Source organism: Mesorhizobium sp. KR9-304 (assembly GCF_040049215.1).
In the GTDB taxonomy this organism is placed as follows: Bacteria; Pseudomonadota; Alphaproteobacteria; order Rhizobiales; family Rhizobiaceae; genus Mesorhizobium_K.
In genome coordinates, this window is the sequence record NZ_JBDZDN010000009.1 from 1 (window position 1) to 50462 (window position 50462).

Sequence of the window (50462 nt, forward strand, 5' to 3'; positions counted from 1 at the left end):
GTTCGGCGGAGCGTTTGCCGCCAGTCGACTTCGAATTCATGTTCGTTCCTTCGTCTCCGACGAGAACGAACACTCCTTAAATCACACCCTCATTTCTGTGCCATAGGCGCTGATCCCGGACAGACGCCGGCAAGTGAATCTAACCCGCCTGAAAACAACAACACTTTGTCGGGTCTGATCGTCTGAGCGTTTTGATCGCCAAAGCCGAGAAAAGGCTCGACGGACATCGGCGCCACTGCCTTGGAGAACTCGAAGATGAACGTGTCTCCGGACAGAATCGACAGCGCATCGCGCAGAGCCAACTGCACGTCGGGCCGTTGCCATGAGTCGATGCGACGAACCGGGATCTGGAACCTGAAATTGCGGTGCCATTCGGAACCGATCCCACGTCCAGTCCCGCCGCGCTTGACCAGCCGATCGGCGCAATAGAGATACGCTGCAAGCTCCACTGCATCGGCCAGTACATCCGGCAGGTCGTCGACCAGGGGAGCACAAAGCCTCGTCGTATCGAAATCGATGCGACGATGGGTTGGCGCGTTGGGAGACAGGTCGAGTTCGATGACGTCCCTTTGTTTCGAAGTAGCGATGCCGCCACAGATGATCCGGGTCTCATGCATGAGCCGTGTCCCGACGGACCAATTCGTCGCGTATCTTGCCGGCCGCCACATGCACGAAGCGCCCGGCAAGCTCCCGGTCGATACCGTCTTCTACAGTGTGCTTGTAGAACCAGTCGGCCGAGAACTCCTTGATGATACGGGTGGCTTCACGGCAATGCAGATCGAGTGCGGTCTCGAAGTCTTCATGTTCCGCCAAGCTCGGAAAGTACTGGTCCGTCCCGACATGCGACGCGAGTTCGCGACTGAGATAGAAATCGAGGTGGCGGCGGGTCAGCCGCGCGAAGAATTCCCTGGCAAGCACTGCGAAATGTCGCGGCTCCGCAAACGAGGATAGTGTCATCTTGAGCCGTCGATCGGTGTCGAAAAGATCGCTCAGCTCCCGGCCGATCAACCGGTACACGCTCTCGACCACCGCGAGCTGTGCGATCTCACCGTAGTCGGTGCGGACGCCTTTGGAAGAAATGAAGCGATCCACGGCACTCATCATGGCGCTGCAGAGCTCGACCAGTCCCGGGTCATCGCCGACCGCGATCCCAACTCGCCTCAGAGCTTTGGGAAAATCGTCCGCTCGAGCCGCGATCGGTATCTGGGTGAGCAGGAAGAAGCTTTGACGAACTACCTCGTCGTCCGAAGCGTCGATCATGCTGAGCTGAGCCGCGCGAGATGTTGCCGCTGCGATCGACGCGAGGTCATTGCCGTTTCTCAGCAGCGCCACAACGGCCTGCCACTCGCGGCTCCGGGGCAGGTTCAGCAGATGCTGGTGACCCATGGCTCCCCCCTGATGTCACCTCGGTGCGCCGGCGTGTCCCGGAGAAGAGATTACGTCACCGTGAACAAACCCGGCGTATTTGAAGACATTTTTGTGGAGTTGCTCTCGTTTGCGAACATGCGCGTTCGCCTACTTGACCAGGTAGGCATCGTTTGGAACCGGGTCTACGCCGGTTCCCATGAGGCTCGAATCTCGAACTTTATCCACGACCGGACCCAATGCCATGCCGCCCGTCCTGATGTCGCCGGCCGAGCGCCGCGGCGAGTTGTGCGGCTTGCTTGCGCTCGGCCTGGTTCGGCTTCGCGCGCGTCAGTCAAGCGAACAATCTGCCCGTCCGGAGAATGGTTTGCTGGACTGTGCGGCTGACCTGAGCGGTCATGCAACCGCAACCGAGCCGAGAAACGCATGAGCAATCTCGATCCCATACCCGCGCGCCCAGGTCGCCAAAGTCGAGAAGCGACACCGGCCTCAGGGTGGCGGAATGCCCCGCAATCCGCTGCTTGCCTCGACAAAGAGCCAGTGGTCAGGCGGGAGGAAAGTGAAGAGACTGTAGGCCAGTATCTGCAGGCCCAGAAGCCACACACCTGCACGACTGACAGCCCTGCGGCGAAACGTGCCGCCGGCCCGCAGCGCGACAGACAGAGCCTGTCCGATCAGGATGGCGAGCACGAATGTGCCAATGTCCAGCGCCAGGAGGTTGCGGCCGAGGATCGCCGTATAGGTGGTAAAGACTGCGACGATCAGGACCGCCGTGACGAGCAGGCTAGACCCCTTCACCGCCAGCAGCTCGCGCCGACGCAGACTGGCTGGCAATGGCGCGAAGCCGGCCCAAAACAGCCCCGGCCAGAAGGCGAGCTTCAGATGTTCCCAGATGGACTCGTTGACCGCGGCGATCAGTGCAAGCGGAGGCCATCCGCCCGCCAGGTCGAACAGGAAATGCAAGGCCGAGCCCACCACGACCATGAAGACCGCGCCGGCAAGTTCGAAGGCGAGAATGCTCCGTTTCCTGCCGCTCATATCCTGACTTCCAGCGCAACTGTCCACACTGGTGGAACGCGCAGATCGTATCAACCCGAGCGATACGGACAAGCCTCTGCCAATACGGAGAAATGCGCCTACACGACCGATACCGCCATGCAACTCCAACTCAGCGGAACCGCATGACCATGTCCGATCCCATCCCCGCGCGCCTGGCGGCGTTGAAGACGAGCCCGACGACAGATCTGAAGCGGCAGTGGCGCGACCTCTTCGACAGCGAGCCGCCGCCCTTCAACCGCCGCTATCTCGAAAGCCGACTGGCATACCGTATTCAGGAACTCGCCTATGGGGGACTGAAGCCGGAAACCATCCGGCGGCTCGAACGACTGGGTGAGGAACTGGACGGCGGCAACGTCGCGGTCCGTCGCATCCGCGCCGACCGCGACAGGCCCATCACCGGCACGCGCCTCCTGCGCGAATGGCAGGGCATCGAACATGTCGTCACCGTGACGGCCGCCGGCTTCGAATGGCAGGGGCGGCCCTACAAGTCGCTGTCGGCCATCGCCCGTGCCATCACCGGCACGCGCTGGAACGGCTGGCTCTTCTTCGGCCTCAGGAACCATCGCAGGGGAGGGGCATGACGATGAACGTGGAGAAGCCGAAGGTCTTGCGCAAGCTGCGCTGCGGCGTCTACACCCGGAAATCCTCCGAGGAGGGGCTGGAGCAGGAGTTCAATTCTCTCCACGCCCAGCGCGAGGCCTGCGAGGCCTATATCGCCAGCCAGCGCTCGGAAGGCTGGGTGCTGGTACGCGACCGGTATGACGACGGCGGCATCTCGGGCGGCACCCTGGAGCGGCCAGCCCTCAAACGGTTGCTTGCCGACATCGATGACGGGCTCGTCGATGTGGTGGTGGTCTACAAGATTGACCGGCTCAGTCGCTCGCTGATGGATTTTGCCAGGCTGGTCGAGGTGTTCGACCGCAACGGCGTGACCTTCGTCTCGGTCACCCAATCCTTCAACACGACCACGTCGATGGGGCGGCTGACGCTGAACATCCTGCTTTCCTTCGCACAGTTCGAGCGGGAGGTGACGGCCGAGCGCATCAGAGACAAGTTCCGCGCCTCCAGGATGAAGGGCATGTGGATGGGCGGGGTACCGCCTCTGGGCTACCGGGTCGACAACCGCAAGCTGGTGGTCGACGAGGAGCAGGCGGCACACGTCCGGTGGATCTTCGATCGCTTCCTCGAAATCGGTTCCGGAACGATGCTGGCTCGCGCGGCAGCGGACAGGGGCATGCGAACGCTGCATGGAAACCGGATCGACAAGAAGTACGTCTACCGGATGCTGAACAACCGCGCCTATATCGGCGAGGCAGTCCACAAAGGAACCAGCTATCCGGGCGAGCACGACGCCATCATCGAGCGGGAGGTTTGGGACAAGGTTCACGCCATCCTACGGGAGAGCCCGCGCAAGCGCGCAGCCCGCACCCGCGCAGACACGCCGGCGCTGCTGAAGGGGCTGCTCTTCGGTCCCGACGGCGCGGCGTTCTCGCCGACGCATACCAGGAAGGGTGGGCGGCTCTACCGCTATTATGTCAGCCAGACAGTGCTGAAGCATGGCGCGGGGTCCTGTCCGATCGGCCGCGTAGCGGCGGGAGACATGGAGGCGGCTGTCGTCCACCAACTGCGCGCTGTCTTCCGGCAGCCGGAGGTCGTCGCCGGAACATGGAAGTCGGCTCGGAGACAAGACAGCGACATCACCGAGGCCGACGTTCGTGAAGCGCTTCTGCAGCTCGATCCGCTTTGGGACGAACTTTTTCCCGCCGAACAGGCAAGGATCGTGGCGCTGCTGGTGGAACGCGTCGACATCGGCGCCGCCGGCCTGATCCTCCGACTTCGCATCGACGGTCTCGGTGGTCTTGCGAGTGAGATGCGGCCCAAGGACCTGGAGCTGGCCGCATGAGCCGCGCCACGCCGATCGCGGAGACCGTGACGCTGCACGTCCCGTTCCGCCTGATGAAGCGCGGCGGCCGGAAAGAGATGCACGTGCCCGATGGCGCCGCGCGGTCGCAGCGCACCGACAGCACGCTCATCAAGGCGCTGGCGCGCGCGTACCGCTGGAAACAAATGCTGGAGTCAGGCGACTTCGCCACCATCGCCGATCTAGCCAGGCACGAAGGCATCGCGCCGTCCTACCTGACCCGCATTCTGCGGCTGACGTTCCTAGCCCCGGATATTATCGAGGCCGTCCTCGAGGCGCATACCATGTCTATCACGGCGGAGGAATTGCGCACCGGCATCGACGATGACTGGGACGTCCAGCGGCGCACGATGGGGCGCAGTCAATGACGGTTCCGCTATATTCTGCTTGATCGCGTACCGGCAGGTTTGCGCCGCATGGCGGTCATTCCTACGGCCCCGTCCATTCACCAAATGCGGACCTCGCTATTCTAGAGGCTGCAGGCAGCTTTGCGCCAAATACAGTCACTGGCAAACGGCTGGGCAATGACCAAAAAGGGCCCAACGCGCGTCTTCGAAATGGCGGCGCCATGAGGTCAAGTCACCAGCAGGTAATATTCTGTATCAGCTTGGACAAGCGCCAACATCGCCTTCAATTGGCAGGAAATAGCGTTGCCGCTCGCAAGGTGTGAGCTGGCGAGGAACAACGCTCCGCGCATAATCAATCAGGTTCTGCGGTGTCGGGAAGACACGAACGACTCGCACATTTCCTCCGCCGGGTACGATGACGATACTCGTTCCTTCCGAGTTGAAAGCAGCACGTGTCAGAGCCGGTCGAACAACCTCTTCACTGGGCTTGGCAAGCACTGCTATCTCGCGCCCGGACTGCGCCGCCCAGAGCCGAACCGAGCGATCCTTTGAAGACGCCGTCACGACATACGAACCATTGGGACTGAATTGAGCGCTACTCAATTCGCCGCTGTGCGCCCTCAAGACGGTCTTTTGTTTCTCGTCGGACACGCCCCAGACCCTCACGGTTCCGTCACGCGAGGCGGTGAGCAGGAACTGACTGTCACGACTGAACGAGACAATCGTAGCTTCGTCGCCCTGACCTCGCAGAGTGGCAACGTTCGTTCCATCCATCACCGACCAGATCCGGACAGTCTGGTCGAGCGAAGCGGTGGCAACCAATTGGCTGTCAGGGCTGAAATCCGCTGCCGAGATCCGGCTTTCATGACCGAGCAGAGTTTTCAGTTCGGTCCCATCCGGTTTCAGCAAGTGTGCGGCGTTGTCGCTCGTGGCGGTAAGGAGGAGTTGCCCGTCCGGGCTGAAGACGGCCTGCGGCAGCGTGGAACTCGTCTTGAGGACGGCCAGCTTGGCGCCGCTCGCTGCGTCCCACAATTCAGCGGAACCATCGATCTTTCCCAAAGCCAGCAGGTCGCCCTTGGAGTTGAACTGGATTTGACGCAGCCCGACGCCTGACGTGAAGTGCGCGATTTCGCGTCCGCTGGCGACGTCCCAAATGACAACGTTGCCAAACTTCGACGCAGTCGCAACGCGACGTCCCTCTGGACTGAACGCGGCGCGCTGGACGGTCTCTTGCGTATCTAGCCGGGCTACTTCTTGACCTGTTGCGATATCCCACAGGTGCGCTGCCGCGTCCCCACCTCCCGTCAGGAGATGCACATTGTCCGGACTGAAGATGCCGAAGCTCGGTAGATTGTCGTGGAGCAATTCGGTCGCCAGCGGCCCGTCGACGTCCCAGAGCCTAGCGGTGCGGTCGTGCGACGCAGTGAGAATGATCTTGTTGTCGACCGGGCTGTACTCAACGTGCTCGATCAGGCCTGTATGGCCCCGGATGAGCATCAGAAGTGATCCGGGATCGATGTTCCAGATACGGATTATGCCGTCCAAGGCAGTGGTCGCCAGGTAGCGATCGTCGTGACTGAACACGCTATTGATTTCCCGATCCCGCTCATCGGCGGCAATGTCTATCAGTTTGCGCCCTGCGGACTCCTGGCCGAGGACATCGAGCAATCTTCCCGAGATACCGTCCCAGAGCCTTGCGCTGCCGTCGATCGAAACCGTCGCAATTCGGCTGCCGTCGTGACTGAACATGACGCCCTGCAATTGCGTGTCGCTCTTATGGCCCGCAAAAGTGGCAATTTCCGTCCCCTTCGCGATGTCAAAGAGGCGCGACAGATGCCCCATTGTGATCGACCCATACGCGCCTACGAGCATGCGCGTGCCCTCCGGGCTGAACTCAAGGCGGGATGGCCAAGTGCGAACCGGCAGAATCTGCTTCACCCTCCGATCCTCTGCATTCCAAATCGAAACGACAAAATCACTGGCTCCGCCCGCAAAACCTTGGAAAGTTGCGAAGTGGGCGTCATCCGGACTGAATGTCGCTGTCGCGGCGGCTCCGCGCTCGTCGTCGGTGAGCACTTTCGCTCCGGTGCGAGCGTCCCAGAGCGAGAAGGCGCTGTTGTCGCCGGTCGTCAGCACCTGGTTACCGCTGGGGCTGAAAGTCGCCGTTGGAAAATCCCCGACCGGCTGAAGAACAAAGAGCTGCTTTCCCGACATCGCGTCCCAGATGCGTGCTGTTCCGTCCCTCGCGGCCGTAAGAACGCGGCTTCCGTCAGGGCTGAATTCGGCCCTCTCAACGACACCCTCGTGACCTCTCAAGACCACTGTCTGGCTACCGCTGGTGGCATCCCAAATGCGTGCGGTCTTATCGTAGGAAGAGGTGACGATCCGGTCGCCGGTTCGGCTGAAGGCTGCATCTGTAACTGCCGCCTCATGTTTGAAGACTTTCACCTGATGATGTCCCAGCAAGGCCTGATAGAGGGCAGCCTCCGCTTCAGGGACATATGGTCGCGCGCCGGAGCGTGTACCCGCTGGCAGTGCCTCGAGCGCCAGCAAGATTGCGGCCTCGGTATCGCCTCTCGCCGCGGCATCCTGCGAAAGGAACGAGAGCGATAGTGACTGGGTCCTCAGCGCTTGATCGCGTGCTTCCAGGGCTTCCGACTCCGCCGCCTGCGCCAATGCCGCGTGCTGCGTCGCTTTCTGCTGTCCTTCGAAGCCGACGAATGCACCGAGGCCAGCTACCAACGCCAGGGCTGCTGCAACGACGGCCGCGTAGCGCGTGCGTCGTGCCAGCTTTATCGCGGCCGCCGCCGCAAGGTTCCGACGCTCAGCTTCGCCCGCCAGCCGATCCGCCTCCCGCTCCAGGCGTTCGCGTTTTGCAGCTTCAGCCGCCTCGATCAACGTCCGCTCGGCCTGACGCTCGAGCTCCGCCCTCTCGTTCTCGGCACGCGAAGACGCCTCGATGTAGTCGACAACCTGACTGTCTACTTCCGCCCGTCTCGAAAGCAGTAACTCCTGGCCTTCAGCCAAACGCTTGCCCGAAGGCAATAGTAGCTCGTGATTCTTGTTGTCTGAGTGCCATCGTTCAGCGTCCGCCCGCAGCCGCGCACGCGTCTCTAGGAAGTTTCTGTTTGCGTTCACGATCTCGCGGGCGCGAGGCCAGCGCGATAAAAGCGCTTCATGCGCCAAGCGCACGAAGGCGTTGCCGGCGACATCTTCATCGCTGATGAGCAGCCGCGCCGCGATCATCGCGTCGACGAGCGCCCGTCGGGCTGGCGTTGCTGCGATCTCGCTGAGCGCGGCCGGGCGTGCGGTGACCTTCTCGTCGCCTTGGCGCACCGTGGTAAGGGCGCGCAGCAGCGCCGGCAGCGCCTCCTGAATGTCCGGCGGAAGCGCCTCGATGACTTCATCGGCGCGACGCGCGATCGCGCCTTCGAGGCCTCCAAGCGCACGATATTGGGCGAAGGTGAGAATCCGGCGCTCGCGGCCCGCCTCGTACAATGCATCGAGCACGAACTCGAGAAGCGGCAGAGAACCGGGATCGGCGGCTGCAGCCTCCTGCAGAACATCATCGAGTCTGCCCTGATCGGCGCTCTCCTCGAAACGGAGGCCGACTGCATTCGCCGGTTCACGGATGATCTGTGCGATCTCGGGGCCTGTCGGCGGCAGCAGCTCATAGCTGGCCAGACCGTCTTTGAGCGCCGAAAACCCTGGGACCTCACCGCAACGGTGAAAGAAATCCGAGCGGATAGTCGCAATCAGCCAGACCAGTCCGCTGGCGGTCAATGTCGCCATGAGCCGCACAAGCGCTTCTCGTGCCGATGCTTGCGTCTCCGTGGTAAACAGCTCCTCCAACTGATCGACCGCGACCAGCAGCCTGATTTGCGAGCGAGCCGTCCCGGCAGCATCGGCAGCTTTCCCAAGGGCCTGCCGCACCAGAGCCAGCGCGCGATCAGGGGCCCTCCGACAGAGCTGAGTGAACTCCACTACGGTCGCTTCGAGAGCAAGCTCGGGCAAAGCACCGTCGCGAAACAGCCCAATCGTCAAGGCAGCCAAGGCATCAAGTCCCTCGGACGGACGGATTAGGCAGCGGCGCCAAACATCAATACCCGCCACAGCACCTGGTCGAGTGATCGATGGCAGCAGGCCAGCCCTGAGAAGAGAGGATTTGCCAGATCCACTCATCCCGTAGATGAGCAGGAAGGCCTTGCCGGCGCTCGCGAGCTGCTGCAGCCTTTCGGTGCAAGCGGCAATTGCCCACGCCCTTCCGAAGAAGAGGTCAGCGTTCTCAAACTCGAAGACATCGAGACCGCGGAAGGGCGAGCTATCCTGTTCCTCGGAGGGGAGCGGCACACGATAGGCGCGGATGGGCCTGGCGATGTTCTTCAATTTGTGTTCGCCAAGGTCGACGAATTCGAGCGAGAGCCGGTCCCGAGCCTGCGCGTAGACCGCTTCCGACACACATATTCCCCCAGGCCGTGACAGTGCTTCCAAGCGGGCGGCGACATTCACGCCGTCTCCCATCAGATTGTCGCCTTCTACGACGACATCACCGAAATTGATTCCGATGCGATAGCGTAAGCGGCTTGGCTCGGGGAGTTCGGCGTTCTGTCTGCCGAGCTCGAACTGAATTCTGGTTGCGCAACGCAACGCCTCGACAGGACTAGTGAACTCGGCGACGACGCTGTCCCCGGCGCTGCCGAATACCCGGCCGTCGTGTTTCGCAATCAGCCGGTCAATGATCTCTCGATACGTCCGGAGGATCGCAAGCGTGCCTTCCTCATCCTCACCAATCAGCCGGCTGTAGCCCGCCACATCTGCAGCAAGGATGACGGCCAACTTGCGCTGAACACGGTCCACGGCCATAGCCTGCTCCGGTGTCTAAGAACATCCTATAGGAAACAGCGCCCGATGGGGAGCAGCCACTGGGTCTGTTGGAAAGCACGCCCATGGCATATCGAACTCCCCCGCATTTGGGCACGTAGCGCCCACAGGCTTGATGTGACTGTTATGGGCGAGGAAAGCCGCCGCGACCGGCCAAGAACGCGGCGGTAGAGGCCGCTACTGGCTGTGGCCCGTTCCCATGTCGGCAGGGAGCATCAGGTGCTGATACTTGTTCCCCGGAAACATCACGTAGGGGTGCGTTGGATCGGGGTCCAACTTATTCGGGTACCTGGCCGCCATCTCGTGCGCCGCCTTCCCGACTATCATGACGTGCGGACCCGTGAGAACCCAATGCGACTTATCAGTCGCATAAGGATCATGGTTGCTGGTGCCCAGGTCTCCGGCCATCATGTAGATGAAGCCGGTCTTGTCCGGCGGCTCGGCCTGGGTCCAAACTGCCCTGAACCATTCAAGACCGACGGCGTCGGCACACCACGGCTCGCCGGCGGGATCGACGGCGCAGGTCCATCCGTTCGTTCCGGGCTTGATGGTGGTCGTCTTGAAGCCGTCAGCTATGCGAATGAATGTGGCATTCTTCCCGATGTCCGCTGGTGCAGCGGACATCGCCTTTGCAATGAACTCAGGGTCTCCCTTCGGAACCTCTGCCGTGAGTTCAGCGGCGACGCTGGAGGCAGATAACACCAAAGTAACCGATGCGAGGATATAGAGCCGTTTCATGGCTACCCTCCGTTGTGTGCGACCGGCCGCTCAGTTTAGCGCGGAATTTCAGCCATGTCGCGTCATCGATTCCCGCAACACAAAGATTCGTCTGTCCTGAATTCGGTGCCCGGATTTGATCGGTAGCGGCGGGATGTTTGCGCGCCGACGCTATTCGAACAGCGTGGGTCTGAATGTCCGTTGCCGCGATCCGAACCCTTGAACTACGAATCGTGCGACGTTAGCCTTTGGTTGGCTCACGACATCAAACCTTGGAGGTTGAACGTCCGCTATCGTTCTTCCCTGCACAAAAGCGGACCTACTGCTTCCAGCCCCCATTTCGGTCATCGAAACAGTTCGCTACCGGTTCCCAACGCCAACCGCGTGATATCGGTAAAAAAGTCTTGCTAGCACCTATGGTTTGCTAAGCAAAATCATACACTTGCAGGCTATCTACCGGAAGCAGCCGGTTAATAGGTTTGGAGAGTATCTGCGCAAAAAAGCACTTTTGGGTGACCTGGCGCCCGAGCCGGTTAACAGCCAATCCCGCATAACCCTCGAAAATAACGACAAAATCCAGCCTAAGACCGAGCGGGAGAACGATTTCGCGAGGGCAGGTGGCGGAGGGAGTGGGCCTGACATCCAACCTTCTCTAACCACGATCGTAAAGACACGTATCGTCAACCGAACCTATTCAACTGCACATGCGATCATAAACCCTGCCGATTGCGCGCAATGGCGAGCCCATCCAGCCCGTAACGTGTGCGGAGGGAAAGGGGGGGCGAACTAACTCCAAAGGGCAGTCAGCACAAACAACCTCGGCGCAAGTATGCCTAAGCATGCTAAGGGTGTGCGCGATCGTTTCAGACCAGCTTTGGGAAACAGCGTTGAGCAGCAGATGGTAGACGGATACGAAGCCGCAGCGAGTGCAAGCCAGCAAGTCGTGAACGACTTGGAAGGTGTTGTTGACGCGGCTTCGCTCGGCGCCATCGAAGGCGGACGCTTGCGTGCGATCGTCATCGGTGCAACCGGCGGCAATCGGGACCTGCCTCTTTTCCTTCTGGCCAAGGCCCTTGCCCATTATTTGAGCGTTACATCAAGCATGCGCGTCTCAAACTCGCTGTTCGACCTACTCGCGCTGGCTAATAGGTTACCTCGAACCAAAATCGGAAAGTTAAATCTGGCACTGCTGGACTTTCTGGCGTCGATGGACGGCTACCGACACTTTGAGGCAATTTCTGAAGCCTATCAGAGCCTGTCGGCGTCGCCGCACGAAGCCTCTGCAATAAAGGCTTGTACGTCCAAATTTGCCGCATGCCTGTACCGGTACAGGGCCCAGTATCTTCCTGCTGAGCGGCACCGGAGTCAGTTCAACGATATTCGGCAGTACTTAAGGCTGCACTACCCGAACGAACCTCTGCCGCGAGACGGCAGTGCGCTCGAGTTTTGGTGTCGAGAAGCGAGTCGCTCCCGCTGGACCCTCTACGAAACAGTACTGTACGCAATGATCTCGTATCTTGATTCCGTGGAACTGGTTCGCGCTACCGGCTCGGTGGTAAATCTAGACGACCCGAAGGGATTGCATCTAGCTGATGATCAGGCCCAATACCACTACGGCTCGCTTGATGATGTTCTTGATGAGGCCATCGATGTAATCGCTACAGCCAAGCTGAAGATATTCAAGCGGACAGAGCTTTCGGACCTACAACGTTTCGCCCATTTGGGGCGTCACGCACTAAGTTGGGCAAGGTCGAGTCTCACATTGTTTGCGTTTGGCCCTTTTCAATCCTCGCTGGTGCAGTTTGAGCGGCAGGGCGACGCCGCCGGGCAAGGTTCGCAACTGATCGCTTGTGAAGGCGGGGCAAGCTATGTTGATATCAAAGATCGAATGGCTTCCTATTTGACGACCGTCAACGATTGCCTTGCTTTGGCTGTCGGGGTCGAACCGGACGCTGGAACCAACGAAAACGCGGCTAACCATTCCACTCTCTCTAACAAGGCGTCGGCTATGATGCGACGCAAGAGTTTCAGTGGCCTTGAACAGGCTGAATTTAGAGCGGAGCTCGAAAGGCTCGAGCCAGCGCTGGGAACGGTAGGGTCGGCGCTGGCTAGATTGGTAAGATCATGGGGTACACGTCTCAAAGCTGGAAGTGACGGTGGGTTCGCAGATGACCGAACGCGGTTTGCCGCCAAACTCGCCGCCCTTTATCTGAGCAACGAGAAGTCTGATGGCCGTTGATAACGAAGAGGACCTCCTGCAGCGTTTCGCAGCGATGCAGGACATGCGCGTCGTTTCGAAGCGTGAATTTGACATTGCTCCTTCTGCGGTTATCCCCGCTTCCCGATTGATCGCATATGCATCGCGCGAGGCCGGGATTGCCGACCTTGATATTGAGCGCCTCATTCGCGAGCAGCCAAGAGCCCGAGCAATCTATTTCGACGCTCTTCGGACTAGCGCGTCGTCATTCTCGTCCATGGCCGTCGCAGCTGGCACCGGGGGCGTTCGCAACAGGCTCGTTGGTCCACATCGAGTGGAACTCGTAGACGAGGCCGATATGACGTACTTGGTCGTTTACCTGGGAGAAAGCACAGACCCGGTGGAATGGATTGAAGTGCGAACAAGGGAAGGAGGCGGTGGTCGAATCCGGCTTGGGAGAGCCATCAGAAACGTCGTGCAGCTACCCCTTGATCACCGCCGAGATGATATGAGGGCGATCGACGAGGGGATACGCCAGCCCGACAGCGAAATCTATCTGTTGCCGTAGAGAACAAGGGATGCGGGTCGCGATCATTGTTCCGACTACAGCGGGCCCGGCTTTGGTGATCCGACTTGATCCACGCCAAAATCTGCCCCTGAGCTTTGTGAATACCGCGGCAGACTACCAACCTCTGACCGATATTAGTGAGAGGTATCATGATTTCGTTGGACCAGCCGGCCCGCTCCGCCAGGTGTTTGATGTAGGGGGCCCACAATTTGCTTTGACGCTGGACCGTGCACTCGAAACCGGGCGGTCCTGGGAACTACCGGTAGCCATCGCACACTGGTTCAGATTTCATGGCCATGAAATCGTCCGGGAGAAACCGGACGTCGCTATTTGGGCCACAGGGGCAATACAATCGGACCTCTCTATCCTACCGGACATCTATCATCTGAAAACCAAGCTGGAATCGTCACGCGGCGCTCTGGCGCTTCACAAGGCGAATGGCATACCACTTCTGGTGATTCTGCCGAATGGTGAAGAATCCCGCATCATTGGCACGCAGATAGCGGACTTAGTAGCTCCAGCGACGGTTTCGACATTACGCGAGGCTTTCGATGCGTTGGCCCTATTTCTCAAACCTGCAATTTCCGGACTAACCATCCGTCCGTCGGCCTTATCGACCAGTAGATTCTCAAAGGCACGAGCGATCAGTAAAATGACCCCTCGGACCGCCGCAGTCCTGGTGCTTGTGTTCCTGGGGATGGCTATAGTCTATTTGGCGGGATCCGAAATTGGGGCTCTGGTTGCGAAGCCACAGATGGCAGCCAATGGATCGGCGCCAGCGGTTTCCCCTGGCGTACCAACCAATTCGCCTGACCAATTTAAACCGGTGGGGACGTCCGAGGGAGCGTTCCTGACTCCGCCCGATGATGGAATCGCAAACACCGAGACGGAGGCCGGGCAAATCACGTTGGCTACTGGAATGTCGCTAGTCGAGTATCGAGCACCGAAGGATTCCAGCTGCATTGAAGTGCTTTTTGAACTCGCGGTTGCGGACAAGACAGTGATCGAGCCTTCTAACCAGCGGTTTCCCGAAAGCGAAAGCAGTGGCCTTTGCGCCCTGGCCTTCAATCATCGGCACGGCGCGCAGGTGGTCGAGGTTGAGATTGAGGATAGCTTTTACGAACTGGTGATGAAGTCCGACCAGGTCAGGACATTCCGCCTTCATTCGGGTCAACCCCGCATGTTTCGGTTAGTGGGGCGTCCGCACAAGGCCATACATTATTCCTTCTCTGTCAAGAGTAAGTCCGAACCCTATGAGACGAAATATGCCCATAGCTTGACCCAGACCGGGGAATGAGCCTTGGGCTTCTGACGACTTGATCAAGACGCTTTTCATCAATCCGTCTTCATCGAGCGCGATTTACGCATTGATCGACGAAAACGGTTCTGGGGTTTCCAAGACAATTCCAGCGATGAAGTCACGTCGCAGCATTGTTGGAGATCGAACCCATGAAGCCGCACGTCAGAACCGTAGTTGCATCTCTCTTAATTGCAGGCGTGCCGTTCCTTTCCACGCCGGCCAAATCTGATCCCCAGCCTCGGAATGCATCGAACGAGGGGCAAATTGCCCCGCGGGAATTCGTAATCGAGCGAGGCGCTGTCACGGTAAAGGTAATTGTAGGCGGCGACGTTTCCGTGGATGTGTTCGAGGGACCTACATCGCCTGTCGCCCTACACTCTTGCCGCGGGCAGTCTTTCCAGCTGTACAAAGAGCACGAGTCTGCGAACTGGCTCCGTTGCGATCCTCAGTGCGATGATGCCGACCTCGACGACTTCCGAGTAAACCGCGCGTCCCCAGCGTGCGCGACTGAAAGCACTGAAAGGTGTGCTGGAAAGATAACCATTCCAGTTTCATCTCAGCAGAATGCACATCAGGGAGCTCTACAGCCGAACGTCTCAAGCGCGTCAAAGACCCTGGGCGGGGACGGTCATCACGCTGCGCCCAAATAGCATTCAAACCCGGACGTCTTCTCGGCACTATTAAGGAGCAACCATTATGAAACGGGCAATGTTAGCAGTACATCTTCTCTGCATGGCCACCCTGCTTCCGCCAAGCGATGCTGCCGCCTTTGATGATCAAGAGATCAACAACATCATCAGGTCGTTGGCGCCGGCGGACTCACACGTGATCGCACGCGAGGCTTGGCGCTCAGAAACCGTCAATGTGCAAATTGACGGTAGGATCATCCGTGTAGACACGAGATATTCTGCGGATTTCGAGGTATATTTTCCCTTTGACAGCGCAGCACTGACGATACGGGCGCAGAACCAGCTTGAGGCGCTTGGCAAAGCACTGGAGTCCCGATCGCTTCGACCGTACACATACCTGATCATCGGTCATACCGATGCCAAAGGGGCAGCGGGCTATAACCGCGAACTCTCGCTAAGACGCGCCCAGGCGGTCAAATCGTATCTCATTCAGCGCTTCTCTATTGCCCCCGCGCGGTTGGAAGTGGTCGGTTTTGGAGAGGATCGCCCTAAGGCGGAAAGCGAGCCTTTCGCGGCGATCAACCGGCGCGTCGAGGTCACGATGATTGTGCCGCCCGAATACGAGAAGAAGCCGGATCTCGACAATCCATCGGTTACGATCACCATCGAGTGATGTCGACGATCATTTCCAATACGCGTGATGCAAGGCCGTTTTCACGAAAACGCGCTTGGCCGTTCCAAAGAGTAAATGTGAGAGTAAAGATCAAGCGGCCAAAGCGGCCGATGGAGGGCAACGATGAATAAGCTTCTTTCTATCCTGGCGGCGACCGCTCTGTCACTCTTGGCGGGTGCGACAGGCTATGCGATTGGCGGAGAACAACCCAACCTGCTGATCGTCGGTGAAGACGCCGACCGCGACACGGTCCCGCGCAATTCGCGTATCTTCAACCGTGTTCTCCAAGCCATATCTGGGGAAATGCAGACAGAGGGCTTCAAGGTCTATGATGAGACTGCAGTCAGTCTGGACGTCACCGATCCCAGTCGAGTCCGTCGCACCGATGCTGAACTTCTCACTGTGGCGCGACGCATCCAGGACGCACCGATCGACGCCATCGCGGTGTTCCAAATCTACGCGTCGGCGGAGAAGAACGCCTTCGCCGACATTACCGATCTACGCATTAGGATTCCGGGACGACTGATCAATGTCACGACTGGTCAGGCACTCGGCAGTTTCGAAGTCTCCTATGATGCGGGTGACCTGCCGCCTCTGCCGCCGCAATGTAATCGCGATTGCATCCTGGAGAATGTCGGTGACGAGGCAAAGCGCATCGCCACCGATGTAGGGGCAGTTCTCGCAAGCAAGTTAGACGTGCTCGCTCCCACAGGAGACAACGATGCTTCGATTGCCGCCGCGGGCGCAGACGGAAGTGTCGATGTGCAGTCATCGGAAGTCGCTATCGGGCCTACGTCGAAATGTACCGGATTGACCACTGGCTACTCGCTTACATTCCGAGGCTTCGACAGCGAGGAGTATTCCAGGATCGAGGAGTATCTGGTTGCCTTCCGGGGCTACGACCATCACCGTCCCGTCAAGGTCGGTCTCACTCAGGCAGAGTACTGGTACGAGAGCTGCTCCGATGTCGCGCGGTTGAATCGCAACCTGCGCATGATGGCAGAGCACATGGGCTTTGAGACCCGAATAGGAATGGTCCGGAACCGTTTCGAGGTCGACAAGATCGAAGTACCCAAGAAGAGGTAGGGGCTATCAGATTTGTGCAGGACGGCTGCAACAAGCGGTCGCCCTGCCGAGCCCTACTAGAACACGGATAGGAAGTTCGGCATATTCAGGCGGGGGACGTTATGCCAGTAGTCAATTTCTTGGCAGTGATGGTTGCTCTGTTCCAGCTCTGCTGGACTGGTCAGGCCGCTGCAGACGATCTTGTCCGCGCAGGGCGTGATCTGGCGCGAGCGCTTTCGGCGGAGGCCCACTGTTCGGGCCACAACTCTGTCAGCGTTGGGATTTGGCCCTTTGACGAAGCGGATCTGCCCGTTGGTACCGCGAGCGCCGGTCGCATCTATACCACGGTCCTGGCAGAGCTTATAGGCGGCAGCCCCGATTGCATCCGTTTTCTGGATGGCGACGGCGTAGCCGCAAATATAGCCTATCTGAACCGCGTCGGCGCGTTCGAGAAGGCGGGCCGCAAGCCGCTGGATATCATCGAAAGCAATCTTCGCGATGTGGATTATACGATCGCCGGGGCATTGGTTGAACAGTCTGGGCGCGTTTTTGTTTCATTTAAGCTGATCGACAGTCGTCAGGGTCAGACCCTAGCCGTCACACCTGTGATCGAGGTTCCCCGCACTTTCGTCGACGCGCAATGCGGGGACGGCGCGCTACCCGTTGATGTCGCCGTCGGCCGGGTTGCAGAGGAGATTGCCGACCGGGCGTCTTCGATGCGCAATCTGGTGGTCGAGGGCGGGTACTTTGGCAACACACATGCCAGAACCGAGTTCGGCCGTTATCTAGAATCACTGTTGGCCAGCCGGATTGCCCAAGGCTTCGAGAACGTTATCACAGGACGGACGCTTTCTGTCCATCTATTGGATGATGGAGCCGGCACAGGCCTTCTGCGGATTCGCGGCCTCGATGTCCTGCCGCGCCAGCTTGATCCGCGTATTCACGAAGTCCAGGCTCCGGATCAAGCCGACAATGATTCATATCTTTTGTCATTTCGATATTGGCTTTGCGGCGAACGCGCGAAACTGCACGTCACAGCCAGGAACCGAACAGGGACTACCGTGGGCTGGATCGGAAACATAAGACTCGATCAGCTCCCCGAAGGGCTGGCGTTGGAGCCGCCCACGCCGGCAGAAGCCAACTATTGGGGGCCGGACGGTGCCTTTACCTTCGACATGACCAGCCAGCGTGGTCTGAATCCTGCCTACAAACCTGGAGAGATCTTTGAGGTTCTTTTCCGGCTGGATCGTGACGCCTGGCTCTTCTGCTTTTACACGGACGCAGCAGGCGATACGATCCAGATTCTGCCCAATCCGCTGTATGGAAACAAGCGCGGCGCCAATTTTTTTGCCGGCGGGAGGCTGCACCTCTTCCCTGATGGCGCTCGTACTCCGGTAGCTGATCCGGTTGTGTTGCGCATCAATGCGAAGACCAGCGGCATCGAGATATTCCAATGTATTGCCACGTCCCGAGACGTAGCGTCCGACCTGCCCGAGTCGCTTCGAGGGACCTCGATGCGGCCACTGCCTTTGACGTTGGCCTCACGGCTGACCGAAATATTTGCGGCAATCGGGAACAAGGCGATGTCGTCGGCCAGAATGACCGTCACGGTCATGGAGTAGAGACGATGAACACCGGGAAGCACTTTCGCTGTTCGAGACTATTGCGCGTGTGTCGGCCGACAAGATTTGTCGTGCTTGCGTCTTGCGTCGTGTTAGTCTCGTTCGGGAGTCCATTTGATGCCGCAGCACAACAGCGGATCAATGGCCCGGAATGCCGCGAACTATATCGAAAGTGGCGTAGTGAGCCCTTGATCAAGGCATTCTCACTGTCGCGCGACGGCAGGTCTTGCGGTTCCTCAACCGGATACGAAACTACTGAAGAGGCCGAACGCACCGCTAACCGGGCATGCGCCAAGAAGGGTCGAGGCTGCCGCATCTACGCATCTTCCGGGCTCGCCACTTTGCCACAAACGAAGGAATGCCGCGACGCGCTGAAGAAGTGGCACGAAGCGGGCGAGACGTTCCGTTCCTTCGCACTCTCCGGCAACGGACTTTCCTGCGCATGGAACTTAATAGATCCGTCCAAAGAATTAGCCGACGAAGGGGCGCTGACGGAGTGTCGTAAGGCCAACAAGGGCTGCCACATCATCGCTTCACACGAGCCGATCGAGATCCTCAAGCAGCGGCAGCGGCGATTGCAACTCCTCGGGTACTATCGGGGCGAAATCGATGGCAAATGGGGTCAAGGGTCGCAGGCTGCGCTTGGGGCATTCAGGGCAGCCGAGAATGCGGAAGCCATGAGCGAGATGGAGATATTCAACCTCCTTGGCACGAAGGTTAGGTCTCTAGGCTCTGCGTCTGACGCGGTCGCAAATGAGGCAGATCTAGTGGGAACGCCTGGTTGGCTAGAGGATGAGGCCGATATCATTCAACAAGCAACCTCAAAAGAAGTTGGCGGTCTTTGGAGAGAGGCCTTATCGCAAGCGCAGTTGGGACAGCGCGCGGAAGCCAAACTACTCATGGATAAAGCACTTGCTTTACAGGTCCAGGATAAAGGCGATCAGGATCGAGGCACGCTCCATCTGATGTGGGCGATAGTTCCAACTCTGGATCCGGTAGACGCCGCTCAGCTTCTCAAACGCCTTCTCGCTTTGCAGGAAAAGGTGCTCGGCGATGACCATCCGGATACACTCCGCACGCTTATCAGGTTGGCAAACAACTTCCGAGGGACCGGTCGGAAAGGAGACGCTGAACCGCTACTCTTGCGAGCTCTGGCTGTTCAAGAGCGCATGATCAATGTAGGTCACAAGGAAACTACCGAAGCTCTTAATTCGCGAGCCGACACGCTTGTGTCCCTGGCTGATGTCTATCGGAGCCAGCGCCGTTACACCGATGCGCAGCGCATTTTTTTGCGCGCAGTTGCTTTGCAAGAACGTTTGCCTGGTCACGATTATTCTAATTATTATGCCGTGCGGGAGCTGGCGGATATGTATGTGGAGCAGGGCCGCTTCGCGGAAGCCGAAGAGCTGTATTTGCGATGGTTAGCCGCTGTTGAAACGGATGGCCCCGCTCCACTTGGTCTCTATTCCCTACTTATAAAGGTCTATAGGCAACAAGGCCAGGATCTCAAGGTGGAGCGTTTGGTGGAGCGGGCGCTAGCCGCAAAGGAAAAAGCCTCGGGCATAGATCACCCGGACACGCTCGAGTTCTCGAAGCAATTGGCAAATCACGTGGATCTGCGGCTCGCGGAACGTCTTCGTTCCCGCGCGCTTGCCAGATTAGAGCAGCAGAAGGGCAAGGATCATCCTGACACGCTGGTGGCTGTCAGCGAACTTGCCAACAACTATCACACATTGGGTCGCCTTGCAGATGCCGAAAGGCTATACGCGCGCGTTTTTGAAACCAGGGCACGTGTCCTAGGCCCTGATGATCGACAGACGCTCGCTTCAGGGGTGAGCCTTGGCATCGTCCATTATGGATTGGGCCGCTTTGCCGATGCAGAGCTTGTGCTGTCGCGAACGCTGGCCGGTTGGGAACGTTTGGCCGGCGCAAGCGCCAAGGAGACGTTTGACACAGCCTTCCAGCTGGATCGCGTCTACAAGGCGCGGGGGCAGAAACCCGTGGCCCAGGAACAACTGCTGGAGCGCGCGGTTGGCCAACTACCCAATGGGCCGGTTGAAGACGACCGGACGATAGAGGCCCTCAAAAGGTTAGCTTGGGCGTATCGATGGATGAACCGTCATGACGATGCGGCACGATTGTATGCGCGCGTGCTCGACGCGACGGAGCAGATGGAAGGTGAACACCATACATCGACGCTCTCCGCTGCGGACAATTTAGCGGAAATGTACCTTAAACTTGGCAAACTGGAAGAAGCGGAGCGCCTTCAACTGCGGGTGTTGGCAGGGCGCGAGCGGGAAGATGGCGCGGATGATTCTATAACACTATTTACTGTCACGAATCTTGCAGACATATACAGTCGCCAAGGTCGATATGCGGAGGCCGAACAACTTTATATGCGTGTAATGCAAGCTAGAGAGCGTACTGATGGTATTGATGGTTCGCTGACTCTCACTGCGGTAAACGATATTGCTGATTTCTACAGAGAGAGAGGAGCCTACAGAGATGCTGAGAAACTTTATTTGAGACTGATTGAATCAAACGAAAAATTATTTGGAGAGACTCACAGAAACACATTAATATACGTAAACAAGTTAGCTAAGCTCTATTCGAAAACAGGCAGAAATAAGGATGCTGAGACTTTCTACCTGCGCTTGCTTGATGCGCGTGCGACAACACTCGGCGCCCAGCATCCCGATACGCTCGAAACAACTAACACTTTAGCGATCGCCTACAGAATGAAAGAGAATCGCCATGCCGAGGCGGCAGCGCTTTGGCAACGTTCGTTCGAAGCACTGCCCAACTATTTCGGCGGTGGCTCGGCGAAGACGGATACAGCGGGTGATGTTCTGGTGCCGATCGACCTTGCGCGGTATTTCTCTTCCGTTTCCAAAAGCGGCCTTTCTGCGACTGAGCAAGCGCGCATGAGCTTCGAGGGTCAGGGGTGGTGGAAATTCGGCCGGCTAGACACAGCTCTGAACGACCTGGGCGCCAGGCTTTCCGTCGGAAATGGCGGCGTCGCCACCGCGCTGCGGGACTTGCAGGACGCCCGCGACCAACTAGTTGGGTTGCGCGACGCTTTCACGAAGTCCTTCGAGGATACGAGGCAGGGCGAGGCTTTGCGAGAAGGGCTTTCGGGTGACTTGAAGGCTGCGGAGAACAAGTTCAACGAATTGCGGGAGCGTGTCGAACGGGAATTGCCGACGCTGGCTGAACTGACTTTGCCCCAAGCGCTTAAGGCTGACGAGGCACAGTTGCTGCTTGCACCGGGGGAGGCGTTGGTCGCCTTTGCCGTGGTAGAGCGCAAACTCTACGCATGGCTTGTGACCCGCGATCGAGTCGAATGGACTCGGGTGCCCTATAATTCCGGCGATCAGATAGATCGGCTGGTCTCCGACCTTCGCGTCACACTCGACCTTACGGGGGATGGTCGCCAATCACCTGTCGAGCCCCGCTGCGCGATTACCAGCGACGTGCCTGGCCTGGAAGGGTTTCCCTTCGATTCTTGCAAGGCCAAGGAGCTTTACGATCTAGTCCTGGGCGGGTTCGACCTTTCCGGTGTAGACCATCTGATCGTCGTGCCGGACGGATCGCTGGAGACCATTCCATTCTCAGTGCTGGTGACCGGCTTCAGGGAGAACGGCAGTCCGAAATGGCTCATCGAGGACCGTGCCGTCTCCATGTTGCCCACAACATCGAGCCTGCGAGCACTTCGCCAGAATGGAGCCCTTGGCGGCAAAGGAGAGGCGACGGGACAAAAGCCTTATCTCGGCATTGCCCCGGTCACTTTTGGCAAACAGGGATCTGCCTCACCGCTGCGCGCTACCCTCAATGATCTGCCGGGCACTGCCAGCGAGGTCCGGTTCCTTTCCGGCTTGCTTGGCGGTGGTGAGAACGGGTACATCATTGGAAGCCATGCTACCGAAGCCTTCGTCAAGAGTGCCGTCCTGTCAGACTACCGCGTTCTGAGCTTTGCTACCCATGCGCTGCTGTCGCAGGAAGCCAGGGAGCTTACAGAGGGCAGCATCGGAGAGCCGGCATTGGTGCTTGCCGCCAGCGATGGCGAAGACGGGATGCTTACCGCAAGTGAAGCCGCGGCACTGCGCCTAGACGCCGAATGGGTGCTTCTGTCTGCATGTAACACCGCGAGCGGCAACGGTAAGAATGCGGACGGGCTGTCGGGTCTCGCGCGCGCATTCTTCTTTGCCGGAGCGCGAGCACTTCTGGTGTCGCACTGGTCTATCGATGACGAAGCCGCGTCGGAACTGATGATCGAGACGATCCGGCGCAACGCGGACGACAGCAGACTGGGCAAAGCGCACGCGCTTCGCCAGGCAATGCTGACCGTCATGAACAGGAAATCCGGCTGGCGCCATCCCTTCTTCTGGGCACCGTTCTCAATTGCCGGGGTAGACGCCTTGGAAGGGAAGACAGTCCTTTCCGTCGCCTTGCCAGAGGTTGCGCCCCGATCGCCGATCGGTGAGGCGGGTAGCGGAGCGGTCGGCGAACACGCCGGTGCTGGAGCGATTACTGATTTCCTGAAGGGCAGGGATGACGGCGATCTCACCCCCGCGCCAAAAGAAAACTCCGAAATTGCTGCCACTCCTGTCGATATTCCGAAGTCCGCAACGCCGTCGGCGCCACCTACCCAGCAGACGGTTATTTTCTATGAGGAACGCACCGATACGTCGGAAGGTTCAGCCGCGCCCGGCTCGGTCGCTTGGTCGTTAGTTCAGGAGGCTCCTGGCAAAAGCTTGCCGCTCGAACCGGCAATCCGCGCCGAGGCTGTTATCCCCGGCAAGGACCTGCAGTTGCGCATGACCATCAAGCGCAATGTCGATCATTCGCTGCCTGCCAGCCACACTATTGAGATGATCTTTTTGGCGCCCGAGAATTTTCCCGGCGGTGGCATCGACAACATTCTGCGTGTGGCGTTGAAGGACTCCGAGCCGAAACCAGGCACCCCCCTTAGCGGCATCCCCGGCAAGGTGGCCGACGGCTTCTTCCTCGTGGCGTTGAACGACAGCCAAGCGGAGATGGAGGCCAACCTGACGCTTCTGCGCCAGGGCTGGATCGATATTCCGGTCGTCTACAAGTCCGGGCGCCGGGCACTGTTCACCATGGAAAAGGGTATTCAAGGCGACCGAGTGTTTGACGATGCGTTGAAGGCCTGGGCCGCAGAGAGTGCAGGTCTGGCCACCGCTTCAGGACAGACAGACTCGCAACAGATGATCGGACCGGCCGATTCAGTCCCTCGACCGTCTCCATCTGAAAGCGATGTCGGCGGATGGGGCATGCAAATTGCGTCCGAAACTTCCATGGAGGATGCGAATGCCACTTATTGGGACCTCGCACGTCAATACGGCGTTATACTTGACGGCCGCGGGGTCAGGTTTGACAAGGCTGAGATCGACACAAATTGGGTCGAATATCGCGTCCGCATTCCAACATCGAGCAAAGATGAAGCGCTTGAGCTTTGCAACCGCTATCACGATGCCGGCGGAAACTGCTTCGTTGCAAGGTAAGAGGTTAGAGGAAATGGCGATGCGCTTTCTGTTGGGCATGATGCTTATCCTGTCTTGCCTCACGCACGTTAGAGCCCAAGAGGAACCGATCTCCGAAGTTACTGTCAATATGCTGGTAAAGCGGCTAGCACCGTCGGGGATCAAGCTTCGAGGCGCGCGGGGCATTACCGTCGAGGCCAGAGAAGGACAGGAAGCTCGCATCGATCTTGCTGTCGGATTCGCCTACAATTCGGCGGAGCTGACCGGAGACGCGCGCCAGATGCTTGGCACTGTTGCAGAAGCCTTAGGCGATGATGTTTTACGAAACCACCGCTTCCGCCTGGCGGGCCACACCGACGCCGTAGGTACCCAAGCCTACAACCAACAACTCTCAGAAGCGCGGGCAGAGGCTGTGCGAGCCTATCTAGTTATGGAATTGGGCATCGAGGAATGGAGATTGGAGGCTGTGGGCTTTGGAAAGACGCAGCTCTTGTTTCCCGATGCGCCCAAGGATGGACGCAACCGACGCGTCCAGATCAGCACATTGCAGTGAGTTCGACCAAAACCGTCTTAGTCATTCCATAGTGATATCGAGGGCAAAAAAAGCGGCTCGTCTTCGAGAAGTTGGCGGCCGAAGAGCCTCGGTACCAGAGAAAAGACCATGCCGAAAGCACTTGGTGATTCACGGAGGGGAAAATGAAAAATTGGTTGGCTGTCTTAGCGGCGTGCATCGTGTTCGGAACTAGCGCCATAGGCGTCCACGCTGCCGCTCAGCAAAATGGCGCCTGCGTTGGATACGCCGGCAGCACCGGCGGGTACAAATACGCAGGCGTCAAGTGTTATCTTGATCGCGCACCGGGGGATTACGTCATTCGACACACCGTCAAGGAGCGCGACGACGCAAAGGAGTATCGAAAGCTCTTAGGTCTACCCAAGCGGCCAGTGCGATGCACGCTAACCAGAGGAAGCTCGACGACGTCCGGCGGCATGCTTCATACACGCTACAAGATCGCGAATTGCTGAAAACTCGTTGCACCGTAGGTCTTCCTCGGTGCATGCCTTGTCAAATTGCGTCCGCGCTGTGCGTGGATACTAATGGATATCACATGACCTCCGAGCTCTTTCGCAAATCGAGAAAACGCGTGGTGTCAATGCGTCACGTGTTTGCCGGAGCGGTCAGCCTGACCATATCGACGACCGCAATAGCCGAGCCACTAACCGAAGCAGAATTGGTCGCTTTTAAGGAACAGGTCCAGAAGTGCTGGAACATCCCAACACTGCAGGGTATCGATCCTAAGTCGCTTAGAGTGTCGGTGCAGTTCCAGCTCGATCTGGCCGGCAACCTTAAAGGCAACCCAACGATCATATCGGGCGACGCACAAACTAGCATAGGCCGCGCTGCCGCCGAAACCGCTAGGAGAGCCGTTGTGCGCTGCGCACCCTACAAGCTTCCCAAGGAAAAATATGCGTCCTGGGCGAGTGTAATCGTCCATTTCGATCCAGCTTTGCCGTGAGAGGATAACCTCTCCGGAAATGTTACGTTATTCAAGGCGTGTCATGCGCCACACCAGGGGGAGCAACGATGAGAACGAGTGGATTTTTCGGTTCAGCTTCAAGCGCAAAACTTGGCGGATTGGCGGCTACGTCAATTCTGTTAGTATCATTGGTACAGGGTTGCGTCGCCGCCGTACCGATTATTGCTGCGGAAGGTTACCTTGCAAGTAAGAGCGCAAACAAGCAGGAAGAATACAACCTCGCTGTCGCTAAAATGAGCTGTGTCGAATTGAAGAACGAATACGAAAAAACCGATAGCAAGAATCACGGAATAATTGGAACTGTGTACCAGAATGAAGCTCGCGAGAAGGCAATATTGCGATCAGAAATGCAACGTAGATCATGCCCTCTTCCGTAGGATCATACGGTGCATGAGTGGTCGCGATCGTTATTTGATTGCCCTAAGACCTGACCTTCCTCCAGATTCCTTCAGGCCGGAGATGAAGGGTCTCTGGCACGGCTCTTACCCCCAAGAATCCTATTTCTGGCAGTTCGAGTAGCGATACACGTTGTAGGGGATGAGGAGCTCTTGGTCCGTTGGCTGAAAACCGCTCTGCAATTCAACTTTCAGTCCTTGTTCGCCCAAGCCATAGAACTCGCGGCGGAATGCTATCTGTCTAAGATGAGAGAAAACAACGTAGTGCTCTCCAGCAGGGGTTTCAAACTCCTCATAGCCAACGGAGATATCTTCCGCTCCTTTCGTTGGGAGCACGATTCCGCAGACAACAGCGCCATTTGAGCACGCAAATTCACCAGATACCGTCCATCCCAGCTTCCAGTCGCGGTACTCGGAAAAGCGGACGGTACCGCCTGCGGCACCTGTAGTGAACTCAAACCGATGCTGCGGATGATCCAGTGCCGAATAGAGTCGCTTGTTAATGGCACATTTATCAAAAGGTACTCCTTCTCTGTTCAAAAGAGCAGAGATGGTGTCATCTTGATCATTTATGATCGCCTGTGCCAGGCCTTCTGTTGCCAGAAGCGCTATTATCACGCTTGATGAAAGGATGCAGTTCGGTTTGACCATCTCGATTCCCCAATTGCACGCAGCGCGATCCAATCGGCCAGCTTCGCGTCTGCCTCGCGCTCGGCAACCACGCGGTCTTTCGTCCAACCCTTTTGGACTACGTCAGCGACTCGAGGCAGGCCGTACAGCGCATTGATGCAGCAGTGGTGGCTACACCACAGAAGGGACAAGTTATGTGCCCCGGAGGCGCAGCATTAGAATGAGCTAGCCAAAGGAAACCTATGGCTACCAGTCCGATCGGCGCGGTAGCGAGCCCCAAAATAAACCAGACGACTGGGCTCCGGCCAACGGATCGCGCTAACCAAGACGTAGCAACTGCCTGCAGTAGCCATATGACAAAAAGCAGAAATAGCTGTCCACTCATCGTTGCCCCCAATGACGATTTCAGTAGTCTACACCAGATCTCTCGCGTCCATAAAGGGCAGCTGCTGCGCGTCGGCACGTGCACGTTGCGGATGTTTGACACCTGCACCGCGGGCGGTGCAAGAAAGACTGCCGGCTGGCGTCCGTCGCGTTGCCAAGCCGAACAAATTCTGTATTCCCCTCTACGCCAGGGGATCGGCAGTGGTGGAGGTCGACGGCAAAGGCAACATGATTGAGATCGTCGCTTGGGAGGCGACTCGCTCGTGGTGGGCGTTGCGTTCGACCTTTCTGCGACCTCCTTTCAACAAGTCTTATGAGCACGGCGGAAGTCCTGGGTCGAGCCCGAGCGGATTGTGAAACGCTAGAACGGCCACTACTCCAGGGCGATCAAGACGTACGATGCTGTTGCCTTTCAGCAGACCCCCCCTCTGCGCCTGGCATTGGCGTTCCGGCCGACGCTCTCCTCCGGCCTAGCCGCCATCTTGCCCGCAACGCCTGTAGATAACCGTCTTTGGAGGTCGGCTTGGATCTGATTCCCAGAAGATTTCAAGTTGTGTGCCAACAATATGTGCAGAGAAGAAATAGGTTTCGTCCTCAACGATACCGTAGTCATAGGATAACACTATTCGATCATTTGACTCGCCGATGCTGACAATTAAGGCGTCCGTGTCACTATTGTCATAAAAGTGGCTTTGGTCAAAATATATGTAGTGGTTATCAAATTTGCGTGGCAAAGCTTTCAGGTCGGGCTCGGCAGCCAGCGCGGGACAAAGCGATAGATCCCGCACCCATATGCCAGCCAAAAGAGCTAAATGGTTCTTGGCTCCTCGTAAGCTGGTGCCTGATTTTATCCGCTTTGGCCACAGCACCTGGCCTGATGGCACGAACTCACCGTCGTTCCAAAGATAGTAGTCGCTTCGGTCTGCAACCGGATAGACAGAATTGTCGTTGCGGAAGCCTTCCTCAAATGGGTTGATCACCAACAGTCGACTGTTGGACCGAAACTTTAGCCCAAAACTGAAGATCGGTATTTGTGCAACTGGCGTTCCGGTTTCCAAGTCAAAGAGTAGACCAGTAGAGCACTCCGTGCCGCAGCCAGTCTTCAGGATCGCATATCGATCTGCGAATCGAACCTCGCGGTTATTGACTAGGGCCATGTAGCCGCGCTGGACGTCCTCGAACGTTGCGTCTGGTTGATCTGAAAAATCTCCATAGACCTTCAAAGAGACATAGCGATCCAGTTCCGGCGTGTCGTCGGGCTTCCAACTGAGCGGAGCAATGCGACCCGTCCAGGTATTGGCAGGATAGTTGTCGAAGATGTTATCGGGCCTCAGCCAGACACTTTGGACGAGAGCAACGGCAGACAGCACGACTAGGAGGAATGCAGACAACAGCAAACCTTTGCGCATCCACACCCTCCATCTGCGTTAGTTTCGCCAACCCGCAAAGGATGATATGGATGCCGATCAGATAAGTCGAGCAGGTGGCTCGCGAGCTGCGGGCTGATTGTGAGAACTGAACTCATGCCTATCGTTTGAACCGGGTTCACGGATGATGAAAGGGACACTCAAGATACCGAGCATTTTTGTGGTATTTTTTGTATATTTTGCTTTATGTACTAGCACGATCTGCTATGCACAAAGCGTCGTTTTTACAGAAAGAGGAATATATTTAGAATCTAGACCCGAATCTCACGTACTTATTGGGGAATACGTGAATCTGGAGCATTTGGGTCGGCGTTTTTCTCAGTGCGATGTGACTGCAGAATACTATGATGGAGATGAAGAGGGGGTCTCCACCAAGATCGAGTGTAACGGCGTTTCCGTCTCCGTCGAATTTGATCCAGCTGGTCGTATAGTCGGATTTCACACCTCTGATCGGGGTGCCGCTTTTGAAAACGGCGTTCGTGTCGGAGATCCTTTGGAAGATGCTTTGGGCTCAGAGGCCTTTTGTAATATTTGTCGTGAAGATCACGGCGACTTCTGTCAGAGATCGGAACTGAGTTCCGTCGTATATGATATCGAAATGCGCGCCGATTGTGGCCTTACTGAAAAGAATGTCGTCCAAGGGTGTAGAGGCACACACCTAATTCCCTCATGCGCAACGGTTAGTGGGCTAGGTGTTTGGGAGACGAACTAGCGGTGCGCCCCCGCCATTGCCAGCCGCTAATGTTTGGCTGTCCCGCATAAGTGTGTTCATCCCGTCTATAAAAGGCCGTTGCCGCGAGTGAGCACGTTTCGGACGTTAGACACCTGCCACCTGCCGCCGCGCGAGGTTCTGATGCCGCGTGCCTCCAGCGCAGCCGCAATGCCCCGCAAGCTCGTAATGCCGGCCCGCTGGATGGTGCGGATGATCGGAATGATCTCGCCGGCGAAGCGATCTGCCTGTCCCAGACTAGCCGCGCGTCCCTTTGCTGCGGCCAGCGCCGGCGACCGGTTGCCGAGCCTCGCGCCCTGTGCCTTCCGCGCAGCAAGTGCCGCCTTCGTCCGTTCCGATATCAGCTGGCGCTCCTTCTCGGCGAGTGCGGCATAAAGATGAAGCATGAACGGGTCCGCATCGGCGCCAAGCTCCGCAACGATGAAGGCGACGCGACTGGCCATCAGGCCGGAGATGAAGGCCACGTCGCGCGACAGCCGATCGAGTTTGGCGACAATCACCGGACATCGCGCCTGTCGAGCCGCAGCCAGGGCCTGGGCGAGGTGAGGGCGCCTGTCCAGCGCATCGGAGCCCTTGCCGGTCTCGACGTCGACATGCTCGCCGATCACCTGAAAGCCTTCGGCGTTGGCGAAGTGCTCCACACGCGCGCGCTGCGCCTCGATGCCGAGACCCGATCGGCCCTGCCTTTGCGTGGACACGCGATAGTAGGCGATTGCGCACTGCGACATGGAAACCTCGCTGGTGTTCAGACTGCAAACCACCGTTTGCAGTTTGCTCACAAGGGCAAGAAAGCCAAGTTCGCATGTGCGCCTAGCGCCTATTTCGGTCGTAGAAACTGCGTTTTGCGAATCCCCGAGACCAGACATTGCCCGCCTCAGGCCTGGATGCCTGGATTGCGCCAAGACCGGACGTCAACTCGAGAGCTGCGAGGGTATAGTTGGTGCAAGTTCTTCGTTAGAATTGGCTCTCCCGCATCAGTAGCGCCACGACTGTCCCTGACATGAATGTCAGTGCTGCGATCGATCCGATCGCCGAAGCGAAGCCGAAGAAGTCGGCAATGAGGCCAGCCGACAGCATAGCCGAGGTCGCGCCAGAAGCGATAGACGCTGAGCGAACGTGCCCGCCAAGAAGGGTGCGAGGCATCGGAAACTGCCGCGATCAGACTCGGATAGACCATCGCGGTGCCGATGCCGAGGAGAAGACTTGCAGCCAGCCACCAGGTGAAGTCGCGCGTGAATGCGGTGAGGAAAAGCGCGGCTGCCTGCACCCACATGCCCGCGACGATCAGGCCCTTGCGTCCCCAGCGGTCGCTAAGCGGCCCGGTCACGACCTGAAGCAGGCCCCATACGATCGGATAGGCGGCCTTCAGGATGCCTATGCGCTCGAGGCCAAGACCGTTTGCGGCGAAGAACAGCGGGAAAATGCCCCAACTCATGCCATCGTTGAGATTGTTGACCAGCCCAGCCTGAGAAGCGGCGAAGAGATTGCGGTCGCGGAACGAGGTCAGCGTGAAAATCTCGCGGAATGTCAGCGGCGAGGCTTCCTTCGTATGGTTCGCCATTTCCAGCCGCACGTGGTCGCGCGTGTCGCGCACCAGCAGGATCGACAATACTGTCCCCAGCACCGCATAGCCGACGCCCAGATAGATCGGCACAGGGCGCAGGCCGTACTGTCCCGCGAGATAGCCCGTCACGAAAGCAGTGACGCCCACGGCGAGGTAGCCGGCGAACTCGTTGAGCCCTACCGCGAGGCCGCGTCCCTTCGGGCCGACGAGGTCGATCTTCATGATCACCGTCATCGACCAGGCAAATCCCTGGCTGATGCCGAGCAGCGCATTGGCAGCGATGATCCAGCTCCAGCTCGGCGCCCAGATGATCATGAATGGCACCGGCAGTCCGCAAAGCCAGCCGAGAACAAGCACACGCTTGCACCCCCAGCGGTCAGCGAGTTGGCCCGAGACAAGGTTTGCAAGCGCCTTCACGACGCCGAAGCTGACGATGAAGGAGACGACCAGCGTAGTGGAGGCGATGCCGAACTCTTCGCTGCCGATCAGCGGCACGACGGTGCGCTCGATGCCGACCATGCCGCCGACAAATGCGTTGATCAGCACCAGGAGCGAAAATTGCCGCCAGTTTGCGCCAAGCCCAAGCTTCACCGCCGATGTGGCGGCTGCAACGGTCACTGCACCGGTATCCCGGCATTCGCCGCCCGCGTCTGTGCCGCGCCCGGCGGCGGTGGCGGAATGTCAGCGATCATGGCGGCAACGAACGCCGCCTCGTCCTCGATGCGGAAAGCCTTGTTGAACCGCCGCTCGAAGCCGATCGTCGACGTCGGCTTGCCGCTGAGCGAGCGCCCGCATACGGAGCCGGAAAACGCTCCCGGCAGGACTTCGATATGATCCGGCAATTCACTCAGACGGCGAACGCTTGCAAACAGCGCTCTTGCGCCCTCCTCGGCGCTCGATGCGAGTTCGGTCCGGCCAAGGTCGCCGACCATCAATGTGTGGCCGGTCAGAACAAACCATGGCTCGGCAGCCCGAGTCCTGTCGGTGACGAGCAGCGAGATATGTTCGGGCGTATGGCCGGGCGTGTGCATGGCGGTGACGGCAACGTTGCCGAGTTCGAGCACGTCGCCGTCTTTTACGCGTCGAAACGGAAAACCAGTGTCGGCGCCTTCGAACAGCACATATTCGGCGCCGGACGCATCCGCGAGCGCACGCCCGGCGGAAATGTGATCGGCATGGAGATGGGTATCGATGACGTAGAGAATGCGCATCCCCGTCGTGGCGGCAGCCTCGATATAGGGGGCGATATCGCCAACCGGATCGACGACAGCGGCAGACGCCTTGCCGCCGCAGCCGAAAAGGTAGGACGCCGCGACGGGATTAAAGTGAAGGAATTGCCTGAGTATCATGGGTTAGCTCCAGGAACATGCCCTTGCGAAGCCGAAACCGGAAGGCCTGCCGCCTTCCATTCCGGAAAACCTTCCGCAAGCCGTCGTGCCTTGCGACCGCTGGACTTCAGCGTCTCCACGGCCCGGTCTGCGTAGACGCAGTATGGTCCGCGGCAATAGGCGACGTACTCCTTGGTCTTCGGCAGCTTCCGAAGGCTTTCCTGCAACAGGTCGATGGGTGCGGAGATCGCGCCTTCGATGTGGCCCGCCTCATATTCGTGCGGAGGCCGGGTATCGAGGATCGTCACCTCGCCTGAGCGCGCCATACGCTGCAGATCGTCGAAATTCACGGCATCGCTGTCGGCCCTGCCGACGAAGTGTTCGGCAACAAGCCTGTCGATTTCGGCAAGACGGCGCTCCGCCACCAGCCGCATCGCGCGTGTCAGCTCAAACACCGACTGGTCCGCGAGCCGATAGTAGACGGAGGGCCCGGCCTTGCGGCTCAGCACGAGGCCAGCCTCGCGAAGCGAGATGAGATGTTGTGACGCATTCGCCAGCGAAAGACCGGTCTCCTTGGCTAGAGAGTCGACGGTCCGATCGCTCTGCGCAAGCAGTTCGAGAAACTCGATGCGAGAGGGGTTGGCGATCGCCTTGCCTATACGTGCGAACTGCCCGTAGAGCCGATTCTTAAATTCCCGGTGCTGGCGATCTTTCTTCATACTCAAGAAGTCTATTGAGTAACAGAGTATGCGTCAAATGGAGGGGGCTCGGGTGCAAAGGCGAGTGCGCGGCCAAGTCCGCCAAGGCCATCCCCATTGCAACTTGCATGGTCTGTTCGTTTCGCGACTGCAAGCGCTATGATGGAACAGGATCCGGAATGTAGCCCGAGATCCAGATCACGTTGTCACTACTGCCGGGGGGCACCGATGATGACTGTAGATGACATGCTCTTCGAAGCTCGCGCGATGCTGGCAATACGCGTCGCTCCTACGGAAGCCTATGACGAGATGGAACGAGGCGCACTGCTCGTCGATATTCGGTACCTTGAGCAACGGGTTCGCGACGGCGAGATCCCCAGGGCAGTTCACATTGCGCGCAATGAGTTTGAGTGGCGCTGTGATCCAAGCTCGGCATGGCGGCACCGGATGATCAGGAAAGGAGACTACGAGCGGCGCATAATCGTGATCTGCAACCAAGGCTACCAATCGAGTTTCGCGGCTGCGAACCTCGTGCGCATGGGTCTGAGAAACGCTACTGACGTTGAGGGCGGTATGGAGAACTGGCTCCAGAACGGCCTGCCCATCCGTCCATTTGAGCACAATAAACTGCGCAAACTCCTGCATGTGACTGCTGCACAGATCGCAAACCCGCAAAGCCGCCCGATCCATGGTCGGCCACGTTAAGTCTAGTTGGGCAACGGAGGCTTCATTGCCGCCCATTCGGACCCGCCAGTTGCGTCCGATGCTCAGCGACGGGCGCGAACCGTGCATCATGGGTCAAGATGGCGTCGTTGGCCACGTCCACCTCAGAGTGCGCTTTCGAGGCTTTGCACCGTTTAGCTGACAATCTGGAGACGGCCCTGAAACCGAACTTCTGCTTAAACAACCCACCTCATGTCTCGCATTGGAAAGACGAGTGGCCTTTTCTGCGGCTCCTCGTAGGCAACGCACATCAAGCCAAAAGCATCGGCGCCGTGTGACGACCAGTCATGGTCGGGACCAAGCCCGATGTTGCGGGCCTCATCATGCTTCTCGTGGTACCAGCCAAGAGCATCGAGACCGGGGGAGCAGGGCTCGGCATTGAACCAGATCGCCGGGAACAACCGGCGGCCGGCCTCGACCCGCTTCATGGCTGCGCCCTTGCCCTGATTGGGCACGGTGGTAACGAAGAAACCGGCCGAGCGGATGTGATCCTCGAAGCGAATTGCCGTCACCGCATCCTCCTGCGATCCATCATGCGGCAGGTAGCATTCGGCGTTGCCGTAGTCTTTCGATCGCAGCCATTCGAGATGGGCTCCCAGCGGCTGTCGCACGGCCTCGTAATAGTCGAGCACCCTGATCTCGCGTCCGACGAACTGTGCAATCCAGATCGCGGTGGCGTCCCTGACGCCAATGTCCCAGAACGCCTTGATTGGCATCAACGGATCACGCGCCAGCCTGCCGATGCGGTTTTCCTGTCGGGCGACGGTGAGCGAGGCTGCGTAGTATGCGCCGGAGAGAACGCTTGCATAGTCGCCCTCCCAGATATGGCCGTACTGGTCGGGATCGGTGCGCATGCAATCGCGGCGCTCCTGTTCGAGTTCGGCAGGCAGCCAGGGATTGTCACTCCAGTTGGCGCGCACGACCGTGGCGCCGGTTGGCAACTCCCTGCCGCGCAGCATGACATCGACGGGATCGGTCTTTCTCCTTGGGTTCCACGAGAACCACAGCTCCGAGCCCGGCGCCCGGATGGTGGGACGAAGCAGGGCGAGGGAGGTGGTCGACAGAGTTTGTGCTTCCTCGACCCAGGCACGCTTAAATCCCTCCAGCGACTTGATGGAGTCGGCGGTGTGGTCCTGCATGCCCTGGAAGGTGATCAGCCCGTCGCCAGGCGTCTCGATGACCTCGCGGAACACCCGGAAGCCGTCGGCCTCGCCCAACCGGCAGACGGCAAGTTTGTCTTCGAGCAGTCGCTTTGCCGAATCCTTGAGGCTCTTCTGGACCTCACGGATGCAGACCGATCGCAGGCCAGCCTCGGCGAGGCTGTCCTCGATCAGCAGGCCGGCAAAGAAGTGGGACTTGCCGGAGCCGCGGCCGCCATGCGCGCCCTTGTAGCGGGCGCCGGCCAGCAGCGGCTGGAAGATTTTGGCTGTTTCGATCTGAAGGACGGACAAGTCGCCAGCCGATCTCAGTCTGGCTTGCTTGGGAAGTGGGGTATCGCCCTTGGCGTCTCCCGCTCGGCGGGATCGACGATGATGCGCCTGACGACGCTGATCCTGACCGGATTGTTCTCGACGCCTCCATGTTCGTTGACGATGGTTTCCTTCCAGCCCATTCGCGTCTTTGCCCAGAAGATGGCAGCGGTAACCGACTGCGGGCCGTCGCCGGTCGCCTTCTTGAACAGGCTCTGCGCGACAGCCGAATTGGCTTTCACGTGACCAAGGTCGAGTTCGGAGCGGTAGTGCTTGCGCAACGTCTTCGGATCGATGCCGATCACCCTGGCAATGCCAAGCTCCGGAATGCCGTAACCGGCCATTGCCTCGACCTGGCGGCGCAGGGCGGGATCGGGAGTGTGGACCGGACGGGCCATGTCAGTGCTCCACGACGTTGGGTTCGGAGCGGGATGCCGCGCTACCCGACGGACCACCGCCAATTGACGGTGTTTCTTGCGACGATGCGTCAGCAGCGATCCAGGTGCCGGTCGCGCTGCGCTCGCGTGGAGCACCGCTATTTGACGGAGGTTTTTTATAAGGATGGCGTCCTGCACGGAATGGCCAGAGTGGGCACTTCACCGCCTCGCACAGCCTAACTTCCTGGATCTGGTAGCAGGTACAGTCGAGACATTTGGCGCGAATGGCAGCGAGTGGCCGCATGCGCTCGTGGCCGGCAGCTGTGCAGGCCGCGGCGGAGGGTGGCCAGATGGCGGCGAGTTCGGTCCGGTTCATGGTGTGCTCTCCCGGGAGGGTTTGCCTGTGGTGGCGAAGCGCGACCGCAGCCTTGTCTGGCGAAGAGCCTGCTCGCGAAGGCGGCAGGCTTCGACATGGAGAAAGAGCCGGCGAAGCGCATAGCTGCGGACGAGCGAGGCGCCGGTGAACAGCGCCGCGATGGCTCCATCCTGAACCAGCGTCGTGGTAATTCCGAAGACCGGGAAGATTATCTGCTGGGTGGCCAGCGCGACGAGGAAGCCGGCCACGGCGTTGATGATGGCCTCGGCCAGCGATGCTGTTCGCGACTGGGCGAGCGAAGACGTCATGACTGCGCCTCATGCGCTGCCTGCCGCTCGGCCGCTACCTCGGCAAGGCTGCGGCCATCACCTTTCAGCACAGCCGTCTCGCCGGTGAATGCCTGCCACCGCGTCACCGCGACATCGACATAGGTTGGATCGAGTTCGATGGCGTGGCAGGAGCGCCCTGTCATCTCGGCAGCTATGATCGTGGTGCCGGACCCCGAGAACGGCTCATAGATAGCCTGACCCGGCGAAGAATTGTTCTCGATCGGACGCCGCATGCACTCGACCGGCTTCTGCGTTCCGTGGCCGGTTTCGGACTTGCGATGCGGGATTGCCCAGACCGTCGTTTGCTTGCGATCGCCGTTCCAGTGGCCCTTGCCGCCCTTCCTGACCGCATACCAGCAAGGTTCGTGCTGCCAGTGATAATCACCGCGGCCGATCACCAGCCGGGTCTTGTCCCAGATGATCTGCGAGCGCACGGCAAAGCCGCTTGATTCAAGGCTGGCGGCGACGGTGGATGCGTGCAGTGCGCCATGCCAGACATAGGCGACATCGCCGGGAAACAACGCCCAGGCCGCCCGCCAGTCGGCGCAGTCGTCATTGAGCACTTTGCCTTTGGCGATCTCGCTTCCTGTGCCGAGTTTCTGGCGCCAGGCCGGATCGTAGTTCACGCCATAGGGTGGATCCGTCACCATGAGGTTCGGGCTGACTCCGGCCAGAGCCAGACTGACAGCTTCAGGATCGGTACTGTCGCCGCAGACGAGGCGGTGCTTCCCCATGACCCAGATATCGCCCGCCCGGCTCGCCGCCTCTTTCGGGGTAGCTGGCACCTCGTCCGGGTCGGTCAGCCCGACAGTGCCATGCGACATCAGTGCTGCGATCTCATCCTCGCCAAAGCCGGTGAGCGCCAGGTCGAAGCCGAGGCTCTGCAGATCGCCGAACTCCAGCGCCAGCAGTTCGTCGTCCCAGCCGGCGTTGAGGGCCAGCTTGTTGTCGGCGATAACATAGGCACGCTTCTGCGCCTCGGTGAGGCCATCAAGCTCGATGACAGGCACTTCAGCCATGCCGAGCTTCCTGGCTGCCAGCAGCCGTCCGTGGCCAGCGATGATGCCATTCTCTCCGTCGACCAGAATGGGATTGGTCCAGCCGAACTCCCGGATCGAGGCGGCGATCTCGGCAATCTGGCGATCGGAGTGGGTCCTGGCATTGCGTGCATAGGGGATCAGCTCCGACAGCGGCCGGTATTCGATCGTCAAAGGCAGGGCGCCGGACAGCGAGGAGGGGGCGCGTGATCGGCTCGGCGAGACCAAATCAGGAAAAGAATTCGTCGTCATCGTTGGAGACCTCCCAGGGTTTTGGTCCGAGGGGGCGGGTGGTGACCCTGCTGCGCGATGACGGCGACAGGCCAAGCTCGGCCGCGAACTTGTGCATCAGTTCGACCGACTTGTTGGAGATCGCCAGCCAGGGCGATGGCTGGACATAGCCGGCAGGTGTCTTCAGCAGCGTCGGCGTCTCCTTCAACCGACGCTCTGCCTCCACCCAGCGGCCGTAGCTTGCACAATAGGCGGCGAGTACCGAGCGATCGAGCCGGGTGAGAATGCCAAGCTGGTGAAGCTCATGCGCCAGCCGCTTCCACTCCGCCTTGGCGGAGGGCTGCAGATGCGCCGGGCAGGTAGGCAGGTCTGATACGGGTTTTGGCTCGCGATGGTTGAGCGGCCGTTTGCCGGGATTGCCCATCACCATCTTCAACGCCGTCGCCATCGGCTTGCGACCTCGCATCAGAACCACCCTTCAACTGCGCAGTTGGTCGAGTGATCGGCGCCCCGAATGAGCCCGACGGGAAAGCAGCAACCCCGGAATTCTGCGCCAAGCGCCGTTTGCGTCATTGCCTGGACCCCCCAGCCAAATTCGCGGATGTGTAAGAAGAGGGGCAGCACCGGTCTCAACATCGATCCCTCCAGACTTCTGACCGCCCCCCGGGGGGGGGGCATCGGCGCGGTTCATGCAGGAAGTATAACCGCTAAGCTAAGCCACTGATAGAATGACATTTACCGTCATTCCTACGCAGGCTTGCGCAACGCCACGAACCGAGGCGGTTAGAACGGGCAGAGCGTCGCATCCGTGCTGGTAACGCCAAATTCGAGATCCGTTCATGACGCCCTCTTTCGAGCTTCAAGCAGAACGTCATTCCAGTCGCTGCCTGTCCGCAAAGGCAGCTCTACGCTGACGATGAGTCCCCTGGCCTTCAAACGCCTGGCCAGGAGGTAAGCAGCGGACTGGCCGGTGAAGCTGGCATCAGTGTCGCCGAAGACGATGACCAGGCGGACCTCGTTCGGCGGGTTCCAGTCCTGCAGCAGACCGCTGGTCAGGGCGGCCCAGACAGGCACGTTGAACAGGGCCGAGGCAGACAGCGCTGTCTCGATGCCTTCGGCGATTCCGAGCGTGTCGCCGTGCGGCATCAGCCGGACGGCGCCACCCGCGGGCATTGCGCCCAGCATCTTGCGCGGCGATGGCATGTCGGCCTTGCGACCGGCAGCATCGAGATACGTCCGGTGAAGCGCGAACCCCGGTCCTTCGGCATTCGCATCATCTGCCGGTTCAAAACGGGCCAGCAACAGAGGGTGCCAGGACGGCTTCGTCCCCGGGTCGGCATAGCGCTCATCGGAAGAGAAGCGAAGGCACGCCGGGAATTGCGTGATGCCCGTGCGGTCATTCAGATATCGGCCAGCAGGATCGTCCAGCGTGATAGGGCGCGATCGGGACCACAGGGCTTTCAGTTCCTCCAGCCGGTGGCCGTCATTCGAACCGCCGCCGGTTTGAGGCTGCCGCGCCGGCGCCTCTCCCAGATGCTGCTCGATGAGTGCTGCTGTCTGCCTGAAGTCCAGCCTGTGCAGGCGCTTGACCAGTTCGATGCCGTCGCCGGGACCGCACTGGGAACAGAAGAAGCTGCCGGTGCCGGCCTTGTCGTCGAAGCGGAAGCGGTCCTTTCCGCCGCAGACCGGGCAGGGTCCGTGCCTATTGCGCAGAGCTTTCGATGGGACGCCGATGGCGGGAAGGATGCTGTGCCAGCGGCCGCGCGCACGCTCCCTGAGAGGTTCACGCAGCATTGGCCTGGCCTCCACGCTGTCTGCCCTTGGCAAAGGCGATCTGCCGCGACTTGATCCACCCGAGGAAGGTGATATCGGGCGGTACAAGACGATCGGCCAGTCCACGCGGCCAGACGCCGAACCGCTCCCTGAACTTGTGCGCGACGTAGCCCGCATTGTAACCGCGCTCTCGCTGGTAGGCCAAAAGCATCCCGTAGAAGGTCTGCTTCTGGTCGTGCGTCGGTTCGGCCTTCCTGCTCCCGCTGATGGCGACGAGTTGTCCATCGCGTTCCAGGATCGCGGATTGCCGCTCCGGTGCGAACCCGCACGACGGGCAGGCGTGCACGCCGGCCGGCTTGAGCCTAGAGCACGAGGGGCATTCCCGGGGCAGCGGCGTCGCCCTTTCTCGACCTTTCGCCCTGGCGCGGACGGATCGGCCGTTGTCTAGCGTGTCGTGGTGGATGTCGGTGGGGAAGCCCAGGCGCAGCGTGGTATCGGAATGATCGAGCACGATGCAGTCATCCTTGCCGACCGCCGTACGCAGGCCGCGGCCAATGATCTGTACGAACAGCATTTCTGATTTGGTGGGCCGTACCAGCGATATGCAGCGCACATCCCAGTCGATGCCGGTCGTCAGGCAGCCGACGTTGCAGACCACCTTGATCTGGCCATGGTGAAGCCGGCGGCCGATCGCCTGCCGCTCCTCTCGTGGCGTCTTGGCGTCGACATAGCCGGTGGGAACGCCGGCGGCCTCGAACTCCTCGGCAAGCCTACGGGCATGCGCGCGATCCACCGCAAACAGAAGCGTGGGCCGGTCCTCTCCGTGGGCCAGCCAGGTGGATACGGCGTTCGCAACCAGCGTCGGCTGGTTCATGGCAAGCGCGAGGTCGTCCTCGCGGAAGTCGCCGGCGACGGTCCTCACCTTTGACAGGTCGGGATGGCAGGGCGCAAAGACCCGGAAAGGGGACAGGAAGCCCTGCTCGATCAGATCCGGAAGTCTCGCTCCGACGATCAGATCGTCATAATCCTGCCCCAGCCCCCGCGACCACGGCGTCGCCGACAGTCCGATGAAGGGAACTTCCGCCCATTCGGGCCGGCGCATCCAATCGCTTACAAAGCGAAAGCGGAGATGTGCCTCGTCAATCAGCACCAGGTCGGCGACGGGAAGCTTGCGCCGCTGCAGCGTCTGAACCGATGCGACCTGGACGGGTTGCGCAGCATCGGTTGCAGGATGCTGGCCCTGCATCACTCCAACGCAGGAGATGCCTTGCCTGACAAACTTCTCGACGGTCTGATCGATCAGGGATATCGCCGGGACACAGAAGATCACGCGCCTGTTTCGGGCGCGAGCCGCCTCGATGATGGTGGCGGCGAGGATCGTCTTGCCAAAGCCGGTCACCGCCTGAAGCATCGGCCGCTTCCTGCCGGACTTCAGGGACTCGCGCAGCAGCGCCATGGCTTCGATCTGATGGGGATGAAGGGTGTAGCTCATGCCGCATCCTCCCTGTTCGCCGAAGCGCCGACGACTAGGGTGATAGCGGGGCGCGCCTGAGCCAAACCGTCATAGGTTGGCTTTTCCTCTTTCTGGATAGGGAGGTGTTTATCCCTCTTTATTCGTTCGCAACGGTTGCGAGTTGCAGACGCAGAATTTGCGAGTTGCAACGCGTCCATCGACCCCTTGCGGCGGAGCCACTTGAGGCCCTGCCTGGCATCGAGGATTGCGGCGCGCGTCAGCCGGAATTCCCGGTGTACCGCAAGCGAGATCATGTCCGATGTCCGCCCATTCCGGCCGAGGCTTCGGCGCCGCCGATCGATCAGGCCCAGCTGCTGCAAGATCTGCAACGACTGCCAGACGGTCCGCTGCGACAGTCCGGTGGACTGGGCGATTGTGTGCTGAGACGGCCAGGCGTTGATGCCGTCCCGCGACACGCTGGCGATCTCAGTCAGCACCGCCTTCAGCGCGCCGTTGGGCACAAGCTGGCGACGCGCCCATTTGAGTGCCGAGCTGCTCATGGCGCCACGCCCTCCATGATCTGATGGAAGACATCGATCAGATGCGACAGGCGGGTGCAGAGGGCGGCTCGCTCGCGCGGCGGACATTGGGCGATGACTGCGGCTGCGGACAGGACGCCGAGTTCATCCAGCAGGGCGATCAGAAGCTCGTGCGGGTCTGTCGCCGGCGGCGCGGCTTCCGACCCCGGAGGGACGGCCTGGGTGCGCGTCGAGACGCCGCGTTTTGGAGCCGAAGCGCGTGCGGTACGCCGTTGCGCAAGATCGCGCCGGGCCGCCGTCACCTGATCGTTCGGGGACAAGGTCTTCAGCTTGTCGAGATAGGCGCCGGTCTCGAGATGGGTCCCGCGCACGAGATCCAACACTTCCGCGATGACCCTGGCGCCGCGTTCGGCGTTGCGCCGGATTGCCCGCTCCGACTGCCCTGTCGCGATCGCCGTTTCTGCCGCAAACGAGCAACTGGCCAACTTGGCCACTTGCTCCGGCCGGCGGTCGCCGCCATGCCGGGTCTCGGGGTGCAACGCCTCGTGGATCGCCTTGCGCCGGGCCGTCTGCCGCGCCCGGTCGACGGCAGACAATTCTGACCGGCAGAGGTTCTCGTCGATCATCGCCATCTCGGCGTGGAGATCGTCGTCGACCACCTCCGTCACCAGGATTTCGGATTCGCCCAGAAGCTCAAATGCGGCCAGGCGATGGGAGCCTGCGACGAGTTCGTACTGATCGCCAACAAGCCGGACGTTGATGGGACAGCGAAGCCCGATCTCCCTAATGCTGTCGGCCAAGCTGGCGACCGCTGCTTTGTCTATGGCGCGAGCGTCGGGCCGGCGCCGAATGTCACTCAGAGATAGGTAGCGCACGACACTCATCTTCCTGCACCCTTCAAGCGCCGGGGGGAGGCCCCAAGTGATGGAGCGTGGAAAAACAGAGCAGCGCCGTCGCTCCGGATGGGCCGGCGGCGCCTCGCGATCGCCAGGTAGGAGAAGTTATTCGGGCCGATGCGTCGCTGGACAAGGTCGACCGTGGCTGCGGCCGCGGCGCTAAAAGCCTGATCTCTGAGATCGCAAAGTTGTTGGCGCTGAGGTTCGGGGAACTCCGACAGTTCGGGGTCGGCGTCGACCGCAAGATTGCCAAGGTGGTACTCAAGCGTCGAGCCCGGGGTGGCGCCCCGCACCCAGGCATCGAACTCCGGGCAGGAGACGCGCCCATTCTTCTGGTGGTCATTCATCTGAGCGGGCTCCATGCGGGCCGTCGCCCGGCCCAAACCGGGCGTAACGCGACCAGACGATGAGTGCCTTACGAACTTCTTCTCACCTACTCGCCGGCGAACAGCCGGGTATCGCCGCGCAAAGAAAATTGTTGCCACTGGCGCCTGCGTGATGCGGCGAAGAAGATAGAAGCTGTGCAGCGATGCGAGTTCGGAAGACATCAACGACGCTCCCCCACGATCCTGCGGAGCACCTTGGCTTCGAACCGCTCGATATCCTCCAGGCGGTAAACCACCCGGCCCATGATCTTCAGATAATCAGGCCCCTGTCGAAGCCATCGCCACCTTTCCAGGGTCCTCGGGCTGAGGCTCCATCGGCGCGAGAGTTCGACCTGGTTGAGGTGCTTGACCACCATGGCTCATCCTTTCTCTGGTCTCGATCTGGCCGGTGCCCGGTGGGCCGGCTGATGAGCGAAGGATGACGCGTGGATGGCCGTGCCTATATGGATGGCGCGGATTTCTTTTGTTTACGGAACGGGCTTCGCGAGCCCTGGTTCTCCGGGCCAAGGCTGCGTGAATTGTTCCGTCGGACAGAAGTCTTTGTTACGCGCCTGCACTATGCGTGCCGAGATCCGCTCTCGCGACCTCTCGCAGTTCTGGCGGGAGTCGGTAGCCCTTCCCGTATTGGTTCTCGATGAAGCCGTTCGGGAATACGATTCCCTGATCGACCGCCAAGCGCTCCTCTACCAGCCCTCGGAGTTTCGTCACCCGGGCGCGCAAGGTGGGCTCCAGCATCTCGAGGTGATCCGCGAGGTCGGGAGAGTAGAAGTAGGGTACATCCTTACACTCGGCCTTGGCTTCGCGGTGGTTCGGCAGCAGCGCCTCGATCAGCCTGTAGTAGGCCCCGTCCACGTAGAAGCCGCCTCGAAACCAAATGCGGCCGGCAGCCTTGTCGACGGCAAAATCACAAACCGGCGCGTCCAGCCGGTCGAGAGAAGCTGCAACATCGTCGCAGCAATCGGGCACCAGCGGAGCCTCGATCCGGTCCCGGCTGACGCACAGGCGTAGAATTGCGCCGCGCGGAAGCCGATCATGCACCATCGCCTGGCTGTGCACTTTCGCCCCGGCCTCGAGCACGCCGTTGACGCCGTCGGCGTGACGCCTGATCATAGCCCAGGCTTGTTCCAATACATCATCGGCCGCCATGTCTGGCACGTGGTGAACCACCGTATAGATGTCAGGATGATCTCGCTTGAACCGATCCTGGTCCGATGCCGAGATGTCCCGACAGAATTTCACATAGGCGACGGCCATGCGGATGTCCTCATCCGCGACTCTCGCGCCGGTCAGCAGATCGACGGCGTAGCCTTCAGCAGGATCCAGAGCTTCGGCGCCGGACGCAAGCACCGCAAAACGGCGGTCGATGCATTGCGAACAGACGCCACAATGACGAACCTCGGTGGTCCAGCCCATCGGATGGACGCAACTCGCCGCTCTCGAGAGAGAGGCACCGAAGCCAGCCGCCACGATCTTGTCCACTACCTCCTTCTTCGTCAGCCACAGATAGGGTGTGGAGATAGTGAACTTGCTCCCAGCCAGCAGCGAAAAGATGCGCTCGAAGCCGCGCATCACCTGCGGATGCGTTGTCCGCGTTGCGCGAGCGCCGAGCACGTCTTTTGCGATGGGGAGATTAAGGCTGACGACGCCATTCTCATAGAAGGTGAGCCCATTCTTGCCGAGCATCCTGGCGATGACGAAGGCGAGGCTGGCAAACAGGAACGAGCGCGAACGCTGCGTCGATTCAGTTGGGTCGACACCCGTGTTGGTGACGTTGACGGGGATATGCATCAGGCGGGAGGCGTAACCAGCCTGCACAAAATGACTGATCAGAGCCTTCTGAACTGCCAGCACTTTGCCCGCGGAATGGTGCCCGACGAGCACGGTTCTGCGGCCTTCGCACACGATGCTGTCGGTCGCACCAGCAAACGAGTCGAGCCCGCCCGAGAAAAGCGCGATCTCATCTGCGTCAAATGCACCCTCGGAAAGCTCGGAAAAGTAGAGTGCGGCCTCGGCAAGCGGCGCTTCGGCCGCGATGAACTCGAACTCATAGGCGTCATCGGAAAGGAAGCCCAGCGTCGCCTCCAACTCCTGACGCAATTCGGCGCTCGACCAGACATCCAGACAGCGGACGGGAATGACGAAGAGCAGGTCTCGTCTCCAGTCGGTCCCAGCGTTCCGGAGCTTCTCGCCGCCGCGTTGTGCCCGCTGATCGCCGCAATAGACATAGGCGGCGATCTCCAGCAGATCGAGCAGAAGATCAGGCACATTGCTGACCATGGCCCGACTGATGTCGGCGATCCGCAGGTTCACTGTGCGCTTGCCCTGGATATCCATCGTCTTGCGGACCACGTCCTGTTTAACCGGGGGAACCTCGATGCTGCCGCAGATGAATTCGAACCGCTTCATGCTGCCTGGCCTCGGATCGAGAGTTCGCGCCGCACCTTCTTGAAGGCGTAGGCCGCAAACGCCGCGGCATCCTCGCGCTTCAATTTCTTGTCCAGATGATAGCGGTTCTTGCCAATCCAGCCCTTGGCATAGGCCCGCATAATCATTGTCGTCTCGCGGCAGTGGCGGCGCAGCGCGCTCTCGAAATAGCTCGTGTCCGCCACCGAACGGATGCTGCTGCCGTTGCCGATGTGTCGCGGAATTTCCCGGTCGAGAAAGTACTGGAGATGGCCATCCAGAATGTTGGTGAAGAAGCTCTGCGCGAGCTCGCCGAAGCGTTCCGTCGAGGCGAAAGTTGCCAGGGTCGTCCTCTGGTCCTCCACGGAAGCCTTCCACAGAGCTGGTCCTCGCTCCACCGCAAGTCCTGCCAGAGCCGACATAGCGGCATTGCGTGCAAGCACACTGAAATCGGTCACCCGCCTGCCACCGACACGCCGGGCACGGTCCGCAGCCTCGCTGAAGGCGGCAAGGATGTCTGTCATCGTCGGGTCGGGCGACACGCGCAGGCCCAGCGGCCTGAGGGCGGCCGCAAAGTCGCGCTCCTGTGCGGCGAGCGGAATGTTCAGTAGGAGCCACATCGATTCCACGAAGGCTGGATCGGTCACCGCATGGGCAAGCGATTTGTCCGCGGCGTCCTCGACCGCTTTTGCCAGCGAGGCGATCCGGATGTCGCGTTCATCAAGAAGCGCGACGACTTCGCTCCATTTGCGCGTGGCGTGCGGCAGATTCAGTCGGATGTGCCCCATCGTTCCCCCGGAAGTATGGCGGGGCCATTACACGCGGTCCTGTACTGTCGGGAAAATCACGCCTTGCGGATTGGCTAACGCGTGGTTGCGGGCGCGGGGGCAATTTTCGCTATTCTGCGCGCCGCTCACTTCTTGCGCGACGCACCTCCTTTGATTTCCGCACCTTCTGGTGGACTGACCACGGTTGGACGTAATCAACCCTGCATGACGCTCCGTCACCCTGAAACATGGCCGCGCCGCGGGCCTAACCCGATCTCCACTGACAGGCTGTCGCCCGCCGAACGGCGCAGCGAGCTAGTTGAGCTGCTCGCACTTGGCCTGGTTCGGCTTCGCGCGCGTCAGTCAAGCGAACTATCTGCCCGTCCGGAGAATGGTTTGCTGGACTGTTCGGCCGACCGGAGCGGTCATGCAACCGAGCGGAGAAACGCATGACCTCGTCCGATCCCATCCCGGCGCGCCTGGCGGCGCTGAAGACAAGCCCGACGACAGACCTGAAGCAGCAGTGGCGCGACCTCTTCGACAGCGAGCCGCCACCTTTCAACCGCCGCTATCTCGAAAGCCGACTTGCGTACCGTATTCAGGAACTCGCCTATGGGGGACTGAAGCCGGAAACCATCCGGCGGCTCGAACGACTGGGTGAGGAACTGGACGGCGGCAACGTCGCGGTCCGTCGCATCCGCGCCGACCGCGACAGGCCTATCACCGGCACGCGCCTCCTGCGCGAGTGGCAGGGCGTCGAGCAGATCGTCACCGTGACGGCCGCCGGCTTCGAATGGCAGGGGCGGCCCTACAAGTCGCTGTCGGCCATCGCCCGTGCCATCACCGGCACGCGCTGGAACGGCTGGGTGTTCTTCGGCCTCAGGAACCACCGCAGGGGAGGGGCATGACGATGCCCGTCGAGAAGCCTAAGATCGTGCGCAAGCTCCGCTGCGCCGTCTACACCCGGAAATCCTCGGAGGAGGGGCTGGAGCAGGAGTTCAATTCCCTGCACGCGCAGCGGGAGGCCTGCGAGGCCTATATCGCCAGCCAGCGCTCGGAAGGCTGGGTGCTGGTCCGCGACCAGTACGACGACGGCGGCATTTCCGGCGGCACGCTGGAGCGCCCGGCGCTGCAGCGACTGCTCGCCGACATCGATGACGGTCTCGTCGATGTCGTGGTGGTCTACAAAATCGACCGGCTCAGCCGTTCGTTGATGGATTTTGCCAGGCTGGTCGAGGTGTTCGACCGCAACGGCGTGACGTTTGTCTCGGTCACCCAATCCTTCAACACGACCACGTCGATGGGGCGTCTCACGCTGAATATTCTGCTTTCCTTCGCCCAGTTCGAGCGTGAGGTGACGGCCGAACGCATCCGCGACAAGTTCCGCGCCTCCCGGATGAAGGGCATGTGGATGGGCGGGGTACCGCCTCTGGGCTACCGGGTCGACAACCGCAAGCTGGTGGTAGACGAGGAAAACGCCGAGCACGTCCGCTGGATCTTTGCCCGCTTTCTGGAGATCGGTTCCGGAACGGTGCTGGCGCGCGCGGCAGCGGATAGGGGCATGAAAACGCTGCATGGAAACCGGATCGACAAGAAGTATGTCTACCGGATGCTGAACAACCGCGCCTATATCGGCGAGGCAGTCCACAAGGGCGACAGCTATCCGGGAGAGCACGACGCCATCATCGAGCGGGAGGTTTGGGACAAGGTTCACGCCATCCTACGGGAGAGCCCGCGCAAGCGCGCAGCCCGCACCCGCGCAGACACGCCGGCGCTGCTGAAGGGGCTGCTCTTCGGTCCCGACGGCGCGGCGTTCTCGCCGACGCATACCAGGGAGGGTGGGCGGCTCTACCGCTATTATGTCAGCCAGACAGTGCTGAAGCATGGCGCGGGGTCCTGTCCGATCGGCCGCGTAGCGGCGGGAGACATGGAGGCGGCTGTCGTCCACCAACTGCGCGCTGTCTTCCGGCAGCCGGAGGTTGTCGCCGGAACATGGAAGTCGGCTCGGAGACAAGACAGCGACACCACCGAGGCCGACGTTCGTGAAGCGCTTCTGCAGCTCGATCCGCTGTGGGACGAACTTTTTCCCGCCGAACAGGCAAGGATCGTGGCGCTGCTGGTGGAACGCGTCGACATCGGCGCCGCCGGCCTGATCCTCCGACTTCGCATCGACGGTCTCGGTGGTCTTGCGAGTGAGATGCGGCCCAAGGACCTGGAGCTGGCCGCATGAGCCGCGCCACGCCGATCGCGGAGACCGTGACGCTGCACGTCCCGTTCCGCCTGATGAAGCGCGGCGGCCGGAAAGAGATGCACGTGCCCGATGGCGCCGCGCGGTCGCAGCGCACCGACAGCACGCTCATCAAGGCGCTGGCGCGCGCGTACCGCTGGAAACAAATGCTGGAGTCAGGCGACTTCGCCACCATCGCCGATCTAGCCAGGCACGAAGGCATCGCGCCGTCCTACCTGACCCGCATTCTGCGGCTGACGTTCCTAGCCCCGGATATTATCGAGGCCGTCCTCGAGGCGCATACCATGTCTATCACGGCGGAGGAATTGCGCACCGGCATCGACGATGACTGGGACGTCCAGCGGCGCACGATGGGGCGCAGTCAATGACGGTTCCGACCGTATCCTGATTGACCGCATACTGGCAGTTGTGCTCCTCGCCACGACCGCATAGGCCGCTCCAAAGCCATCTAGCGTAGGGCCAGGGCGGCGGTCATATATCACGGGCGCTTGATGCCATGCACGTCAGCCGCAAGGTCGAGCATCTCGCCGACGACGTCGTCAATCTGGTCAGCGCAAGCGCAAATTTCGCGCAGGGTCAGGGCTTCACACTTAAGGAAATAGACCTCGTCCGGCTTTCGGTATCGCAAGCGGTTAAAAACATATGTCGCCTCAGGCGCATCGGAATAATCGGCTAGGCCACCATGCGCGATGGTGTTTCGAACATCATTCATGCGGGCGATTTCGGACAGCAGTCGGCTGGCACGGTCCCGCCATTTCCCGAGGGTTTCCAACTTGTCGAACGCCAACTTGAGCGAGTTTATTTTGTCCCCTGTCTGATAGGGCATTTTGGCGATCAAGTTTGCACGGCGCGCTGGCATGAAAACTTTCATCAGCAGGTAATCCAACTGATGATCGAGAAGCGCGAATTGAACCAACAGGTGGCCCGCAGGAATCTCTAGCTGCGTGACCGCCTGAGCCGTCACCTTCCATTCGTACAGGCCGGGTAAAGTCACTTCCGCAGCCTCACCCCGCCGGTGCCGCCGTTCTCTGCGATGAACTCGACGCCGGCACCGGCGAGCGTCTGCTTAATGCGTTGCAGCGTGGCAAATTGAGGGGCGCGCGTATTGGCTTCAAATCGATGGACGGTTTTCGGCGCACTCTCAGATTCCAGCGCCAGCCGCTCTTTCGTCCAGTTCAGCAATGCTCGTGCTTCCCGGCATTGTGCCGCAGATAACGCCATTGGCGCCCCCCAGATCACCGCAGACGACGACAATCACCCAAGTCGCGGAGACGAGCAAGCGGCCTTCCCAGAAGCGGACACCCGCCGTGCGAGTTCCGCTGCGATCGGTCTCCCTGCACAACGACGCGAACAACGATGCGAAGCGCAGATTAATCTCTAGCTGGCGCGGACTGCTAAGTTGTCAGCCCTGCCTTGCGAAGCCCATCCAAAAGCAGTCCGAATGCAGCGGGGTCTTTCGTTTGAAATTCATTGGCCCAGTACCTGCGCCATCCGTCCGAATCGTCAACTTTCGGCGCCCACGGCAGCTCGCCAGCGTGTTTGAGGAAAATATCCCGCAGTGAGCGCGCCTGATCTGTGCGGCCGAGTTGAGCATATGTGGCGGCCGCCCACGCGTAGAAGGCCATACGGGGGCGCAGGATTCGGCTGAATGCCACAATCGCTTCCTGATAGTCGCCGGCTAGGTATTCGGCAACGAGGCGTGCCTCCAGGCAACTGTCTGCAACGACTGGGCTACGTCGCAATGCCTCGTTGGAGCTCGCGACCGCATGCGCCAGATCGCCGGAACATGCGGAAAGCCAGCCGACGACACAGTAGTTGTAATAGTCGTTGGGGTTCAGTGCCAAGGCGATTTCCACCTGTATTCGAGCGAGGTCTAAGTCACCTTTCACATGCAGATAACTCCACGCCAATTCCAAGTGCGTTCGGCTGTCGTGCGGATCAAGCTCGACGGCTTTCCGGCTAAGCTCGAAAATTCGTTCTGCAGCAGCTTCCCGAGACGCTGTCCAGGGAGACTCATGTTCCGCATAGAAGGACTCCGCCAGCTCGACATAGGCGGAGGCATAGCCCGGATCCAGTTCGATCGCCCTTTCGAAGTGGCGCCTCGCCTGCAACACCTCTTCCATAGACGTGCCGTTGTTCAGAACGTACTTGCCACGCAGCCAGTGGTCGTAGGCAGAAAAACTTTCGGCTGGCCGCTGCAGGTTTCGCGACCGCTCGGCTCCCTCGACGTGCTGTGGCAGGCTCGCGACGATTCTCTGCACGATGTCGTCCTGAACACCGAATATGTCTCCGATGTCCCGGTCGAAGCGCTCGGCCCATAGATGCTTGCCCGTTTCGGTTTCGACAAGCTGCGCCGTAACGCGGACACGCTCAGCTGCGCGCCGTACGCTGCCCTCAACGATGTATTGGGCGGCCAATTCAAGCCCAATATCCCGCACGTTCTCGGGCCGTCCCTTGTAAACAAAGGACGACTTCCGTGAGATCACGCAGAGCGATCGAAACCGGCCGAGCCCCGTGATGATGTCTTCCGCGACTCCGTCTGCGAAGTACTCGTATTCCGCGTCGCTGCTCATATTGACGAAGGGCAGAACGGCAATGGACGCTCTGGGCAGAGAAAACACTTCCGCAGTTGTCACAGATGGCTTGGGGCCCGCGTATTTATAGCCGCGACCATGGACAGTCACGATCATCTCGGCCGGCAGCAGTTTTCGCAGCGCCGAAACGTGGACCTGGAGCGTGTTCTCCTCCACCACGAGGCCCGGCCAGACCGTCTCGAAAAGTTCGGTCTTGCCGATCACCTCGTCCGGTTTCTCCAAAAGCATAGCGAGGATGTCGAAGGAGCGCGCCGAAAGCTCCACCGGACCGCCCGGGCCTAGCAGCAGCCGTTCGGAGCGTTTCAGCCGAAAGTTCCCGAAA

At 59.9% G+C, this 50462-nt stretch carries 42 protein-coding genes and 2 pseudogenes; 17 read left to right on the forward strand and 27 right to left on the reverse strand.

The window, feature by feature from the left end:
- Window positions 1–89 precede the first annotated feature (89 nt).
- The 3 genes from ABLE71_RS25395 to ABLE71_RS25405 form a co-directional block, all read right to left on the reverse strand.
- Window positions 90–617: a hypothetical protein gene (locus ABLE71_RS25395; RefSeq protein WP_348786274.1), complete on the reverse strand. Its 528-nt coding sequence runs from the start codon at window positions 615–617 to the stop codon at window positions 90–92.
- A complete protein-coding gene (locus ABLE71_RS25400; protein WP_348786275.1) occupies window positions 610–1260 on the reverse strand; it encodes a hypothetical protein in 651 nt (216 codons plus the stop codon). The genes ABLE71_RS25395 and ABLE71_RS25400 overlap by 8 nt, the downstream gene beginning before the upstream one ends.
- A gap of 594 nt (window positions 1261–1854) precedes the next feature.
- Window positions 1855–2403, reverse strand: a complete 549-nt coding sequence (locus tag ABLE71_RS25405) for a DUF6512 family protein (RefSeq protein WP_348786276.1) — start codon at window positions 2401–2403, stop codon at window positions 1855–1857.
- A 149-nt stretch (window positions 2404–2552) separates the two neighbouring features.
- On the opposite strand from ABLE71_RS25405, the gene ABLE71_RS25410 reads away from it, so the two are divergent.
- The 3 genes from ABLE71_RS25410 to ABLE71_RS25420 are packed head-to-tail and all read left to right on the forward strand — an operon-like array spanning window position 2553 to window position 4713.
- Window positions 2553–3005: a DUF2924 domain-containing protein gene (locus ABLE71_RS25410; RefSeq protein WP_348786277.1), complete on the forward strand. Its 453-nt coding sequence runs from the start codon at window positions 2553–2555 to the stop codon at window positions 3003–3005.
- Window positions 3002–4327, forward strand: a complete 1326-nt coding sequence (locus ABLE71_RS25415) for a recombinase family protein (RefSeq protein ID WP_348786278.1) — start codon at window positions 3002–3004, stop codon at window positions 4325–4327. The genes ABLE71_RS25410 and ABLE71_RS25415 overlap by 4 nt, the downstream gene beginning before the upstream one ends.
- On the forward strand, window positions 4324–4713 hold the full coding sequence (locus ABLE71_RS25420; protein WP_348786279.1) for a hypothetical protein: 390 nt from the start codon (window positions 4324–4326) through the stop codon (window positions 4711–4713). Before ABLE71_RS25415 ends, ABLE71_RS25420 begins: the two co-directional genes overlap by 4 nt.
- A 234-nt stretch (window positions 4714–4947) precedes the next feature.
- On the opposite strand, the gene ABLE71_RS25425 is transcribed toward ABLE71_RS25420, so the two are convergent.
- Window positions 4948–9555, reverse strand: coding sequence for an adenylate/guanylate cyclase domain-containing protein (locus ABLE71_RS25425; RefSeq protein ID WP_348786280.1), 4608 nt, complete (start codon window positions 9553–9555; stop codon window positions 4948–4950).
- 195 nt (window positions 9556–9750) lie between these two features.
- A complete protein-coding gene (locus ABLE71_RS25430) occupies window positions 9751–10311 on the reverse strand; it encodes a hypothetical protein (RefSeq protein ID WP_348786281.1) in 561 nt (186 codons plus the stop codon).
- 808 nt (window positions 10312–11119) lie between these two features.
- Between ABLE71_RS25430 and ABLE71_RS25435 the strand changes: the two genes are divergently transcribed.
- The 10 genes and pseudogenes from ABLE71_RS25435 to ABLE71_RS25480 all read left to right on the forward strand — a co-directional run bounded on the left by ABLE71_RS25435 (window position 11120) and on the right by ABLE71_RS25480 (window position 25362).
- Window positions 11120–12529, forward strand: coding sequence for a hypothetical protein (locus ABLE71_RS25435; RefSeq protein WP_348786282.1), 1410 nt, complete (start codon window positions 11120–11122; stop codon window positions 12527–12529).
- Entirely contained in the window at window positions 12519–13055 is a 537-nt protein-coding gene (locus tag ABLE71_RS25440) for a hypothetical protein (RefSeq protein ID WP_348786283.1), read from the forward strand. Before ABLE71_RS25435 ends, ABLE71_RS25440 begins: the two co-directional genes overlap by 11 nt.
- Window positions 13056–13065: 10 nt before the next feature.
- Complete coding sequence (locus ABLE71_RS25445; protein ID WP_348786284.1) at window positions 13066–14352, forward strand: hypothetical protein; 1287 nt, start codon at window positions 13066–13068, stop codon at window positions 14350–14352.
- Window positions 14353–15051: 699 nt separating this feature from the next.
- A complete protein-coding gene (locus tag ABLE71_RS25450) occupies window positions 15052–15657 on the forward strand; it encodes an OmpA family protein (protein WP_348786285.1) in 606 nt (201 codons plus the stop codon).
- Window positions 15658–15780: 123 nt separating this feature from the next.
- A complete protein-coding gene (locus ABLE71_RS25455) occupies window positions 15781–16743 on the forward strand; it encodes a hypothetical protein (protein WP_348786286.1) in 963 nt (320 codons plus the stop codon).
- 101 nt (window positions 16744–16844) lie between these two features.
- Entirely contained in the window at window positions 16845–18344 is a 1500-nt protein-coding gene (locus ABLE71_RS25460) for a DUF4384 domain-containing protein (RefSeq protein ID WP_348786287.1), read from the forward strand.
- A 965-nt stretch (window positions 18345–19309) separates the two neighbouring features.
- Window positions 19310–22741 (forward strand): annotated as a pseudogene (locus ABLE71_RS25465) (CHAT domain-containing tetratricopeptide repeat protein); the annotation flags it as partial.
- Window positions 22742–23005: 264 nt separating this feature from the next.
- Window positions 23006–23536, forward strand: a pseudogene (locus tag ABLE71_RS25470) (hypothetical protein); the annotation flags it as partial.
- A 346-nt stretch (window positions 23537–23882) separates the two neighbouring features.
- Window positions 23883–24401 (forward strand): OmpA family protein, encoded by a 519-nt coding sequence (locus ABLE71_RS25475; RefSeq protein ID WP_348786288.1) that lies wholly within the window; start codon window positions 23883–23885, stop codon window positions 24399–24401.
- A 553-nt stretch (window positions 24402–24954) separates the two neighbouring features.
- The gene (locus ABLE71_RS25480; RefSeq protein ID WP_348786289.1) at window positions 24955–25362 is read left to right on the forward strand and encodes a hypothetical protein; all 408 of its coding nucleotides are present in this window, start codon (window positions 24955–24957) and stop codon (window positions 25360–25362) included.
- 518 nt (window positions 25363–25880) lie between these two features.
- Here ABLE71_RS25480 and ABLE71_RS25485 read toward each other — a convergent pair.
- The 6 genes from ABLE71_RS25485 to ABLE71_RS25510 all read right to left on the reverse strand — a co-directional run bounded on the left by ABLE71_RS25485 (window position 25881) and on the right by ABLE71_RS25510 (window position 32560).
- Complete coding sequence (locus ABLE71_RS25485) at window positions 25881–26429, reverse strand: hypothetical protein (RefSeq protein WP_348786290.1); 549 nt, start codon at window positions 26427–26429, stop codon at window positions 25881–25883.
- 833 nt (window positions 26430–27262) lie between these two features.
- Window positions 27263–28201: a hypothetical protein gene (locus ABLE71_RS25490; RefSeq protein ID WP_348786291.1), complete on the reverse strand. Its 939-nt coding sequence runs from the start codon at window positions 28199–28201 to the stop codon at window positions 27263–27265.
- Window positions 28202–28996: 795 nt separating this feature from the next.
- The gene (locus tag ABLE71_RS25495; protein ID WP_348786292.1) at window positions 28997–29677 is read right to left on the reverse strand and encodes a recombinase family protein; all 681 of its coding nucleotides are present in this window, start codon (window positions 29675–29677) and stop codon (window positions 28997–28999) included.
- A 146-nt stretch (window positions 29678–29823) separates the two neighbouring features.
- Complete coding sequence (locus ABLE71_RS25500; RefSeq protein ID WP_348786293.1) at window positions 29824–31131, reverse strand: MFS transporter; 1308 nt, start codon at window positions 31129–31131, stop codon at window positions 29824–29826.
- Entirely contained in the window at window positions 31128–31862 is a 735-nt protein-coding gene (locus ABLE71_RS25505; protein WP_348786294.1) for an MBL fold metallo-hydrolase, read from the reverse strand. Before ABLE71_RS25505 ends, ABLE71_RS25500 begins: the two co-directional genes overlap by 4 nt.
- The gene (locus ABLE71_RS25510) at window positions 31859–32560 is read right to left on the reverse strand and encodes a metalloregulator ArsR/SmtB family transcription factor (protein ID WP_348786295.1); all 702 of its coding nucleotides are present in this window, start codon (window positions 32558–32560) and stop codon (window positions 31859–31861) included. The genes ABLE71_RS25505 and ABLE71_RS25510 overlap by 4 nt, the downstream gene beginning before the upstream one ends.
- Window positions 32561–32767: 207 nt before the next feature.
- On the opposite strand from ABLE71_RS25510, the gene ABLE71_RS25515 reads away from it, so the two are divergent.
- Entirely contained in the window at window positions 32768–33244 is a 477-nt protein-coding gene (locus ABLE71_RS25515; protein ID WP_348786296.1) for a rhodanese-like domain-containing protein, read from the forward strand.
- 194 nt (window positions 33245–33438) lie between these two features.
- Here ABLE71_RS25515 and ABLE71_RS25520 read toward each other — a convergent pair whose 3' ends face one another.
- The 13 genes from ABLE71_RS25520 to ABLE71_RS25580 form a co-directional block, all read right to left on the reverse strand.
- Window positions 33439–34713: a phage terminase large subunit gene (locus ABLE71_RS25520; protein ID WP_348786297.1), complete on the reverse strand. Its 1275-nt coding sequence runs from the start codon at window positions 34711–34713 to the stop codon at window positions 33439–33441.
- A gap of 14 nt (window positions 34714–34727) precedes the next feature.
- Window positions 34728–35129, reverse strand: coding sequence for a hypothetical protein (locus tag ABLE71_RS25525; protein ID WP_348786298.1), 402 nt, complete (start codon window positions 35127–35129; stop codon window positions 34728–34730).
- Between the two features lie 351 nt (window positions 35130–35480).
- Entirely contained in the window at window positions 35481–35792 is a 312-nt protein-coding gene (locus ABLE71_RS25530) for a hypothetical protein (RefSeq protein ID WP_348786299.1), read from the reverse strand.
- A complete protein-coding gene (locus ABLE71_RS25535) occupies window positions 35789–37024 on the reverse strand; it encodes a site-specific DNA-methyltransferase (protein WP_348786300.1) in 1236 nt (411 codons plus the stop codon). Before ABLE71_RS25535 ends, ABLE71_RS25530 begins: the two co-directional genes overlap by 4 nt.
- 55 nt (window positions 37025–37079) lie before the next feature.
- The gene (locus tag ABLE71_RS25540; RefSeq protein ID WP_348786301.1) at window positions 37080–37547 is read right to left on the reverse strand and encodes a phage terminase small subunit P27 family; all 468 of its coding nucleotides are present in this window, start codon (window positions 37545–37547) and stop codon (window positions 37080–37082) included.
- Window positions 37548–37918: 371 nt separating this feature from the next.
- Window positions 37919–38875, reverse strand: a complete 957-nt coding sequence (locus ABLE71_RS25545) for a toprim domain-containing protein (protein ID WP_348786302.1) — start codon at window positions 38873–38875, stop codon at window positions 37919–37921.
- Window positions 38865–40346 (reverse strand): DEAD/DEAH box helicase, encoded by a 1482-nt coding sequence (locus ABLE71_RS25550; protein ID WP_348786303.1) that lies wholly within the window; start codon window positions 40344–40346, stop codon window positions 38865–38867. The genes ABLE71_RS25545 and ABLE71_RS25550 overlap by 11 nt, the downstream gene beginning before the upstream one ends.
- Window positions 40343–40867 carry a helix-turn-helix domain-containing protein gene (locus ABLE71_RS25555; RefSeq protein WP_348786304.1) on the reverse strand — a complete coding sequence of 175 codons (525 nt, stop codon included), beginning with the start codon at window positions 40865–40867 and terminating at the stop codon, window positions 40343–40345. The genes ABLE71_RS25550 and ABLE71_RS25555 overlap by 4 nt, the downstream gene beginning before the upstream one ends.
- Complete coding sequence (locus ABLE71_RS25560) at window positions 40864–41730, reverse strand: ParB N-terminal domain-containing protein (protein ID WP_348786305.1); 867 nt, start codon at window positions 41728–41730, stop codon at window positions 40864–40866. Before ABLE71_RS25560 ends, ABLE71_RS25555 begins: the two co-directional genes overlap by 4 nt.
- Entirely contained in the window at window positions 41727–42290 is a 564-nt protein-coding gene (locus ABLE71_RS25565; RefSeq protein WP_348786306.1) for a hypothetical protein, read from the reverse strand. Before ABLE71_RS25565 ends, ABLE71_RS25560 begins: the two co-directional genes overlap by 4 nt.
- Entirely contained in the window at window positions 42290–42484 is a 195-nt protein-coding gene (locus ABLE71_RS25570; RefSeq protein WP_348786307.1) for a DNA-binding protein, read from the reverse strand. Before ABLE71_RS25570 ends, ABLE71_RS25565 begins: the two co-directional genes overlap by 1 nt.
- Before the next feature lie 187 nt (window positions 42485–42671).
- A complete protein-coding gene (locus tag ABLE71_RS25575) occupies window positions 42672–44534 on the reverse strand; it encodes a 7-cyano-7-deazaguanine synthase (protein WP_348786308.1) in 1863 nt (620 codons plus the stop codon).
- Window positions 44531–45319, reverse strand: a complete 789-nt coding sequence (locus tag ABLE71_RS25580; protein WP_348786309.1) for a hypothetical protein — start codon at window positions 45317–45319, stop codon at window positions 44531–44533. The genes ABLE71_RS25575 and ABLE71_RS25580 overlap by 4 nt, the downstream gene beginning before the upstream one ends.
- A 428-nt stretch (window positions 45320–45747) precedes the next feature.
- Here ABLE71_RS25580 and ABLE71_RS25585 point away from each other — a divergent pair, with 428 nt between their 5' ends.
- The 3 genes from ABLE71_RS25585 to ABLE71_RS25595 are packed head-to-tail and all read left to right on the forward strand — an operon-like array spanning window position 45748 to window position 47914.
- The gene (locus tag ABLE71_RS25585) at window positions 45748–46206 is read left to right on the forward strand and encodes a DUF2924 domain-containing protein (protein WP_348786310.1); all 459 of its coding nucleotides are present in this window, start codon (window positions 45748–45750) and stop codon (window positions 46204–46206) included.
- Window positions 46203–47528, forward strand: a complete 1326-nt coding sequence (locus ABLE71_RS25590) for a recombinase family protein (protein WP_348786311.1) — start codon at window positions 46203–46205, stop codon at window positions 47526–47528. Before ABLE71_RS25585 ends, ABLE71_RS25590 begins: the two co-directional genes overlap by 4 nt.
- Complete coding sequence (locus ABLE71_RS25595) at window positions 47525–47914, forward strand: hypothetical protein (protein WP_348786279.1); 390 nt, start codon at window positions 47525–47527, stop codon at window positions 47912–47914. Before ABLE71_RS25590 ends, ABLE71_RS25595 begins: the two co-directional genes overlap by 4 nt.
- Window positions 47915–48024: 110 nt before the next feature.
- On the opposite strand, the gene ABLE71_RS25600 is transcribed toward ABLE71_RS25595, so the two are convergent.
- From ABLE71_RS25600 to ABLE71_RS25610, 3 genes are all read right to left on the reverse strand, one after another.
- Window positions 48025–48540, reverse strand: a complete 516-nt coding sequence (locus ABLE71_RS25600; protein WP_348786312.1) for a hypothetical protein — start codon at window positions 48538–48540, stop codon at window positions 48025–48027.
- The gene (locus ABLE71_RS25605; RefSeq protein WP_348786313.1) at window positions 48537–48767 is read right to left on the reverse strand and encodes a helix-turn-helix transcriptional regulator; all 231 of its coding nucleotides are present in this window, start codon (window positions 48765–48767) and stop codon (window positions 48537–48539) included. The genes ABLE71_RS25600 and ABLE71_RS25605 overlap by 4 nt, the downstream gene beginning before the upstream one ends.
- A gap of 173 nt (window positions 48768–48940) precedes the next feature.
- The coding region (locus ABLE71_RS25610; RefSeq protein WP_348786314.1) for a winged helix-turn-helix domain-containing protein at window positions 48941–50462 on the reverse strand (1522 nt) is incomplete at its 5' end.

Coding starts and splice junctions, on each gene's coding strand:
- ABLE71_RS25395 (WP_348786274.1), bottom strand. CDS start 617: ATGCATGAGACCCGGATCATCTGTGGCGGCATCGCTACTTCGAAACAA.
- ABLE71_RS25400 (WP_348786275.1), bottom strand. CDS start 1,260: ATGATCGACGCTTCGGACGACGAGGTAGTTCGTCAAAGCTTCTTCCTG.
- ABLE71_RS25405 (WP_348786276.1), bottom strand. CDS start 2,403: ATGAGCGGCAGGAAACGGAGCATTCTCGCCTTCGAACTTGCCGGCGCG.
- ABLE71_RS25410 (WP_348786277.1), top strand. CDS start 2,553: ATGTCCGATCCCATCCCCGCGCGCCTGGCGGCGTTGAAGACGAGCCCG.
- ABLE71_RS25415 (WP_348786278.1), top strand. CDS start 3,002: ATGACGATGAACGTGGAGAAGCCGAAGGTCTTGCGCAAGCTGCGCTGC.
- ABLE71_RS25420 (WP_348786279.1), top strand. CDS start 4,324: ATGAGCCGCGCCACGCCGATCGCGGAGACCGTGACGCTGCACGTCCCG.
- ABLE71_RS25425 (WP_348786280.1), bottom strand. CDS start 9,555: ATGGCCGTGGACCGTGTTCAGCGCAAGTTGGCCGTCATCCTTGCTGCA.
- ABLE71_RS25430 (WP_348786281.1), bottom strand. CDS start 10,311: ATGAAACGGCTCTATATCCTCGCATCGGTTACTTTGGTGTTATCTGCC.
- ABLE71_RS25435 (WP_348786282.1), top strand. CDS start 11,120: ATGCCTAAGCATGCTAAGGGTGTGCGCGATCGTTTCAGACCAGCTTTG.
- ABLE71_RS25440 (WP_348786283.1), top strand. CDS start 12,519: ATGGCCGTTGATAACGAAGAGGACCTCCTGCAGCGTTTCGCAGCGATG.
- ABLE71_RS25445 (WP_348786284.1), top strand. CDS start 13,066: ATGCGGGTCGCGATCATTGTTCCGACTACAGCGGGCCCGGCTTTGGTG.
- ABLE71_RS25450 (WP_348786285.1), top strand. CDS start 15,052: ATGAAACGGGCAATGTTAGCAGTACATCTTCTCTGCATGGCCACCCTG.
- ABLE71_RS25455 (WP_348786286.1), top strand. CDS start 15,781: ATGAATAAGCTTCTTTCTATCCTGGCGGCGACCGCTCTGTCACTCTTG.
- ABLE71_RS25460 (WP_348786287.1), top strand. CDS start 16,845: ATGCCAGTAGTCAATTTCTTGGCAGTGATGGTTGCTCTGTTCCAGCTC.
- ABLE71_RS25475 (WP_348786288.1), top strand. CDS start 23,883: ATGGCGATGCGCTTTCTGTTGGGCATGATGCTTATCCTGTCTTGCCTC.
- ABLE71_RS25480 (WP_348786289.1), top strand. CDS start 24,955: ATGACCTCCGAGCTCTTTCGCAAATCGAGAAAACGCGTGGTGTCAATG.
- ABLE71_RS25485 (WP_348786290.1), bottom strand. CDS start 26,429: ATGGTCAAACCGAACTGCATCCTTTCATCAAGCGTGATAATAGCGCTT.
- ABLE71_RS25490 (WP_348786291.1), bottom strand. CDS start 28,201: ATGCGCAAAGGTTTGCTGTTGTCTGCATTCCTCCTAGTCGTGCTGTCT.
- ABLE71_RS25495 (WP_348786292.1), bottom strand. CDS start 29,677: ATGTCGCAGTGCGCAATCGCCTACTATCGCGTGTCCACGCAAAGGCAG.
- ABLE71_RS25505 (WP_348786294.1), bottom strand. CDS start 31,862: ATGATACTCAGGCAATTCCTTCACTTTAATCCCGTCGCGGCGTCCTAC.
- ABLE71_RS25510 (WP_348786295.1), bottom strand. CDS start 32,560: ATGAAGAAAGATCGCCAGCACCGGGAATTTAAGAATCGGCTCTACGGG.
- ABLE71_RS25515 (WP_348786296.1), top strand. CDS start 32,768: ATGATGACTGTAGATGACATGCTCTTCGAAGCTCGCGCGATGCTGGCA.
- ABLE71_RS25525 (WP_348786298.1), bottom strand. CDS start 35,129: ATGGCCCGTCCGGTCCACACTCCCGATCCCGCCCTGCGCCGCCAGGTC.
- ABLE71_RS25530 (WP_348786299.1), bottom strand. CDS start 35,792: ATGACGTCTTCGCTCGCCCAGTCGCGAACAGCATCGCTGGCCGAGGCC.
- ABLE71_RS25540 (WP_348786301.1), bottom strand. CDS start 37,547: ATGCGAGGTCGCAAGCCGATGGCGACGGCGTTGAAGATGGTGATGGGC.
- ABLE71_RS25545 (WP_348786302.1), bottom strand. CDS start 38,875: ATGCTGCGTGAACCTCTCAGGGAGCGTGCGCGCGGCCGCTGGCACAGC.
- ABLE71_RS25550 (WP_348786303.1), bottom strand. CDS start 40,346: ATGAGCTACACCCTTCATCCCCATCAGATCGAAGCCATGGCGCTGCTG.
- ABLE71_RS25555 (WP_348786304.1), bottom strand. CDS start 40,867: ATGAGCAGCTCGGCACTCAAATGGGCGCGTCGCCAGCTTGTGCCCAAC.
- ABLE71_RS25560 (WP_348786305.1), bottom strand. CDS start 41,730: ATGAGTGTCGTGCGCTACCTATCTCTGAGTGACATTCGGCGCCGGCCC.
- ABLE71_RS25565 (WP_348786306.1), bottom strand. CDS start 42,290: ATGTCTTCCGAACTCGCATCGCTGCACAGCTTCTATCTTCTTCGCCGC.
- ABLE71_RS25570 (WP_348786307.1), bottom strand. CDS start 42,484: ATGGTGGTCAAGCACCTCAACCAGGTCGAACTCTCGCGCCGATGGAGC.
- ABLE71_RS25575 (WP_348786308.1), bottom strand. CDS start 44,534: ATGAAGCGGTTCGAATTCATCTGCGGCAGCATCGAGGTTCCCCCGGTT.
- ABLE71_RS25580 (WP_348786309.1), bottom strand. CDS start 45,319: ATGGGGCACATCCGACTGAATCTGCCGCACGCCACGCGCAAATGGAGC.
- ABLE71_RS25585 (WP_348786310.1), top strand. CDS start 45,748: ATGACCTCGTCCGATCCCATCCCGGCGCGCCTGGCGGCGCTGAAGACA.
- ABLE71_RS25590 (WP_348786311.1), top strand. CDS start 46,203: ATGACGATGCCCGTCGAGAAGCCTAAGATCGTGCGCAAGCTCCGCTGC.
- ABLE71_RS25595 (WP_348786279.1), top strand. CDS start 47,525: ATGAGCCGCGCCACGCCGATCGCGGAGACCGTGACGCTGCACGTCCCG.
- ABLE71_RS25605 (WP_348786313.1), bottom strand. CDS start 48,767: ATGGCGTTATCTGCGGCACAATGCCGGGAAGCACGAGCATTGCTGAAC.